Annotated in this window: 33 protein-coding genes (1 of these 33 cut by a window edge); 8 read left to right on the top strand and 25 right to left on the bottom strand. The window is 72.5% G+C overall.

The window, feature by feature from the left end; genetic code table 11:
- Positions 1 to 121: 121 nt before the first annotated feature.
- Complete coding sequence (locus ABT092_RS11940) at positions 122 to 1420, bottom strand: NYN domain-containing protein (RefSeq protein WP_351242571.1); 1299 nt, start codon at positions 1418 to 1420, stop codon at positions 122 to 124.
- Between the two features lie 291 nt (positions 1421 to 1711).
- Here ABT092_RS11940 and ABT092_RS11935 point away from each other — a divergent pair, with 291 nt between their 5' ends.
- Positions 1712 to 1891: a hypothetical protein gene (locus tag ABT092_RS11935; protein WP_351242569.1), complete on the top strand. Its 180-nt coding sequence runs from the start codon at positions 1712 to 1714 to the stop codon at positions 1889 to 1891.
- Positions 1892 to 2006: 115 nt separating this feature from the next.
- Here ABT092_RS11935 and dnaE read toward each other — a convergent pair whose 3' ends face one another.
- Positions 2007 to 5546, bottom strand: a complete 3540-nt coding sequence (dnaE, locus tag ABT092_RS11930) for a DNA polymerase III subunit alpha (RefSeq protein WP_351242567.1) — start codon at positions 5544 to 5546, stop codon at positions 2007 to 2009.
- 188 nt (positions 5547 to 5734) lie between these two features.
- Here dnaE and ABT092_RS11925 point away from each other — a divergent pair, with 188 nt between their 5' ends.
- Both ABT092_RS11925 and ABT092_RS11920 read left to right on the top strand, forming a co-directional pair.
- On the top strand, positions 5735 to 6427 hold the full coding sequence (locus ABT092_RS11925; protein ID WP_351242565.1) for a hypothetical protein: 693 nt from the start codon (positions 5735 to 5737) through the stop codon (positions 6425 to 6427).
- 123 nt (positions 6428 to 6550) lie between these two features.
- Positions 6551 to 7369, top strand: a complete 819-nt coding sequence (locus ABT092_RS11920) for a thioredoxin domain-containing protein (protein WP_351242563.1) — start codon at positions 6551 to 6553, stop codon at positions 7367 to 7369.
- A 71-nt stretch (positions 7370 to 7440) separates the two neighbouring features.
- Here the strand turns inward: ABT092_RS11920 and murJ are convergent, their stop codons facing one another.
- From murJ to ABT092_RS11885, 7 genes are all read right to left on the bottom strand, one after another.
- Positions 7441 to 9009 (bottom strand): murein biosynthesis integral membrane protein MurJ, encoded by a 1569-nt coding sequence (gene murJ, locus ABT092_RS11915; protein WP_451362033.1) that lies wholly within the window; start codon positions 9007 to 9009, stop codon positions 7441 to 7443.
- 196 nt (positions 9010 to 9205) lie between these two features.
- Complete coding sequence (locus ABT092_RS11910; protein WP_351242559.1) at positions 9206 to 9916, bottom strand: bleomycin resistance protein; 711 nt, start codon at positions 9914 to 9916, stop codon at positions 9206 to 9208.
- Positions 9917 to 10001: 85 nt separating this feature from the next.
- On the bottom strand, positions 10002 to 10583 hold the full coding sequence (locus ABT092_RS11905; protein ID WP_351242557.1) for a dienelactone hydrolase family protein: 582 nt from the start codon (positions 10581 to 10583) through the stop codon (positions 10002 to 10004).
- 44 nt (positions 10584 to 10627) lie between these two features.
- The gene (locus ABT092_RS11900; protein WP_351242555.1) at positions 10628 to 12214 is read right to left on the bottom strand and encodes a Na+/H+ antiporter; all 1587 of its coding nucleotides are present in this window, start codon (positions 12212 to 12214) and stop codon (positions 10628 to 10630) included.
- Positions 12215 to 12291: 77 nt separating this feature from the next.
- Positions 12292 to 13233 carry an RluA family pseudouridine synthase gene (locus ABT092_RS11895; RefSeq protein WP_351242553.1) on the bottom strand — a complete coding sequence of 314 codons (942 nt, stop codon included), beginning with the start codon at positions 13231 to 13233 and terminating at the stop codon, positions 12292 to 12294.
- Between the two features lie 38 nt (positions 13234 to 13271).
- Positions 13272 to 13895 (bottom strand): signal peptidase II, encoded by a 624-nt coding sequence (gene lspA, locus ABT092_RS11890; RefSeq protein WP_351242551.1) that lies wholly within the window; start codon positions 13893 to 13895, stop codon positions 13272 to 13274.
- Between the two features lie 112 nt (positions 13896 to 14007).
- Positions 14008 to 14955 carry a TraR/DksA C4-type zinc finger protein gene (locus tag ABT092_RS11885; protein ID WP_351242549.1) on the bottom strand — a complete coding sequence of 316 codons (948 nt, stop codon included), beginning with the start codon at positions 14953 to 14955 and terminating at the stop codon, positions 14008 to 14010.
- Positions 14956 to 15494: 539 nt separating this feature from the next.
- Here ABT092_RS11885 and ileS point away from each other — a divergent pair.
- The gene (gene ileS, locus ABT092_RS11880) at positions 15495 to 18662 is read left to right on the top strand and encodes an isoleucine--tRNA ligase (RefSeq protein WP_351242547.1); all 3168 of its coding nucleotides are present in this window, start codon (positions 15495 to 15497) and stop codon (positions 18660 to 18662) included.
- A gap of 128 nt (positions 18663 to 18790) precedes the next feature.
- Here the strand turns inward: ileS and ABT092_RS11875 are convergent, their stop codons facing one another.
- From ABT092_RS11875 to rsmH, 16 genes are all read right to left on the bottom strand, one after another.
- Positions 18791 to 20029 carry a DivIVA domain-containing protein gene (locus ABT092_RS11875; protein ID WP_351242545.1) on the bottom strand — a complete coding sequence of 413 codons (1239 nt, stop codon included), beginning with the start codon at positions 20027 to 20029 and terminating at the stop codon, positions 18791 to 18793.
- A gap of 68 nt (positions 20030 to 20097) precedes the next feature.
- Positions 20098 to 20376 (bottom strand): YggT family protein, encoded by a 279-nt coding sequence (locus ABT092_RS11870; protein WP_351242543.1) that lies wholly within the window; start codon positions 20374 to 20376, stop codon positions 20098 to 20100.
- 72 nt (positions 20377 to 20448) lie between these two features.
- Positions 20449 to 21099, bottom strand: coding sequence for a cell division protein SepF (locus ABT092_RS11865; protein ID WP_351242541.1), 651 nt, complete (start codon positions 21097 to 21099; stop codon positions 20449 to 20451).
- 136 nt (positions 21100 to 21235) lie between these two features.
- Entirely contained in the window at positions 21236 to 21955 is a 720-nt protein-coding gene (locus ABT092_RS11860; RefSeq protein WP_351242539.1) for a YggS family pyridoxal phosphate-dependent enzyme, read from the bottom strand.
- Positions 21956 to 21961: 6 nt separating this feature from the next.
- Complete coding sequence (pgeF, locus tag ABT092_RS11855; RefSeq protein WP_502968426.1) at positions 21962 to 22708, bottom strand: peptidoglycan editing factor PgeF; 747 nt, start codon at positions 22706 to 22708, stop codon at positions 21962 to 21964.
- Positions 22708 to 23937, bottom strand: a complete 1230-nt coding sequence (gene ftsZ, locus ABT092_RS11850) for a cell division protein FtsZ (protein ID WP_351242537.1) — start codon at positions 23935 to 23937, stop codon at positions 22708 to 22710. The genes pgeF and ftsZ overlap by 1 nt, the downstream gene beginning before the upstream one ends.
- 276 nt (positions 23938 to 24213) lie before the next feature.
- Positions 24214 to 25047 (bottom strand): cell division protein FtsQ/DivIB, encoded by an 834-nt coding sequence (locus ABT092_RS11845; RefSeq protein ID WP_502968420.1) that lies wholly within the window; start codon positions 25045 to 25047, stop codon positions 24214 to 24216.
- Positions 25048 to 25062: 15 nt separating this feature from the next.
- Positions 25063 to 26157: an undecaprenyldiphospho-muramoylpentapeptide beta-N-acetylglucosaminyltransferase gene (murG, locus tag ABT092_RS11840; RefSeq protein WP_351242535.1), complete on the bottom strand. Its 1095-nt coding sequence runs from the start codon at positions 26155 to 26157 to the stop codon at positions 25063 to 25065.
- Between the two features lie 6 nt (positions 26158 to 26163).
- Complete coding sequence (gene ftsW, locus ABT092_RS11835) at positions 26164 to 27501, bottom strand: putative lipid II flippase FtsW (protein ID WP_502968425.1); 1338 nt, start codon at positions 27499 to 27501, stop codon at positions 26164 to 26166.
- A 117-nt stretch (positions 27502 to 27618) separates the two neighbouring features.
- The gene (gene murD / locus ABT092_RS11830; RefSeq protein ID WP_351242533.1) at positions 27619 to 29085 is read right to left on the bottom strand and encodes a UDP-N-acetylmuramoyl-L-alanine--D-glutamate ligase; all 1467 of its coding nucleotides are present in this window, start codon (positions 29083 to 29085) and stop codon (positions 27619 to 27621) included.
- On the bottom strand, positions 29067 to 30140 hold the full coding sequence (gene mraY, locus ABT092_RS11825; protein WP_351242531.1) for a phospho-N-acetylmuramoyl-pentapeptide-transferase: 1074 nt from the start codon (positions 30138 to 30140) through the stop codon (positions 29067 to 29069). Before mraY ends, murD begins: the two co-directional genes overlap by 19 nt.
- Positions 30137 to 31573 (bottom strand): UDP-N-acetylmuramoyl-tripeptide--D-alanyl-D-alanine ligase, encoded by a 1437-nt coding sequence (locus ABT092_RS11820; RefSeq protein WP_351242529.1) that lies wholly within the window; start codon positions 31571 to 31573, stop codon positions 30137 to 30139. Before ABT092_RS11820 ends, mraY begins: the two co-directional genes overlap by 4 nt.
- A gap of 4 nt (positions 31574 to 31577) precedes the next feature.
- Positions 31578 to 33368 (bottom strand): UDP-N-acetylmuramoyl-L-alanyl-D-glutamate--2,6-diaminopimelate ligase, encoded by a 1791-nt coding sequence (locus tag ABT092_RS11815; protein ID WP_502968419.1) that lies wholly within the window; start codon positions 33366 to 33368, stop codon positions 31578 to 31580.
- A 67-nt stretch (positions 33369 to 33435) separates the two neighbouring features.
- Positions 33436 to 35385, bottom strand: coding sequence for a peptidoglycan D,D-transpeptidase FtsI family protein (locus ABT092_RS11810; RefSeq protein ID WP_502968424.1), 1950 nt, complete (start codon positions 35383 to 35385; stop codon positions 33436 to 33438).
- Positions 35386 to 35743: 358 nt separating this feature from the next.
- A complete protein-coding gene (gene ftsL, locus ABT092_RS11805; protein ID WP_351242525.1) occupies positions 35744 to 36307 on the bottom strand; it encodes a cell division protein FtsL in 564 nt (187 codons plus the stop codon).
- 43 nt (positions 36308 to 36350) lie between these two features.
- A complete protein-coding gene (gene rsmH, locus ABT092_RS11800) occupies positions 36351 to 37436 on the bottom strand; it encodes a 16S rRNA (cytosine(1402)-N(4))-methyltransferase RsmH (protein ID WP_351242523.1) in 1086 nt (361 codons plus the stop codon).
- Between the two features lie 452 nt (positions 37437 to 37888).
- On the opposite strand from rsmH, the gene ABT092_RS11795 reads away from it, so the two are divergent.
- The 4 genes from ABT092_RS11795 to ABT092_RS11780 all read left to right on the top strand — a co-directional run.
- A complete protein-coding gene (locus tag ABT092_RS11795; RefSeq protein ID WP_351242521.1) occupies positions 37889 to 38437 on the top strand; it encodes a beta-class carbonic anhydrase in 549 nt (182 codons plus the stop codon).
- 413 nt (positions 38438 to 38850) lie between these two features.
- Positions 38851 to 39900 carry an AAA family ATPase gene (locus ABT092_RS11790; protein ID WP_351242519.1) on the top strand — a complete coding sequence of 350 codons (1050 nt, stop codon included), beginning with the start codon at positions 38851 to 38853 and terminating at the stop codon, positions 39898 to 39900.
- Positions 39900 to 41261 carry a DUF58 domain-containing protein gene (locus ABT092_RS11785; RefSeq protein ID WP_351242517.1) on the top strand — a complete coding sequence of 454 codons (1362 nt, stop codon included), beginning with the start codon at positions 39900 to 39902 and terminating at the stop codon, positions 41259 to 41261. The genes ABT092_RS11790 and ABT092_RS11785 overlap by 1 nt, the downstream gene beginning before the upstream one ends.
- On the top strand, positions 41258 to 42246 hold the start of the coding sequence (locus ABT092_RS11780; protein ID WP_351242515.1) for a transglutaminase TgpA family protein. Its footprint extends 1408 nt past the window's final position; 989 of the gene's 2397 nt are visible here — the first part of the coding sequence; it begins with the start codon at positions 41258 to 41260; the stop codon falls past the right edge of the window. Before ABT092_RS11785 ends, ABT092_RS11780 begins: the two co-directional genes overlap by 4 nt.

The raw sequence follows: 42246 nt of genomic DNA, 5'->3' as shown, positions 1-42246 counted from the left end.
CCAGCTTCGCGTGCTTTTTGTCGTGTTCCTCCGCGTGGGGGGGGGCGGGGGCGGGCGGCCCCCCGGGGGGGGGGCCCCCCGCGGGGGGGGGGGGGGCGCGCGCCCCGCCGACGAGCCCGGCTCACTCCGCCGCGGGGGCGTGCTCCGCGGCCTTCGGATCGACCTCGCGCCAGAACCCGGCACGGATCGCGTAGCGGTCGTGCTCGTCGATCTGGTCGTCCTTGTGCGCGAGCAGGCCGAAGCGGGCGGCGTAGCGGAGCAGTTCGCCGTCGATGCGGTGGGGAACGCGGGGGTAGAGGGCGGAGAGCCGGGTGAGGTCCGTGGCGTGCGGCAGTCGGTCGAGCCAGCGGCGGGCGAAGACCTGTCCGACCTCGTAGGGGTCGCCGCCGACGGTGGTGATGTCCTCCTCCCGGTCGGCCCAGCGCTGTTCGGCGCTGGTGAGCTGGGCGAGGGTGGGCAGCACGGCGATCTCGGGGGGTTCGGCGGGGCCGGGCCGGTCCACCCAGCCCTTGTCGGAGGACCAGCGCAGGGTGGCGGCGGGCTGGGGCGGCGGCGCGGACGGGGTCGGGGGTGCGGGGTGCGGGGTCGGGGGGCGCAGGGCGGCGAGGTCCTTGGGGGTGGGCACCGGTCGGGCGCGCTCCGGGTGGTCACCGGCTCCGTCGGACCCGTTGCCGCCGCCCGTCGGGGCGGTGCCGTTCCGGTGGCGGGTCGCGGGACCGGCCGCCCGGTGCTCGGCCCCCTCCGTCCGGGCGGGTTCCGGGTCGGCGCGGGCGGCGGGCGGGGCGAGTTCGGAGGGCGGGGCGGAGAGGATCGCGGCGATCTCGGGCCGGGGCACCGGCGGCGCGGCGTGCGTCCCGGCGGCGTCCCGGGCGCGGACGGCCCGGGTGATCCAGGCCCGGTCGAGGACGCGGCGCTCGTCGGCCTCGGCGACCAGGTCCTCGGACTGGTTGTAGTCGCCGCCGGCGGCCTGCACGGCCCACAGGTGGACCGCGACGCCGTGTTCCTTGGCGGCCATCATGCCGGGCAGGAGGTCGCCGTCGCCGGTGACCAGGACGATGTCCGAGCAGGCCCGGTTGCGGGCCAGTTCGGTCAGTTCCGCGTGCATGGCGGCGTCGACGCCCTTCTGCGCCCAGCGTCCGTCGCTGCGGGTCAGTGCGCCGAGGCGGACCGTGACCCGGGACATCACGCGCAGTCGGCGGTGGTCGGGTTGGGGGACGCGGTCGGGGGCGCCGTCGAACCAGTAGATGCGCAGCAGCGCGCGCCGGGTGTCCTGTTCGGCGCGTTCGCGCAACCCCTGGATCAGTGCGGCGTGGTCGACCGCGATGCGGGACCTCGACGGTTCTCCGGCGAGGAGGCTGGCAGCGGCTCCCAGCAGGTACCCGGCGTCGACCAGGACGACACAGCGTTCCACGCGACCCACCTCTTTCCTGATCTGTCCCTGCTTCGTGCGACGGGAAGGTCCCGGAGGCGTCCCACCGGGGGCCGCGGGCCTCGGTGGGCCCCGCGTCGGGTGTTCTCGGGCTCGGTTCGAGTCTGCCCGACCTACGGGGCCTTAACGGTGTGAACTGGATCTTCGGCGCGGCGGATTCACCCCGGGCACCCTTCCGCCACCCGTGACAGAGGGTGAATCTCCGACATGCACGACTTGTCGGACCGTGTGAACCTGGTTCCGGCTCTGGCCCCCAGATCCCCCTACAGGAGGCAGATCACCATGGCCAAGAACAAGAACCGCAAGCACGGCGGTGCCCCCCAGCGCTCCTCCGCCGCCGAGCAGAGCAGCCAGGACGCTCAGCGGTCCTCCCTGGAGTCCCAGACCCAGCAGCGGCAGTCCCAGGTCACCCCCGGGGACGTGGCCCGCAAGGGGCGTCAGAAGCGCTTCGGCCACAACTGACCCGTCGTGGCACCGCCGTCCCCGGGGCGGCACCCGACGAGACGAGGGGCGCGCCCGTGCGGGCGCGCCCCTCGCGTTCGCTTCGAGCGCCCCGGCGTGCCCCGGGCGCTCCGGCTCAGCCGGCCAGGCAGGACGGGCCGAGCAGCACCTTCAGGTCGCCGAAGAGCGCGGGATCGGGCTGCACCCGGTGCCGGTCCAGCCGCAGCACGGTGGTCTTGCGGGGGCCCTCCAGCTTGATCCGCACCTCGCTGTTGCCCTTGTGGTGGCTGAGGATCTCCCCGAGGCGGCTGACCATCGGCGGGTTGACCCTGGTCACCGGGATGGTGATCACCACGGGGGCGTTGGCGCCCGCGTTCGACAGGTCGGGAACCATCAGTTCCATCGCGACCAGCCGGGGCACGTCCTCCCGCTTGTCGAGCCGTCCCTTGACGAACACCACCGCGTCCTCGACCAGTTGGGTGGAGACCAGCTGGTACGTGGCGGGGAAGAACATGCACTCGATGGAGCCGGCCAGGTCCTCGACGGTGGCGATGGCCCAGGCGTTGCCCTGCTTGGTCATCTTGCGCTGGAGGCCGGAGATGATGCCGCCGATGGTGACCACGGCGCCGTCGCCGTGCTCGCCGCCGGTGAGCTGCGAGATGGAGGCGTCCGCCTTGTCCGACAGGACGTGCTCGATGCCGAACAGCGGGTGGTCGGAGACGTACAGGCCGAGCATCTCGCGCTCCTGGGCCAGCAGGTACGTCTTCTCCCACTCGTCCGGGGAGAACTCCACGTCGAGGCCGAAGCCCGGTTCCTCGGCGCCCTCGTCGCCCATCCCGCCGAACAGGTCGAACTGGCCCTCGGCCTCCTTGCGCTTGACCTGCACCACGTTGTCGATCATGGGTTCGTACTGGGCGGTGAGGCCCTTGCGGGTGTGCCCCATGGTGTCGAAGGCCCCGGCCTTGATCAGGGACTCCGTGGTCCGCTTGTTGCAGACCACCGCCTCGACCTTGTCCAGGTAGTCGGGGAACGAGGCGTACTTCCCCTTGGCCTTCCGGCTGCGGATGATCGAGTCCACCACGTTGGTGCCGACGTTGCGCACCGCGGAGAGCCCGAAGAGGATCACGTCGTCGCCCTGGGCCGCGAAGTTCGCCATCGACTCGTTGACGTTGGGCGGCAGCACCTTGATGCCCATCCGGCGGCACTCGTTGAGGTAGACCGCCGACTTGTCCTTGTCGTCCTTGACCGAGGTGAGCAGCCCCGCCATGTACTCGGCCGGGTAGTTGGCCTTCAGGTACGCCGTCCAGTACGAGACCAGCCCGTAGGCCGCCGAGTGGGCCTTGTTGAACGCGTAGCCGGCGAACGGCACCAGCACGTCCCACAGCGACTGGATGGCCTCGTCGCTGTAGTCGTTCTTGCGGGCGCCGGCCTGGAAGATGGTGAAGTTCTTCTCCAGTTCCTCCGGCTTCTTCTTGCCCATCACGCGGCGGAGGATGTCGGCCTCGCCGAGCGAGTAGCCGGCGACGATCTGGGCGGCCTTCTGCACCTGCTCCTGGTACACGATCAGGCCGTAGGTGACGTCCAGGACCTCCTTCAGGGGCTCTTCGAGCTCCTTGTGGATGGGCGTGATCTCCTGCTGGCCGTTCTTGCGCAGGGCGTAGTTGGTGTGCGAGTTCATGCCCATCGGGCCCGGCCGGTACAGGGCGGACACGGCGGAGATGTCTTCGAAGTTGTCGGGCTTCATCAGTCGCAGCAGCGAGCGCATGGGCCCGCCGTCGAACTGGAAGACGCCGAGGGTGTCCCCGCGCTGGAGGAGTTCGAAGGTCTTCGGGTCGTCCAGCGGCAGCCCGAGGAGGTCGATGTCGACGTCCTTGTTGGACTTCACCATCTTGACGGCGTCGTCCATGATCGTCAGGTTGCGCAGGCCGAGGAAGTCCATCTTCAGCAGGCCGAGCGACTCGCAGCTCGGGTAGTCCCACTGGGTGATGGTGACCTGGTCGGTGTGGCGCACCCAGACGGGCACGTGGTCGGTGATCCGCTCGCTGGACATGATCACGCCGGCGGCGTGCACGCCCATCTGCCGCACCAGGCCCTCCACGCCGCGCGCGGTGTCGATGACCTTCTTGACGTCCGGCTCGTTCTCGTACATCCCGCGCACCTCGCCCGCCTCCGAGTAGCGCGGGTGCTTCGGGTCGGTGATGCCGGAGAGCGGGATGCCCTTGCCGAGGACGTCGGCGGGCATCGCCTTGGTGATCCGGTCGCCCATGGCGTAGGGGTAGCCCAGGACGCGGGCCGAGTCCTTGATCGCGTTCTTGGCCTTGATGGTGCCGTACGTACCGATCATGGCGACCTTGTCGGCGCCGTACTTCTCGGTCACGTAGCGGATCACCTCGACGCGCCGACGCTCGTCGAAGTCGATGTCGACGTCGGGCATCGAGATGCGCTCGGGGTTGAGGAAGCGCTCGAAGATCAGGCCGTGCGGGATCGGGTCGAGGTCGGTGATGCCGAGCGCGTAGGCCACGATCGAACCGGCCGCGGAGCCGCGCCCCGGGCCCACCGCGATGCCCTGGTTCTTGGCCCACATGATGAAGTCGGCGACCACGAGGAAGTAACCCGGGAAGCCCATCGAGATGATGGTGTCCATCTCGTACTCGACCTGCTTGGTCCGGTCCTCCGGGATGCCCCCGGGGAAGCGGCGGCGCATCCCCGCCATGGTCTCCTCGCGGAACCAGGAGACCTCGGTGTAGCCCTCCGGGATGTCGAACTTCGGCATCAGGTCGCGCTTGGAGAACATGCCCTCGGTGTCGACCTGCTCCGCGACCAGCAGGGTGTTGCGGCACCCGGCCTGCCAGGCGTCCGAGGAGTCGATGGCGTACATCTCGTCGGTGGACTTCAGGTAGTAGCCGGTGCCGTCGAACCTGAACCGGTCCGGGTCCGAGAGGTTCTTGCCGGTCTGGATGCACAGCAGCGCGTCGTGCGCCACCGACTCCGAGGCGTAGGTGTAGTGCGAGTCGTTGGTGACGATCGGGGGGATGCCGAGCTTCTTGCCGATCTCCAGCAGCCCGTCCCGCACCCGGCGCTCGATCTCGATGCCGTGGTCCATCAGCTCCAGGAAGTACCGGTCCTTGCCGAAGATGTCCTGGTAGTCGGCGGCGGCCTTCAGCGCCTCGTCGAACTGGCCGAGCCGCAGTCGGGTCTGGAGTTCGCCCGAGGGGCAGCCGGTGGACGCGATCAGCCCCTCCGACCACTGCGCGATGGTCTCCTTGTCCATCCGCGGCCACTTCTGGAGCCAGCCCTCGGCGTACGCGTCCGAGGAGAGCCGGAAGAGGTTGTGCAGGCCCGTCGCGTCGGCCGCCCAGATCGTCTTGTGGGTGTAACCGCCCGAGCCGGAGACGTCGTCCCGCTTCTGGTGCGGCTGCCCCCACTGGATCTTGCGCTTGTTGCGCCGGGACTCCGGGGCCACGTACGCCTCGATCCCGATGATCGGGGTGATGCCCGACTTCGTCGCCTGGTGGAAGAAGTCGTACGCCCCGTGCAGGTTCCCGTGGTCCGTCATGGCGATGTGCGTCATGCCCATCTCGCCGCAGGCGTTGAACATGTCCTTCAACCGCGCGGCACCGTCCAGCAGCGAGTACTGGGTGTGGACGTGCAGGTGCGTGAACGGCGGTTTCGACACGGGGCGGCCTCCAGCGGAAGGATCGGCGACGGTCCGGGGGACATCCGGGGGGACAGGCCGGAAGTCTACGTCTCCGAGGTGGCCCGACCCCCTCGACCACGGAGGTCCACGCGCGCCCGCCGGGCCCCGGACGTCCACAGGAACCCTTTAGTGCTCCCTTACCCCCGGCCGTGGGACACTCCTGGACGATGGACATACCCGGTACCCCGCTCAGAGCGCTGCGCGCGGCACTGTTCACGGCCCTGACCGTGACGCTGTCGACCGCGTCGCACGTGCTGCTGTCCGGGGTGCCCCTGCCGCTGTCCACCACCCTGGGCGTCACGCTCGTCGTCTTCGTGCTGGCCTACGCCCTCGCCGGACGGCAGGAACGCGGCTTCGGCCCCATCGCGGCCCTGCTGGTGCCGCTGGAGCTGACCGCGGACACCGTCTTCACCGTGGGACAGCACACCTGCTACGGCCCCGCCGGCGGCCCGGTCACCGGGCCGCTGCGCTCGGTGGGCCTCAGCGTGTTCTGCGGGGGCACCGAGGTCGGCACGCCCCTGACCGCGGTCGCGCTCGGCGACCGCAGCCACCCGGCGGGCCTCCTCGCCGAGAGCGGTCCCGCCACCTCCTGGCTCCTGCTCGGCGCCCACCTGGGTGTCGGGCTGCTGGCCTCCCTGTGGCTGTGGCGCGGCGAACGGGCCCTGGGACGGCTGCTGCGCACGGTGGCCGTCGGCGCCTTCCGCCCGCTGCTGCTGGCCGCCCGGGCGTGCACCGCACGGGGCGACTCCGCGGGCCCGTCGGCCGCCGCCGTCCCGAGCACCCCGGTGATCGTCCGGCCGCGGCTGTGGACGCACTCGGTGGGCCGCCGGGGACCGCCCTGCTCGCCCGTCCTCGGCTGACCCGTCCGCTCCCGTAGCCGACCGGTCCCCGGGCACGACCGACCCGCCGGGCGATCCGGCACCCCCACTTCCCATCCCGCACTCCGCCGCGCGCGGACTGCGTCATCACACGGAGACTCCCCCATGAGCAAGCGGAACAGCCAGGCGGCGAAGACGGCGGCACGCGAGCGGCTGCGCGTCGAGCGCGAGAAGCAGGCGAAGAAGGAGAAGGCCAAGCGGAAGCTGATCGTGGCCGTGTCGGTGGTCGGCGCGCTCGCGGTCGCCGCCGGCGCCGGTTTCCTGATCATGGAGTCCAACAAGCCCGAGTACTGGGAGCAGGCGGCCAAGGACAAGCTGGTCAAGCCGGCGAACACCAGCGGTGAGAACGGCACCACCGTGGTCATCGGCAAGGACTCCGCGAAGAAGACCCTGAAGCTCTACGAGGACCCGCGCTGCCCCGCCTGCGCCAGCTTCGAGCAGTCCGTCGGCCCGACCATCAAGAAGGACCTCGCGGACGGCAAGTACAAGGTCCAGTTCATAGGCGCCGCCTTCCTGGACAAGAGCCTCCTCGGCGAGGGCTCCCGCAACGCGCTGAGCGCGCTGGGCGCCGCCCTGAACGTCAGCCCGGGCGCGTTCATGGACTTCAAGGAGCAGCTGTACTCCGCGAAGTACCACCCCAAGGAGTCGAAGGACGACTTCAAGAAGGACTCCTACCTGATCGAGGCGGCCGACCAGGTCAAGGAGCTGAAGGGCAACGAGGAGTTCCGCAAGGCGGTCGAGGACGGCACCTACGACCGTTGGGCCCTGGAACTCGCGGAGACCTTCAACACCACCAAGGACGACGTCAAGGGCACCCCGACCGTCTACCTGGACGACAAGAAGATCACGGCCCAGGGCTCGGACAGCGCGCCCGGCACCCCCGAGGAGTTCAACAGGGCGGTGGACGCGGCCCTGAAGGGCTGACGCCTCCTCCTCTGACGGGCGCCGCCGCACTCCACGGCGGCGCCCGTCCTGCCGTCCGCCGGCGGACCGGGTCAGCGCAGGCCGGGGAGGCGGCGCAGTTCGTCCGCCTTCAGCAGCCGGCCGAGGGCCAGGTACCCCAGGGCGAGGGCGAGCGTCCCGGCGCCCAGCGCGAGGGCGGTGCCGCCGGTGCCGCCGATCCACCGCTCGCACCCGCGGGCCACGCACCAGCCGAGGGCGGCGGCCGGGGCGGCGGCGCCCAGCAGCTTCCCGTGGGCGCGGAGCAGGCCGCCCCGGTCCCCGCCGATGCGGCCCCCGAGCCGTCTGCGCAGCAGGTGCGCGGTGAGGGCGAGGCCGGCGGCGGAGGCGAGCGCATAGGCCGCGGCCATGCCGACCACCGCCCAGCGGGCGGGCAGCAGCAGGTGGCAGGCGGTCGCCAGGGCGATGTTCACGGCCGCGGTGAAGGCCGCCATCAGGAACGGGGTCCGGGTGTCCCCGAAGGCGTAGAAGCCGCGCAGCAGCAGGTACTGGGCCGAGAACGGGACGAGCCCCAGCCCCAGCGCCTGCAACATGTACCCCAGGGGGCGCAGCGAGTCGGCGTCCGCGGCCCCGTGCGCCAGCAGCGACGAGAACTGCGGCCCCAGGGCCAGGAACAGGAAGCCGGCGGGCACGACGAGGGCTCCGCTGACCCGCAACCCCCGGGAGAGGTCCGCCCGCAGGTCACCGAGGCGCCCCTGCGCCGCGGCCCGGCTCATCCGCGGCAGCAGCGCCGTCACCAGGGACACCGTCACGATCGACTGGGGCAGCATCCAGATGGTCTGGGCGTAGGTGTAGGCGGCGAAGCCGACCCCGGCCTGCGGCAGCTCGGCGTCGGCGGCGTTGGCGTAGTTGGTGACCACCGTGTGGGCGGTCAGGTTGGCCAGGACGAACAGCAGGGTCCACTTGGCGGCGTGCACGCTGGCCCCCAGGCCGCTGCCCCGCCAGTCGAACCGGGGCCGGAAGCGGAAGCCCGCCGCCCGGGCGAACGGGACCAGCGCCAGCGCCTGGACGGCGATGCCCGCCGTGGTGCCGACGCCCAGCCACCGCACCTGGCCCGCGGTGATGTCCTGCACGCTCTCCGGGACCGTCATCGTCCCCAGGTAGGCGAGGAACATCCCGATCAGCACGACGTTGTTCAGCACCGGGGTCCACATCATCGCGCCGAACCGTTCGCGGGCGTTGAGGACCTGGCCGTAGATGCCGAAGAGCCCGTAGAAGAAGATCTGCGGCAGCAGGAACCGGGCGAAGGTCACCGTCAGGTCGAACGCCTCCCGGTTCTGTGGGGTGTCCCGCATGTACAGGCCCACGATCTGGGGCGCCGCCCAGACCGCCAGTGCCGTCCCCGCGGCCAGGACGCACACCACCAGCGTGACCAGCCGCTGTTCGTGGGCCCGGCCGCCGTCCGGGTGGGTCTCCCGGGCCCGCACCAACTGGGGCACCAGCACCGCGTTGAGCGCGCCCCCGATCACCAGCGTGTACAGGCTCGTCGGCACCGTGTTCGAGGTGGTGTAGGTGCTGGCCAGCAGTCCCGTGCCGAGTGCGGCGATCTGGAGGAACTGGCGGATCAACCCCGTCGCCCGGGACACCACGGTGCCGACGGCCATCAACAGGGACGCCCGGGCCGGGCCGCCACCGGCCTTCCGGCGCGGCGCGGCGTGCCTCCTGCTGCCCCGGCCTCCCCGTCGTTCCGTGCTCGGGGCGACGCGCCGGTCCGCCGTTGCGTCGATGGGGTCGGTGTTCCTCATGGCACCACGCTATCGGGGCGGCGAGGGGCGGCCCGCTTCACCGCTGATGCGTCATCTACCGCTGCCCTCCCCGGAGTTGCTCCAGCCGCGCCAGGTCGTCGGACACCTCGGCGCGTTCCTCGGCGGTCAGTGGGACCGCGGCGGCCTCGGCGCGGGCCCCGGCCGCGCGGGCCCCGTCGCCGAGGCGGTCGGCGACGTCCGCGCGCAACGCCAGCAGACGCAGCAACAGGGGCGCCGCGGGCCGTTCGTCCGGGAGGGCGAACACCCGGTCGATGACCCGGGCGGCGGCGGCCGGCTCGTCCTTGGAGTCGGCCAGCAGGGCGGCGTGGTGCAGGGCCCGGGCGAACGCCTCCCGGGGCGCGGGCCGGTGGCCGTGGTCCTCGTCGAGGGGCTGTGCGACGCGCAGGCAGTTGCCGCCCGGGTCGGTCATCAGGAACTGCCGCGTCCCGTGCGAGGTGTCGGCGAGCGCGCCGATCCGGGGCAGCCCCCGGGTCGGCACCCGCCCGTACGCGGCCTTGAGCGCGGCGCGGAACGCGGTGTGCAGTCCGTCGACGTCATCGGTCCCGATGCAGCAGGTGCTGTAGGACTCGGCGGGCTCGTAGTGCTTCATGGCGAAGAAGTGCAGTTCGATGCCACCGCGCCGGACCACGGCGTACGGGTTGGGGCTCCGCTGGTGGAAGGTCACCTCGAAGCCCAGGGCGGCGTAGAAGTCGAGGACCGGCGGGAGGGTGCGGCAGGGCAGGATCGGCGTGGTCGTCTCGGTCATGACCCGAGTCTATTCAAACTTGACTAGAGGGGGCGGGGGCGCCCCCGCCGCCGTCGCCACCCGGCGGTCGAGGGGCACCGGCTCCCTAGCGGTCCCCGGCGAGCGACTCCAGGAACTCCAGCACCGCCTGCCAGGTCCGTTCGGTGGCTTCCGCATCGTGGTCCGGCAGCCCCGGGTCGGTGTAGAGGTGGCCGGCGCCGGGGTGGCGGTGCACCTCCGTCCGGGCGCCCGCCCGGTCCATCCCGAGGTACCAGGACTCCACCCAGTCCTCCGGTTCGAAGGGATCGGGGTCGGCCAGGTGCAGTTGCACCAGGAGGCCGTCCAGCCGGGCGCCCTCCGGCACCTCCGACATCGAGTGCAGCAGTACCGCGCCCCGCGCCTTCTCGTCGCCCATCGCCAGGGTCTGGGCGTAGCTGGCGCCCAGCGAGTACCCGGCGTACACCAGTCCCCGCTCGGAGTGGGGCGCGGCGGCCAGCACGGCCCGCTTCAGCAACTCCTCGGCGCCGACGGCGTCCCGGTGGGCCAGCCCCTCCTCCATCGTGTCGAAGGTCCGGCCGTCGAACAGGTCCGGGGTCCATACCCGGTGGCCGGCCGCACGGAGTCGGTCGGCGGCCTCCCGCACGGCGGGTCGCAGGCCGAAGGTCGAGTGGAAGAGCACGATGTCCATCCCGCCATCGTGCCAGGGGGGTACGACAGCCGCCCCCGGCGGACTCACCGCAGGCTGCGCACGTCCAGGTGGCGCAGCACCCGGTCGACGACCTCCGGATCGGCCCCGGGTTCGGTCCGCGCGGCCAGCACCGCGTGCCGGGCGGCGGAGAGCATCTCGCCCTGGACCCTCCGCAGCCGCCGCAGCCGGCTCATCCGCTGCGCATGGTCCTCCCGCCGCTCCTCCTCCCCCAGGTCCGGGCTGATCCGCACCCCGATCTCGACGGCCCGGTGCAGCAGTTGGTCGACCAGGTCGTCCGGGAGGTCCTCCACCTCCTCGATCTCCCGCAACCGTCGACGGGCGGCCTTGGCGGCCCGTACCGCGAGGTGGCGCTCGTACGCCTCCTCCGCTTCCGAGTCGGCCTCCACGCCCAGGGCACGCACCAGGCGCGGCAGGGTGAGCCCCTGGACGACGAGGGTGAACAGGATCACCCCGAAGGCGATGAAGACGAGTTCGTCGCGGGCCGGGAACGGCGATCCGTCCTCGGTGCGCAGCGGCAGCGCCAGGACGAGCGCGACGGAGGCCACCCCGCGCATTCCGGACCACCACATCACGACCGTCTCGCGCCAGCTGGTGGGGATCTCCTCGTCCACGTCGCGACGGGCGTGCAGCCGTTTGGTCAGCCAGGTCGCCGGCAGCAGCCACGCCAGTCGCACCAGGACGACCGCGGCGGCCACCGCGGCGGTCCAGCCGAGCAGTTCGCCCCAGCGCCCCGCCGCGGTGTCCAGCACCTGGCTCAGTTCCAGTCCGATCAGTCCGAACGCCACCCCGGTGACCAGGGTGTCGACGATCTCCCAGAAGGTGGTGCCGGCCAGGCGCGCGGTCACGTCGTCCGCGCCGAGCGCGTACTCGGCCAGGAACAGGGCGGTGACCAGGACGGCGAGCACTCCCGAGCCGTGCAGTTCCTCGGCGAGCAGGTAGGAGACGAAGGGGACGAGGAGGGTCAGGCCGATCTGGAGGGTGGGATCCCCCAGGTACCCCATCAGCCGGTTGGCCGCCCAGCCGATCGCCAGCCCCACCACGACGGCGACGACCGCGGACAGCACCAGTTCGAGGACGGCCCCGGGCAGCGAGAACGTCCCGCTGACGGCCGCGGCGACCGCCACGTGGTAGAGCACGATCGCGGTCACGTCGTTGAACAGCCCCTCGCCCTCCAGGACCGAGACCAGCCGCCGGGGCAGCCCCAACCGTCCGGCGACGGCGGTCGCCGCGACCGGGTCGGGCGGCGCCAGCAGCGCTCCCAGGGCGACCGCGGCGGCCAGCGGCAGACCGGGCACCACGGCGTCGACGACGAGGGCGACGGCGGCCGTGGTCACGAAGACCAGGGCCACCGCCAACAGCAGGATGGGGCGGAGGTTCGCGGTGAACTGCCGCCAGGAGGTGCGCTGCACCGCGGCGTACAGCAGCGGCGGCAGCACCGCGGGCAGGATGAGTTCGGGCGGGAAGGCGACGTCGGGGACCGGGGGCACCAGGGCGAGGGCCATGCCCCCGAGGGTCATCAGCACCGGTGCCGGAAGGTTCCACCGGTCGCCGAGCGGAACGCTGACCACGGCCCCGAGCAGCAGCAGGAACAGCAGCGCCAACTGGTTCACCCGGCCAGCCTGCACCGCCGCTCCCCCGGGCGGCGGCAGCCCGGTGCGCCCGGGGTGTCGCGTCGGTGCTCAGGGCCTCACGAGGATTCGGCGCGCACCCGGTCCAGCGCCCGCTGGAGGTCGTCGGGGTAGCCGCTCTCGAACTCCACCCACCGCGCCTCGCCCGGGTGCTCGAACCCGAGGCGCACCGCGTGCAGCCACTGCCGGGTCAGCCCGAGCCGCTTGGCCAGGGTCGGGTCGGCCCCGTAGGTCAGGTCACCGACGCAGGGGTGGCGGTGGGCGGACATGTGGACCCGGATCTGGTGGGTGCGCCCGGTCTCCAGCTTCACGTCCAGCAGCGAGGCCGCCCGGAACGCCTCCAGCAGGTCGTAGTGGGTGATCGACGGCTTGCCCTCGGCGATCACCGCCCACTTGTAGTCGTGCTGCGGGTGGCGGCCGATCGGCGCGTCGATGGTGCCGCTGGTGGGGTCCGGGTGGCCCTGCACCAGGGTGTGGTAGCGCTTGTCCACGGTCCGCTCGCGGAACTGCTGCTTGAGGGAGCTGTACGCGTACTCGGACTTGGCGACCACCATCAGTCCCGAGGTGCCCACGTCCAGGCGGTGCACGATGCCCTGGCGTTCGGCCGCCCCCGAGGTGGAGATCCGGTAACCGGCCGCGGCCAGCCCGCCGATCACGGTGGGGCCGCTCCAGCCGGGGCTGGGGTGCGCGGCGACCCCGACCGGCTTGACGATCACCACCACGTCCTCGTCGTCGTGGACGATCTCCATGCCCTCGACCGGTTCGGCGACGACCTGGACGGGAGCGGGCGGCAGCGGCATCTCGACCTCCAGCCAGGCGCCCCCGTGCACCCGCTCCGACTTGCCGACCGCCGAGCCGTCGACCAGCACCTTGCCCGCCGCGGCCAGCTCGGCCGCCTTGGTACGGGAGAAACCGAACATCCGGGAGATGGCGGCGTCGACGCGCTCGCCCTCCAGGCCGTCCGGCACGGGCAGGGTTCGGATCTCGGGAATCGCACTCACCCGTCGAGTATGACGGACGCGGGAGGCGCCCCGGGCCGTCAGTCCTTGTGGACCGTGCCGTCCGGGTCGAGCCCGCGGAAGGACAGCAGCACGATCAGGATGCCGCCGCACACGATCGCCGAGTCGGCCAGGTTGAAGACGGCGAAGCCCTTCGGCGCGATGAAGTCGACGACCGCGCCCTTGAAGACCCCCGGCGAGCGGAAGATCCGGTCGGTGAGGTTGCCGAGCGCCCCGCCGAGCAGCAGACCGAGGGCGATCGCCCAGGGCACGCTGTAGAGCTTGCGGGCGAGCCGCACGATCACCACGATCACCGCGGCGGCGATCACGGTGAAGATCACGGTGAAGGCCTCGCCGAAGCCGAAGGCGGCGCCGGGGTTGCGGAGCGCCTCGAAGCGCAGCCACTCGCCGATCACCTCGATCGGCGGGTGGTGCTCCAGCTCCGCCACCACCAGCAGCTTGCTTCCCAGGTCGAGCGCGTAGGCGAACACGGCCACCGCGAAGAGCACCGCGATCCGTCGCTTGCCGCGCGAGGCGCCCTCCGCCCCGTCCGCCGCGGTCCCGGACGCGGCGGGCCGCTGCCCGACCGGCCCGTCGGGGGCCGGCGTGGCCCCGGTCGGTTCCGGGGAGTCCGGGGTGTCGATGGTGCGCTCCGCCTCTGCCACGTGAGTCCCTCAGCCTAGGTGCCTGACTGAGGACGAGGGTACGGCACGCGCCGGCCGGTCGACCGGCCCGTTCGACCGGCCCCCGGGCCGGCGGCGCGCTCCGGGTCCGACGTCAGCCGCGCCGCTCCTGCCGCTGCTTGCACTCCACGCACAGGGTCGCGCGCGGGAACGCCTGCATCCGGGCCTTGCCGATCGGCTTGCCGCAGTTCTCGCAGAGCCCGTACGTCCCCGCGTCGAGCCGTTCCAGGGCGTGCTCGGTCTGCTCCAGCATGGTGCGCGCATTGGCGGTCAGCGCCAGCTCGTGCTCGCGGGTGATGTTCTTGGTGCCGGTGTCCGCCTGGTCGTCCCCCGCACCGTCCCCGGAGTCCCGCATCAGCCCGGCCAGGGACGCCTCGGCGGAGTCGATCTCCTCGCGCAGCCGTAGCGCGTCCGCGGTGAGCAGGGCCCGGGCCTCGGCGGCCTCCTCCGGGGTCCACGGATCCTCACCGGGGCGCACCGGTAGCTCACCGGGGACCATCCCCGCGGGCCGGGCCTTGGGCACCGGGGGTTGCGCACCGGACGCCTTCGGCGGCGCCGTGCTCGTCGTCGTGGGCTCCGTTGCCGTACCCCGCGTCCTCTTCGCGACCACTGGCGTGACTCCCGTCATCTCCGCGACTTCAGCCGCACTGTCCGTGCCGTTCCCTCCGGATGCGCCCGTGCGGCGCCCCGGACGCTCCGCTCCCCCGTCCCCGTCGGCCCCTTCGGGCGGCGCCGCCGCGGCGCTCTTCCTCCGCATCTCTGCCCGCGCGGTGGACCGCCTACTGCTGCCGGCGTCCACCGCGGCTCCCCCGGACGCACCGGCCGCCGTCCGCTTCCGGGCGGTCCGCTTGGCCGCGGCCCGTTCGGGGTCGGGTGCCCCGCCGGTCGGGGCCGCGGTCGTCTTCTTCGCGGCACGCTTCGTCGCGGTCCGCTTGGCGGTCTTCCGCGCGGGCTGCTGCGCGGGCGACCGTTCCGCGGTCGGCTCCGCCCCGTGCTCCTCGTCCGGCGGCGGGTCGTGCGCGCCGGTCTCTCTCGCCACCATGGCCACGGCCCCTTACACCTGTGCGATCTGGCTCCCGCACCGTCCTGGGGACGATAAATCGCCACGAAGGGGGCGGCAACGGGAAGCGGAGGGGGCAGTGCCCCGCGCACCCGGCGCGGGCGCCGCCCCCGGCCGCGGGCGGTCCCGGAGCGGCCCTGCCCCGTCCGGGTGGTTCCCCGCCCCGGGCCGCCGGTGCGGGAATCCGGTTCGGCGCGCCCGGTCGCGGCCCGTACACTGGCCGGAGCGAACAGGTGTGGATGGGGCCGAGTAACGGCGTACGCAGCCCAGAGCGACCCGGGGACGGTGGGAGCCCGGGGGCGAGCGCGACGTGAAGATCTCCCCGGAGCCGCCGGAAGAACGCCCCCGCCCCACGGGCACCGGGCCAGTAGAACCGGCATCGCGGCCCAATGAGGGGGCCGTCCGACGCAGCCGCGCCGGGAGGCCAAGGAGGGTGGTACCGCGGGAGCGCGCCGCAGTCGGCGCACACGGGCTCTCGTCCCTCCGACGGAAGGCAGCAGTCCGCCCGAGGAGCCGTCGCGATGACCCCGCCGCACCACGAACCCGCCCCCAGCGCCCCGGCCCGGTACCAGCAGGTGCCCGCCCAGGTCGACCTGCCCGCGCTCGAACACGCGGTGCTCGACTTCTGGCGCGAGAACGAGGTCTTCGCCCGGAGCCTGGAGCAGTCCGAGGGCCGCCCCGAGTGGGTGTTCTACGAGGGCCCCCCGACCGCGAACGGCATGCCCGGAGCCCACCACATCGAGGCCCGGGTCTTCAAGGACGTGTTCCCCCGCTTCCGCACCATGCGCGGCTACCACGTGGCGCGCAAGGCGGGGTGGGACTGCCACGGGCTGCCCGTGGAACTCGCCGTCGAGAAGGAACTCGGCTTCAGCGGCAAGAAGGACATCGAGGCGTACGGCATCGCCGAGTTCAACGCCAAGTGCCGGGACTCGGTGACCCGGCACACCGACGCCTTCGCCGCCCTGACCAACCGCATGGGCTACTGGGTCGACCTCGACGACGCCTACCGCACCATGGACCCCGAGTACATCGACTCCGTGTGGTGGTCGCTGAAGCAGGTCTTCGACAAGGGCCTGCTGGTCGAGGACCACCGGGTGGCGCCCTGGTGCCCGCGGTGCGGCACCGGACTGTCCGACCACGAGCTGGCCCAGGGCTACGAGACGGTCGTCGACCCGTCGGTGTACGTGCGCTTCCCGCTGACCTCCGGCCCGCTCGCGGGCACGGCGTCGCTGCTGGTGTGGACGACCACCCCGTGGACCCTGGTCTCCAACACCGCGGTCGCCGCGCACCCCGAGGTCACCTACGAGGTGGTGACCGACGGCACGGAGCAGCTGGTGGTGGCCCGCCCGCTGGTGGCCAAGGCGCTCGGCGAGGGCTGGGAGCCCACCGGGCGGAGCTTCACCGGCGCCGAGATGGAGCGCTGGACCTACCGGCGCCCCTTCGACCTGATGGAGTTCCCCGTCGAGGCCGGCCCGGCGCACTACCTGGTCAACGCCGACTACGTGACCACCGAGGACGGCACGGGCCTGGTCCACCAGTCCCCCGCCTTCGGCGAGGAGGACCTCAAGGTCTGTCGCGCGTACGGCCTGCCGGTGGTCAACCCGGTGCGCCCGGACGGCACCTTCGAGGAGGGCCTGCCGCTGGTCGGCGGGGTGTTCTTCAAGAAGGCGGACGAGGCGCTGACCCAGGACCTCCTCGACCGCGGCCTGCTCTTCCGGCACATCCCCTACGAGCACAGCTACCCGCACTGCTGGCGCTGCCACACCGCACTGCTCTACTACGCCCAGCCCTCCTGGTACGTGCGGACCACCGCCGTCAAGGACCGGCTGCTGGAGGAGAACGAGCGGACCAACTGGTTCCCGGACTCCATCAAGCACGGCCGCTACGGGGACTGGCTGACCAACAACATCGACTGGGCGCTGTCCCGCAACCGCTACTGGGGCACCCCGCTGCCGATCTGGCGCTGCGAGGAGGGCCACCTCACCTGTGTCGGCTCCCGCGCCGAACTCACCGGGCTCACCGGCACCGACCAGTCGGAGCTGGACCCGCACCGGCCCTTCATCGACGCGGTCACCTTCCCCTGCCCCCGGTGCCGGACCACGGCGACCCGCGTCCCCGAGGTCATCGACGCCTGGTACGACTCGGGTTCGATGCCGTTCGCCCAGTACGGCTACCCGTACCGCAACAAGGAGCTGTTCGAGAGCCGCTACCCGGCCCAGTTCATCTCCGAGGCGATCGACCAGACCCGCGGCTGGTTCTACACGCTGATGGCCGTCGGCACCCTGGTGTTCGACAAGTCCTCGTACGAGAACGTGGTGTGCCTCGGGCACATCCTCGCCGAGGACGGCCGCAAGATGTCCAAGCACCTCGGCAACATCCTGGAGCCGATCCCGCTGATGGACCAGCACGGCGCCGATGCGGTGCGCTGGTTCATGGCCGCCGGCGGTTCGCCCTGGGCCGCCCGCCGGGTGGGCCACGGCACCATCCAGGAAGTGGTCCGCAAGACGCTGCTCACCTACTGGAACACCGTCGCCTTCCAGGCCCTGTACGCCCGTACCGCCGGCTGGGCGCCGTCCGCCGCCGACCCCGCCCCGGCCGAGCGCCCGCTGCTGGACCGCTGGCTGCTGTCCGAACTGCACGCGCTGACCGACCAGGTCACCGGGGCGCTGGACGCCTACGACACCCAGCGGGCCGGCAAGTTGCTGTCGGCGTTCGTCGACGACCTGTCCAACTGGTACGTGCGCCGTTCCCGTCGCCGGTTCTGGCAGGGGGACGCGGCCGCGCTGGGCACCCTGCACGAGGTGATCGAGACCGTCACCCGGCTGATGGCGCCCCTGACCCCGTTCATCACCGAGCGGGTCTGGCAGGACCTGGTGGTCCCGGTGACCCCCGGGGCACCCGCCTCGGTGCACCTGTCCTCGTGGCCGGAGGTGGATGCCGCGGCCATCGACCCGGAGCTCTCCCGGCAGATGGTGCTGGTGCGACGGCTGGTGGAGCTCGGTCGGGCGACCCGTGCCGAGTCCGGGGTGAAGACCCGCCAGCCGCTGTCCCGGGCCCTGGTCGCCGTCAACGGCTTCGCCTCGCTGCCGGTGGAGTTGCACGCGCAGATCACCGAGGAGTTGAACGTCACCTCGCTCGCCGCCCTCTCCGAGGTCGGCGGCTCCCTGGTGGACACCACGGCCAAGGCCAACTTCCGTGCCCTGGGCAAGCGGTTCGGCAAGGGCGTGCAGGCCGTCGCCAAGGCCGTCGCCGAGGCGGACGCGGCGGCGCTGTCGCTGGCGCTGCGCGAGGGCACCGCCTTCGTGGAGGTCGACGGCGAGAAGGTGGACCTCTCCCCGGAGGAGGTCATCATCACGGAGACCCCCCGGGAGGGCTGGTCGGTGGCCTCCGATTCGGGTGCCACCGTCGCCCTCGATCTGGAGATCACCGAGGAGTTGCGCCGGGCCGGGCTGGCCCGGGACGCCATCCGACTGATCCAGGAGGCGCGCAAGAACAGCGGGCTGGACGTGGCGGACCGGATCGCGCTGCGCTGGAACGCCACCGACGAGCAGGTGGCCGGCGCCCTGACGGAGCACGCCGGGCTCATCGCGGACGAGGTGCTCGCCACCGAGTTCCTCCGGGCCGAGCCCGAGGCCCCCGTCTTCACGGACGCCGGGCTGTCGCTGACCTTCGGTCTGCGCAAGGTCTGAGCCGGGACGGGGGCGCGTCCTTCGGGGCGCGGCGCGCCCCCTCTCGTGCCCCCGGAGCACGGACGGGAAAAGGGCGGGGCCCCCGGTGTCACCGGGGGCCCCGCCCTTGCTGTCGGGTCGTCGACCCGTCAGTTGTCGTCCTCGTCGATGAGGAAGCCCCGCATCGGAGAGGGAGCCTGCTGCATCGGCTGCGGCGCCTGCGGCCGGACCGGAGCCATCGGCTGCGTCATCGCGGGCGCCATCTGCTGCTGTCCGCCGTAGGAGGGGCCACCGGGAGCGGGGGCACCACCCATGGACGGTCCACCGTAGGCGGGGGCTGCCGCACCCGCGGGCGCCATCGACGGCGTGGGCGACGGCGGCAGCGAAGCGGCGGACGGGGTCCGCGGCGGCGCCAGCGAGTCGTCGGCCTGGGTCTCCAACTGGCGCAGCTGGGACTCCAGGTACGACTTCAGGCGGGTGCGGTACTCGCGCTCGAAGCCGCGCAGGTCCTCGACCTTGCGCTCCAGCGTGGCGCGGGCGGACTCCAGGGAGCCCATCGCCACGCGGTGCTTCTCCTGCGCGTCCCGCTCCAGCGCGTCGGCCTTGGCGCGGGCGTCCCGCTCCAGACCCTCGGCGCGGCTACGGGCCTCGCCGACGATCTTGTTGGCCTCGGAACGGGCCTCCGCGATCGCCTGGTCGGCGGTCTGCTGGGCCAGCGAGAGAACCCGGGCGGCGCTGTCGCCACCGGGAGCCTGCGCGGGCTGTCCCATCTGCGGACCGTGGCCGGGGCCGCCCATCTGCTGCATCGGACCGCCCATGGGGCCGCCCATCTGCTGCATCGGGCCGGGACCCTGCTGCATCGGACCCGGGCCCTGCTGCATGGGGCCGGGACCCTGCTGCTGCATGGGACCGGGGCCCTGTTGCATGGGACCGGGACCCTGTTGCATGGGGCCGGGACCCTGCTGCATGGGGCCGGGACCCTGCTGCTGCATCGGGCCGGGGACCTGCTGCATGGGGGAGCCGGGACCTGCGGGCAGCTGGGGTGCGCCGCTCGGCAACTGCGGGGGGCCGCCCATGGGGCCGCCCATCTGCGGTTGCTGCTGCTGCGGCGGCACCGGCTGCGGTCCCGATATGGCGGCGGGCACCGGACCCGGTCGCTCCTGCTGCTGCTCCGGAGGCTTGCGCATTCCGGCCTGCTGCTGGTTCTGGGCGGCGGCACGGGTGGCCGCGGCCAGCTTGGCGCGCAGGTCCTCGTTCTCGCGGAGCAGGCGGGTCAGTTCGGCTTCGACCTCATCGAGGAAGGCATCGACCTCGTCCTCGTCATAGCCTTCTCGAAGGCGGACGGTCGTGAACTGCTTGTTCCGCACGTCCTCGGGGGTCAATGGCATCTCTTTACCTCAGCGTAGTCGTCGGCGGGATCAACCCCCGCGTCAGCGGGGACCGTCATCGTTCACAGTCACCTCACGACGGAGATCAAGATGTAGACGATGATCATCAGAACGAAGAAGGACAGGTCGAGCGCCACGCCCCCGAGACGCAGGGGTGGGATGAACCGTCGCAACAGCTTGAGCGGTGGATCGGTGAGTGTGTAGGTGGCCTCCAACAGCACCACCATCACCTTGCCCGGCTGCCACGAGCGGGCGAACTGGAAGACGTAGTCCATGACCAACCGGAAGATGAGGACGATGAGGTAACACGTCAGCGCGATGTAGATCACGTCCAAGAACACGTGCATCTCGTGCTTTCCCTCTCCCCTGTTCCGTGCCGGTGTCGTACCGGATTATCGGTCAGCGACCGGTCCCGTGTCTCAGCTCTGGTTGAAGAACCCGCCCTCTGCGATGCGAGCCTTGTCCTCCGCCGTGACGTCGACGTTAGCAGGAGACAACAGGAACACCTTCTGGGTCACGCGCTCAATACTGCCGTGCAGACCGAAGACGAGGCCAGCGGCAAAGTCGACAAGTCGCTTCGCGTCGGTGTCGTCCATCTCGGTCAGGTTCATGATCACCGGCGTACCCTCACGGAAGTGTTCGCCGATGGTACGGGCTTCGTTGTACGTCCGCGGGTGCAGCGTGGTGATCCGGTAGGGCTCCCGCTCGGACACGACCTTGGGCATGATCACCGGTGCGTTCTTCTCCACGTTCTGTCGATCGGGTGTGATGGACGACACGGGCGCGATGCGCGCGGGGCGTGCCGATTCCACCGCGAGTGCGGCGGACTGGGGTACGGGGTCGCGCTGCACCGGGGGTTGCACCACTCGTACCGATTCGTCCCGTTGGGACTGTAGCGGCTCATGACCCTGATGGGACTGATGCGGCGTGTCGTGCCGCCGACGGTCCCGCTCGGACTCCGGATCCAGTTCGGGTTCGAAGTCGTCGTCGGGGTCGAAACCCCTGCCGTCGTACCCATCGTCCTCCACGAGGCCGAGGTAGACCGCCATCTTGCGCATCGCGCCGGCCATTCTCTTAACCCTCCGCTCTGTGGTGGATCGGCGTGCGGATCGGCTGACGCCTACCAAGTTCCGCGATCCACGTGCCCTTTCCGCCCGATCGGCGGAAAAGACCATATTTTCTACTGTGGTCCGACTCTTGGTGACGTTACCCGAGCCCGGGACGGACTCCGAGTACCGCACTCCCGACGCGCACATGTGTCGCTCCGGCCGCAACGGCCTCTTCGAGGTCCCCGCTCATCCCCGCGGACACCATGTTCGCAGCAGGATGCTCCGAGCGCAGCGCAGTCGACAAATCCATCAACCGCCCGAAAGCGGCGCGTTGCCGTCCGGCGTAGGGACCGCTCAGGGGTGCGACGGTCATCAGCCCGTCCAGCCGCAGGCCCTCGGCGGCGGCGATGAGGTCCGCCAACTCGCCGACCCCGTCCGGCCCGACGCCACCGCGCTCACCGCGCGCGCCCTCGTCCGCGTCCAGGGCCACCTGGACCAGGCAGCCGACCTCGCGACCCGTGCGGACCGCCTCCCGGGACAGCGCGGTGACCAGCCGGGCGCGGTCGACGGACTGCACCTCGGCGGCGTAACCCAGTACCGAGCGGACCTTGTTGGTCTGCAACTGTCCGACGAAGTGCCAGGTCAACGGAGCGTCCGCACAGGCGGCGGCCTTGGGCGCGGCGTCCTGGTCCCGGTTCTCCGCCACGTGGCGCACGCCGAGGTCGACGAGGAGGCGAACGTCACTCGCCGGATAGGTCTTGGTGACGACGACGAGGGTCACCTCCGACCGGTCCCGGCCGGCCGCGGTACAGGCGGCGGTGATACGTTCCTCCACCTTCGCCAGGTTTGCAGCGAGTTGTTCCTTGCGGTCCGTCATGCCCTCTCAGTCCAGCCAGACGTAGCCCGCGAGCCGACCGGTGGTGCGGTCGCGGCGGTACGAGAAGTGGTCGTGCGACTCCCGGGTGCACGCCCCGGAACGCTTCCGATCGCGCACTCCGAGCTGCTCCAACTGGGCGTGCACCCCGGCCACCACGTCAACGGCGGGCGTGCCCCAGGTGGTTTCCGCGTGCGCCGCCGGCACGGCGGCGGCGACCTCGGCCCGCATCGCCTCGGGCACCTCGTAGCACCCCCCGCAGACCGCGGGTCCGGTGCGGGCGAGCAGCCGGGACGGCAGCGCACCGAGTTCGACCATGGCGGCGACGGCCGCCGGCACCACCCCGGCGACCAGGCCGGGACGGCCGGCGTGCGCCGCGGCGACGACCCCGGCGACCGGGTCGGCGAGCAGGACGGGCACGCAGTCGGCGGTCAGGACGGCGAGCGGGAGCCCGCGGCGGGCGGTGACCACGGCGTCAACCCGAGGGGCCGGCGCCTCACCCCGGGGGCCGTCAACCACCGCGACCTCCTTGCCGTGCACCTGGTCCATCCAGATGACGGCGGCCGGGTCGAACCCGAGGTGCCCGGCGGCGATGCGACGGTTGGCCCGGACCGCGGCGGGGTCGTCACCGACCGCCCCGCCGAGGTTCAGCCCCTCATACGGAGCGGCGCTCACCCCGCCCCACCGGTCGGTGAAGGCGAAGTGCGCGCCGCTGGTGGTGATCCGGTCCGGGACCACCTCTCCGGATCGTCCTATCACTTGAGGAAGTCCGGTACGTCCAGCTCCTCCGCCGCGCTGTCGTACCGCGCGGGCGGAACCTGCGGGGTGAGGCCCGAACCGGCCGCGGCCGACGCGTAGTCACCCACGGCCGGGGCGTCCGGGGAACCGACCGGCTCCGGCTTCGCCTGCTCCTCGCGCGGGGTGACGCTGCCGAGGCCGCCGAAGGCGGGGCGGGTGGATTCGGCGGAGCGCACCGGGGCGGGCTCCTCGCGCTTGGCGCTGGCGCTGCCGAGGCCGCCGTGCTGCTTGGCCGGCGGCTGTCCGCCGTCGAAGCCCGCGGCGATCACGGTGACCCGCACCTCGTCGCCGAGGGCGTCGTCGATGACCGCGCCGAAGATGATGTTGGCCTCGGGGTGGGCGGCCTCGCTGACGAGTTGGGCGGCCTCGTTGATCTCGAAGAGGCCGAGGTCGGAGCCGCCGGAGATGGAGAGCAGCACCCCGCGGGCGCCGTCGATGGAGGCTTCGAGCAGCGGCGAGGAGATCGCCATCTCGGCGGCGGCCACCGCGCGGTCGTCGCCGCGGGCGGAGCCGATGCCCATCAGCGCGGAACCCGCCTCGGACATCACGGACTTCACGTCGGCGAAGTCCAGATTGATGAGGCCGGGGGTGGTGATGAGGTCCGTGATGCCCTGGACGCCCGAGAGCAGGACCTGGTCCGCGGACTTGAAGGCGTCGAGGACGCTGACCTGACGGTCCGAGATGGACAGCAGTCGGTCGTTGGGGATGACGATGAGGGTGTCGACCTCTTCGCGGAGCTCCGCGATGCCGTCCTCCGCCTGGTTGGCGCGGCGGCGGCCCTCGAAGGTGAAGGGCCGGGTGACCACGCCGATGGTGAGCGCGCCCAGCGAGCGGGCGATGTTGGCGACGACGGGTGCGCCGCCGGTGCCGGTGCCGCCGCCTTCGCCGGCGGTGACGAAGACCATGTCGGCCCCCTTGAGGACCTCCTCGATCTCTTCGCGGTGGTCTTCGGCGGCCTTGCGGCCGACGGCCGGGTTGGCCCCGGCGCCCAGTCCCCGGGTGAGTTCGCGTCCGACGTCGAGCTTGACGTCGGCGTCGCTCATCAACAACGCCTGCGCGTCGGTGTTGATGGCGATGAACTCGACACCCTTGAGGCCGACCTCGATCATCCGGTTGATGGCATTGACACCACCGCCGCCGACACCGATGACCTTGATGACTGCGAGGTAGTTCTGCGGTGCTGCCACGTCGAGAGCCTCTCGCCTCGATTTACGTGCCGTCGCTCGTCGTGTAGCGCTGCGACGGCTGATGCCGAATGTGGGACGGTCCGAACGCCGACCCGAACCCTAACGCTGAAGTTTAGGGTTACTAGTGTGCCTGTTCCCTGGACTCTTCCGAACAGGACACTAAGTCGACAAGTGGCGCGCGTTCAATGAACACGCCGAACCTCCCGTTTTTCTTTTCACCCTATGTGATCAGCCATAGCGCTGCCCACTCAGGGTGCTGACCTGCGCACTTGTACGTCAACTCACTGCTGACGCGGGGGCGGTGGGAACGCTCACGTCGAAGTGCCGGGCCTTGGGCGCGGCTTTCATCAGCGCGGTGAGGGCGGCGCCCTTCTCCTCACCCCGTTCGGAGCTTCCCCAGTCCACGGTCCGCCCATCGGCCAACTCCAGTGTGATGGAGTCGTAACTGCGCACCTTGACGGTGCGGGTCCGCCCGACGACCGGAGTCGGTACGGCGGCCACCACGTCCACCGCGGCGAGGGTGAGTTCCTCCCCCGCGAAGCGCTGCGGCCCGACCGTCCGACGAGGCGTCAATTCCAGCACGGGGATGCCTGACGGCGCACGGTCGACGGTCGCGAAACGTACCGCCCCCTCGTCCACTTCGATGAACTTTCCGCCCTTTTCGACCAGCAGTACGGGTTTCCGTTCGACGATTTTCAGACCGATTCCGCGGGGCCAGGAACGCACCACTTCGATCCGGTCGATCCGGGGCAACAGGCGACCGAGACGGGTCTCCACCTCGTCCGTGTCGACCGAGGCCAGCGGGGTGCCGAGCGGGACGGCGGCGGCGGTGCGCACCTCGTCGGCGTCCAGGACCTCGACCCCAGAGACGCCCACCTTCTGCACCCGCAACCACGGCGATCCGTACAACACCCAGACCCCGCCCCCGACGAGGACCACCACCGCCACCGCGGAGAGCACCACCGTGCGGACCCGGAGCCGGGGCAGTCGCCCGGTCAGCCGGTGCACCAGCGACCGGAACCGCCCCGACCCCTCCGGGGACGCACCGGACTTGGCAGACTTACCGACAATCGGAGTTGTCCCGCCGTCGGTGCTCTTCGGTCCGGCCACAGCCCCTGCCTTCCGTCACGCCCTGGCGCGTGACGCGATCGCTTCGTACACCATGCCGACGAGCAGGTCGTCGGCGTCCCGGCGGCCGAACTCGGAGGCGGCCCGGGACATCTCGTACAGCCGGTGCGGGTCCGCCAGCACCGGCAGGACGTGGCCCTGCACCCACTGCGGGGTCAGTTCCGCGTCGTCGACCAGCAGCCCGCCGCCCGCCTTGACCACCGGCTGGGCGTTGAGCCGCTGTTCGCCGTTGCCGATGGGCAGCGGGACGTAGGCGGCGGGGAGTCCGACCGCGGAGAGTTCGGCGACGGTCATCGCGCCCGCGCGGCAGAGCATCATGTCGGCCGCGGCGTACGCGAGGTCCATCCGGTCCACGTACGGTACCGGGATGTAGGGGGGCATCCCGGGCATGTTGTCCACGCGCGGCAGTTCGTTCTTCGGACCGACCGCGTGCAGGATCTGGATGCCGGCCTGCTGGAGGTACGGGGCGGCCTGCTGGACGACCTCGTTGAGCCGACGGGCGCCCTGCGAGCCGCCCGAGACCAGCAGGGTCGGCAGGTTGGGGTCGAGCCCGAACGCGGCCCGGGCCTCCGGGCGCACGGCCGCGCGGTCGAGGGTCGCGATCGAACGGCGCAGCGGGATGCCGATGTAGCGGGCGCCGCGGAGCTTGTTGTCCGGGGTGGAGACCGCGACCTGGGCGGCGTACCGGGAGCCGATCTTGTTGGCCAGTCCGGGGCGGGCGTTGGCCTCGTGGACCACGATGGGAACCCCGCGCCGCTTGGCCGCGAGGTAACCGGGCAGGGCGACGTAGCCGCCGAAGCCGACCACCGCGTCCGCCCGGGTGCGCTCCAGGATCTGCTCCGCGGCCTTGATGGTCCCGCGCAGCCGCCCCGGGACGGTGATCAGCTCGGGGGTGGGCTTGCGGGGCAGCGGCACGGCGGGGATCAGGGCGAGTTCGTAGCCCCGCTCGGGGACGAGCCGGGTCTCCAGGCCGCGCTCGGTGCCCAACGCCGTGATCCCGACGCTCGGATCCCGCCTGCGCAGGGCGTCCGCCAGGGCGAGCGCGGGCTCGATGTGACCGGCGGTACCTCCGCCGGCGAGTACGACATGCACCGAAATTCACCGCTCTCCGGACGGGCGCGACCTGACGCGCCGTCGCATCGTGTTCCAACTCCGGGGCGCCCGGTCGGTTCCGGGCTCCCCTCCCGCGGTCCGCTTGCGGCCCGATGCCCTCTGTCGCACGGCGAGCGCCGCCCGAGCGGCGGGTTCGTTCCGGGCGAAGGCGATCAACAGGCCGATCGCGAACATGGTCGGCAGCAGGGCGGACCTCCCGTAAGAGAACAGCGGGAGCGGGACACCGGCGATCGGCAGCAGGCCGAGCACCGCACCCATGTTGATCACGGCCTGGGCCATGATCCAGGTGATCACGCCACCCGCTGCGTACCTCACGAAGGGGTCCTCCGTGCGTCCGGCCACGCGGATACCCGCATAGCCTAGAGCCGCGAACAACCCCAGGACGGACAGCGTCCCCGCCAACCCCAGTTCCTCACCGGCGATGGCGAAGATGAAGTCCGTGTGCGCCTCGGGAAGTTGACCCCATTTTTCCACACTCGCCCCGAGCCCCGAACCGAACAGTCCGCCGGACGCCAGGGCGTAGATCCCGTGGACGGCCTGCCAGCAGGGGTCGTCCGGGCCGCCCAGCTCCGAGGCGCCGATGCACTGGAGGCGGGCCATCCGGTTCTCGCTGGTCCTGATCAGGACCGCACCGACCACCAGGGCGACCGCCAGCACCCCGGCGAAGAGCCGGGTGGGCGCCCCCGCGAGCCAGAGCAACCCGAAGAGGATCGCGGTCAGGATGGTCGCGGTGCCCATGTCCCCGCCGAGCATGATCAGTCCGAGGATCATGAAGGCGACCGGTACCAGCGGCACCAGCAGGTGCTTCCACTGGTTCAGCAGTTGCTTGTCGTGCTTGCGGGCCAACAGGTCGGCCCCCCACAGGACCAGCGCCAACTTGCCGAACTCGCTGGGCTGGAGCTGGATGAAGCCGAGCTCGATCCAGTTCTGGTTGCCGTTCACCGCGAACCCGACCCCGGGCACCTGCACCAGGACCATGAGGATGATCGCACCGGCCAGGATCGGGTAGGCCAGCGCCCGGTGGAGCTTGATCGGCATCCGGGACGCGATCAGCAGCAGGACGGCGCCGACCACGGCGGCCAGCAACTGTTTGCGGAAGAAGAACGAACCCGGCAGCGACAGTTGCAGCGCCCGGATGATGGACGCCGAGTACACCATCACCAGACCGAGCAGCGTCAGCAGGAAGCTGCTGCCGAGGATCAGGTAATAGGCGGTCAGCGGACGGTCCCAGGCCCGGCGGGCCCGGGCGCGCAACCGTCGCAACGGCAACTCGCGCCGGCGCACGGCGGGCTTCGGCGGCCCGGCCTCCCGCCGGGTCGCCAGCGGCGTCCGGCCGCCGCTCACCACGCCGGGCCCCGACTGCCGGACCGTTTCGGCCGCAACGCACTCACGCGAACCCTCCCAGACCTACGGGCGCCCCACGTGGCCACGGTGACCGGCTCAGGCGCCGCCGGAGTCGAGTTCACGGACCGCCGCCGCGAACGCGTCCCCGCGCTCGTTGTAGTTGGTGAACATGTCCATGGAGGCACAGGCCGGGGCCAGCAGTACGGTGTCCCCCGCGCGGGCGAGCCCCCGGGCGGCCTCGACCACCTCGGACATCGCCCCAGTGTCGGTCCGGTCCACCTCGACCACGGGCACCTCGGGCGCGTGTCGCGCCAGGGCTTCCCGGATCAGGGCGCGATCGGCGCCCAACAGGACCGCGCCCCGCAGCCGCGGCGCGGCGGAGGCGACGAGTTCGTCGAAGGAGGCGCCCTTGGCGAGACCGCCCGCGATCCACACCACCGGCTGGTAGGCGGCCAGCGACGCCTCGGTGGCGTGGGTGTTGGTGGCCTTGGAGTCGTCCACGTACGCGACCCCGTCCACGTCGGCGACGTGGGCGATGCGGTGCGCGTCCGGGCGGAACGCCCGCAGCCCGTCCCGGACCGCCGTCGCGGGCACCCCGAAGGCGCGGGCGAGCGCGGCGGCGGCGAGCGCGTTGGCGACGTTGTGCGGGGCCGGCGGGTTCACGTCGCCGACCTCGGCCAGCTCCTGGGCCTGCCGCTGCCGGTCGGGGACGAAGGCCCGGTCCACCAGGATGCCGTCGACCACGCCGAGTTGGGAGGGGGCCGGCGCCCCGAGGGTGAAGCCCACGGCCCGGCAGCCCTCCTCGACGTCCGCCCCGCGGACCAGGTCCTCGGTGGCCCGGTCGGCGAGGTTGTAGACGCAGGCGACCCGGTTGCCCTCGTAGATCCGGCCCTTGTCGGCGGCGTACGCCTCCATCGAGCCGTGCCAGTCGAGGTGGTCCGGGGCAAGGTTGAGGACGGCGGCCGAGTGGGCGCGCAGCGAGGGCGCCCAGTGCAGCTGGTAGCTGGAGAGTTCGACCGCGAGCACGTCGTACGCCTCGCCCCCGGCGCGCTCCTGGTCCAGGATCACGTCGACGATCGGGGTGCCGATGTTGCCGACCTCGGCGGTGCGCAGTCCGGCCGCGCGCAGGATCGCGCCGAGCATCCGGGTCGTGGTGGTCTTGCCGTTGGTTCCGGTGACGGCGAGCCAGGGGGCGGCGGCCGGGCCGCGCAGTCGCCAGGCCACCTCCACGTCGCCGATCACGTCGACGCCGGCCGCTGCGGCCGCCGCGAAGAGCGGTGCCGAGGGCTTCCAGCCGGGCGAGGTGACCACCAGGTCGGTGCCCTCCGGCAGGGTGTCGGCGTCGCCGAGGCGGACCGTGACGCCCTCGTCGGCCAGGGCCGCGGCCGTCTCCCGCCGGGCCGGCGAGTCCCCGCCGTCGACGACGGTGACGTGCGCGCCGAGGCCGGCCAGGGCGCGGGCGGCGCTGAGGCCGCTCACGCCGAGGCCGGCGACGGTGATGTGCTGCCCCGCGAAGGAGTCCGCGGGGCGCGCCTGCTGCTCGGTCACTTCTCTGCTGCCCATCCGGCGTAGAAGAGGCCGAGTCCGACGATCACGCACATGCCCTGGATGATCCAGAAGCGGACCACCACCAGGACCTCGGACCAGCCCTTGAGTTCGAAGTGGTGCTGGAGCGGTGCCATCCGGAAGACGCGCTTGCCGGTGAGCCGGAAGCTGCCGACCTGGATGACGACCGACATGGTGATGAGGACGAACAGGCCGCCGAGCAGCGCGAGCAGGAACTCGGTGCGGGAGCAGATGGCGAGGCCGGCGAGGGCGCCGCCGAGCGCCAGCGAACCGGTGTCGCCCATGAAGATCTTGGCGGGCGAGGTGTTCCACCACAGGAAGCCGAAGCAGGCGCCCATCAGGGCGGCGGCCACCACCGCGAGGTCCAGCGGGTCGCGGACCTCGAAGCAGGCGCCCGGGTTGGTCAGGTCGCCCGCGTTGGCGCAGGACTCCTGGTACTGCCAGACGCCGATGAAGGTGTAGGCGCCGAAGACCATCACGGAGGCGCCGGTGGCGAGTCCGTCGAGGCCGTCGGTGAGGTTCACGCCGTTGGACATGGCGAGGATCATGAACAGCGCCCACACCACGAACAGCACGGGGCCGATGCTCCAGCCGAAGTCCATGATGAACGAGAGCTTGGTGGAGGCCGGCGTGAGGTCGCGGTTGTCGGGGAACTGGAGCGCCAGGACCGCGAAGGCGATGCCGACGATGAGCTGTCCGGCCATCTTGGCCTTGGCCCGCAGACCCAGCGAACGCCGCTTGACGATCTTGATGTAGTCGTCGAGGAAGCCGACCAGGCCCATGCCCGCCATCAGACCGAGCACCAACAGCCCGGAGAGCGTGATGGGCGCTCCGGTGATGAGCTTGCTGAGGAAGTACGCGATGAGCGTCGCCAGGATGAAGGCGATGCCACCCATGGTCGGGGTGCCGCGCTTGCTGTGGTGCTCGCGCGGGCCGTCGTCGCGGATGTACTGGCCGTAGCCCTTGCGGGCCAACAGCTTGATCAGCAACGGGGTGCCCACGAGCGTCAGGAACAGGCCGATGACGCCGGCGAACAGGATCTGATTCATCATCGGGCGGCGACCTCGCCCTCGCCGCTCGCCTTGTCGTCGAGCAGCGCCAGGGCCACTCGTTCCAGGCCGATCGCCCTGGATGCCTTCACGAGGACGACGTCCCCCGGTCGCAGTTCCCCGCGCAATAGGTCGATCGCCGCCTGTGCGTCGGACACGTGCACCGACTCCTCACCCCACGAACCCTCGTTATAGGCGCCCATGCGCAGCCAGGCCGCTTCCCTGCCCCCGACTGCCACGAGCTTGCTCACGTTGAGCCGGACGGCTAGCCGTCCGATCGCGTCGTGCTCGGCGAGCGCCTCGTCACCGAGCTCGGCCATCGCACCGAGCACCGCCCACGTGCGGCCCCCGCGGTCCCGGACACCGCCCCCCATCGCGACCAGCGCGCGCAGGGCGGCCCTCATGGACTCGGGGTTCGCGTTGTAGGCGTCGTTGACCACCGTCACCCCGTCCGGGCGTTCGGTGACCTCCATCCGCCAACGGGAGAGGGTGCCCGCTCCGGAGAGCGCGCGGGCGACCTCGTCCACGGGCATGCCCAGCTCGTGGGCGACGGCCGCCGCGGCAAGCGCGTTCGACACGTGGTGCTCACCGTACAGGCGCAAGGTCACGTCTTCGCACCCGGAGGGTGTGTGAAGCCTGAAGGAGGGCCGTCCGGAGGGGGTCAGCCGAACGTTCTCGGCCCGTACGTCCGCTTCGTCGGATTCCCCGAACAGGAGGACGCGGGCCTTGGTCCGGGCGGCCATCGCGCGGACCAGCGGATCGTCCGCGTTGAGGACGGCGACCCCGCCCTCGGCCGCGGTCGGCAGCGCCTCGACGAGTTCGCCCTTCGCCTCGGCGATCTGCTCCCGCCCGCCGAACTCGCCGAGGTGCGCGGAGCCCACGTTCAGCACCAGTCCGATGCGCGGCGGGGTGAGTTCGGTGAGGTAGCGGATGTGGCCGATTCCGCGCGCTCCCATCTCCAGGACGAGGTAGCGCGTGTCGTCGGTGGCGCTCAGCGCGGTGAGCGGCAGGCCGATCTCGTTGTTGAGGGAGCCCGGCGTCCAGACCGTGGGGCCGTGGTGCTGGAGGACCTGGGCGAGGAGGTCCTTGGTGCTGGTCTTGCCGGCGGAGCCGGTGAGGGCGACGAGGGTGGCACCGAGCCGGTCCACGACGGCCCGGGCGAGGGCGCCGAGCGCCCGCTGGACGTCGTCCACGACGATCGCGGGGACGCCGACCGGACGGGCCGCCAGGACCGCGACGGCGCCCGCGTCGACCACCCGGGCGGCGAAGTCGTGGCCGTCGACGCGCTCGCCGGCGAAGGCGACGAAGAGGCTGCCGGGAACCACGTCCCGGGAGTCCCGGACGACGGGTCCGGTGACGCGTACCGAGGGGTCCGGTATGTCGTGGGGCTGCCCGCCGACTACGGAGGCGATCTCGGCGAGGGAGAGGGCGATCACGTGTTCATCCCTGGGTCTGCTGGGTCGCTTCGCTGTGCTGGGTGGTGCCGGGCGCCCCGGCGGACGGGGCGGTGCGCCGGGTGGCCCGGGCCGACTCGATGGCGTCCCGCAGCACGTGCCGGTCGTCGAAGGGGCGCACCACGCCGGCGATGTCCTGGCCCTGCTCGTGGCCCTTGCCGGCGACCAGCACGGTGTCACCGGGCGCGGCGAGGGCGACGGCCGCGGCGATCGCCTCGGCCCGGTCCTCGTACACCCGTACCTCGCCGCGCTCGTGGGCGGGCACCGCGGCGGCGCCGCGGAGCATGGCGGCGAGGATGTCGAGGGGGTCCTCGGAGCGGGGGTTGTCGGAGGTCAGCAGGGTGGTGTCGGCGAGTCGGGCGGCGGCGGCGCCCATCGGGGCGCGCTTGGTGGCGTCCCGGTCCCCGCCGCAGCCGAGCACCACGTGCAGCCGGCCCTCGGTGACCTTGCGCAGGGCGCGCAGCACCGACTCGACCGCGTCGGTCTTGTGCGCGTAGTCGACGACGGCCAGGTACGGCTGGCCCGCGTCCACGCGCTCCAGCCGGCCGGGCACTCCGGGCACCGCCGCGATGCCCTCGGCCACGGCGTGCGGGTCGAGGCCGGCGGTGGCCAGGGTGACGATCGCGGCCAGGGTGTTGGCCACGTTGAACGCGCCGGGCAGCGGCGCCCGGGCGTCGACCCGCTCGCCGTGCGGGCCCAGGACGGTGAAGGTGGAGCCGAGCGGGCCGATCTCGACGTCGGCGGCGCGCCAGTCGGCGTCCGGGTGGCCCTCGGCGGAGTAGGTGACCACCGGGACGCCGGCCTCGGTGACGAGTCGTCGGCCGTAGGGGTCGTCGTGGTTGACGACCCCGCGTTTGCTGCGCTGCGGGGTGAACAACCCCGCCTTCGCCCGGAAGTAGTCCTCCATGTCGGAGTGGAACTCCATGTGCTCCGGGCTGAGGTTGGTGAACACCGCGACGTCGAAGACGCAACCGTCGACCCGGCCCAGGACGAGGGCGTGGCTGGAAACCTCCATCGCCACCGCCTCGACGCCCCGTTCGCGCATCACCGCGAACAGCGCCTGGAGGTCGGTGGCCTCGGGGGTGGTGCGTTCGGACTTGACGCGTTCGGCGCCGATCCGCATCTCCACCGTGCCGATGAGTCCGCTCTCGCCGCCGGCCGCCGCGTCCAGGCCGCCCTGCACCAGGTAGGCCGTGGTGGTCTTGCCGGAGGTGCCGGTGATGCCGATCTGGAGGAGTCCTTCGCCGGGGTGCCCGTAGAGGGCGGCGGCGAGGGCGCCCATCCGGGCGCGCGGGTCCTCGACGACGAGGACCGGCAGGCCGGTGGCCCGGGCCCGGTCGGCGCCGGTGGGATCGGTCAGGACGGCCGTGGCCCCGAGGTCGGCGGCCTGGCCGGCGAAGTCGGCGCCGTGCAGGCGGGCTCCGGGCAGGGCGGCGTAGAGGTCGCCGGGGCGGACCGCCCGGGAGTCGTGGGTGATGCCCGTGACCTCTCCCTCGGCGGGGGCCGCGAGGCCCAGCCGATCGGCCAGTTCCGCCAGGGGGGTCGGGGAGACGTGGACCGGTCGCGGCGGTCCCGGGTAGCTCACGGAAGCGCCCTTCTGGGGGAGGTGCGGGGGATCGGCGTGTGACACGGCGGTGAGCGTACCCGGCACACCGTCCTCGGGGCTAAATGGCCGGTTCGCGACGGTCGCGGCGGATGTGCCGGTCGCGGACGCGGGTCCCTGGTGCCGGGCGGGGGTGCCGGGTCGGTTCCCCGGAGGGGGGGTGATCGTTGTCACGGGCAGTTCCTGGTGGCTCTCGGGTGGTGCGGCGGGGCGGGGACGCGGACCGGGGCCGCCGGACCGGTCAGGGCTCGAACGTCACGGGGAGCCGCGCGGGCGGGGTGCCGGTCGGCGGGACCTGAAGGCTCTTCAGGGCGAACTCCATGACCTCCTTGTAGACGGGCCCGCAGATCTGGCCGCCGAAGTAGCTGCCCTTGGTGGCGTTCTGGATCGCGCAGTAGACGGTGACCCGCGGCTGGTCGGCGGGGGCGAACCCGGCGAACGAGGAGGTGTAGCCGCGGTACTTCCCGGTGGCCGGATCGACGCGGTTGGCGGTGCCGGTCTTGCCCGCGACCCGGTAGCCCGGGATGCGGGCCTTGACGCCGGTGCCCTGTTCGTCGTCGACGACCGACTCCAGCATCTGGGAGAGGGTGCGTGCGGTGCGCTCGCTGACCACCCGCGTCTCCTTCGGCGCCGGCGCGGGGACGAACCGGTCGTCGGGGCCCCGGTGGCCGCGCACCACGCTGGGCTCGATGCGGACCCCGCCGTTGGCGATGGTCGAGTAGACCGACGCGGCCTGCATCGCGTTGATGGAGACGCCCTGGCCGAACGGGATCGTGTACTGCTGCGAGGTGGACCACTTGTCGGGGGCGGCGAGGATGCCGGGCGTCTCGCCGGGGAACCCGAGGCCGGTGGGGCTGCCGAGGCCGAACTTGCGCAGGTACGAGTGGAGCACCCGGTTGGCCTGCGGCTGGGTCTTGCCGAGTTGGCCGGTGGCCAGGATGGTGCCGATGTTGCTGGACTTGGCGAGCACGCCGTTCAGCGTGAGGTACCAGGTGGGGTGGTCGACGTCGTCCTGGAAGAGCCGGTCGCCGCGGTGCAGCCGGTTGGGGACGGTCACCTTGGTGGACGGGGTCGCGGCGTTCTCCTCCAGCACCGCGGCCATGGACACCACCTTGGCGGTGGAACCGGGCTCGAACGCGTCCTGGAGCGCAGCGTTGCCGAGCGAGGCGGAGCCGGCGGCGGTGAGGTCGCCCGGGTCGAAGCCGGGGGCGTTGGCCATGGCCAACACCTCGCCGGTGCGGGTGTCCTGGACGATGACGTAACCGCGGTCCGCCTTGGACTTCTTCACCTGCTCGGCGATGGCGTTCTGGGCCGCCCACTGGATGTCCCGGTCGATGGTCAGTTCGACGTCGGAGCCGGGGACGGCCGGGGTCTCGGTGCCGCCCGCGGTGGGGACCTGACGGCCGCCGGACTGGGCGTAGGTGACCTCCCCGTCGCGGCCCGCGAGCCGCTCGTCGAGTTGCTGCTCGATCCCGCCGCCGCCCCGGCCCTCGGCGTTGACGAAGCCGAGGAGGCCGGCCGCGAGGTCGCCGTTGGGGTAGATCCGCTTGCTGGTGGGTTCCTGGAAGACGCCCGCGAGGACGTTGGCCTCCTTGGTGCCCCGGGTGCCCTCCTCCCGGCCGGTGGGCGCGCTGGCGCGGACCTTGTCGGCGAGGGTGCTCTTGAGGTCCTTGATCTGGTTCCAGACCTGGGGGGTCTGACGGCGCGCCAGCACCACGTACCGCGTCTTGGGCGTCATGAGCTTCTTGGTGAGCTCGGTGGCGTCCTGTCCGAGGATCGGCGCGAGCAGCGCCGCCGCCTGGGCGGCGGCGTCCGGGATGCCGGTCTCCTCGGGGGTGAACATGAACGGGTCGGCGGTGATGTCGTAGGCGTCGACACTGGTCGCCAGGGCGACGCCGGCACGGTCGGTGATGCCGCCGCGTTCGGCGGCGACGATCCGGGTGAGGTAGCGGTTGGCCTCGGCCTTGGCGGAGTACTCGCTCGCGTCGACGGCCTGGACCTGGAGCAACCGCACCACGAAGGCGATCATGACCAGGCTCATCGCCACGCTGATCATGCGCAGTCGGGGGCGGGGGCGGCCCAGCCGCAGCGGCTTGGCCGGCCGGGGGCCGCGCGGGGGCGGCCCGGAGCCGTTCGCGCCGGCGCGGGGGCGCCGCGGGGGGCGCACTGCGGCGGCGGGTTCCTCCGCCATGCCGTGCGCGCGGTCGGACGCGACGGCGCGACGGGGTGCGGAGGGACGGTTGCGGGCGGAGCGGTCGCCGCCGGGGACGGGGCGGTCCGTGCGCTCGGCCCGCTCGGCCCGCTCGGGGCGTTCGACGCGGTCCGTCCCGCCCCGGTCGGGGCGACCGGGGCCCGCCGGTTCGGCCTCGCCGGACGGGCGCCGGTCCCCGTGGGCGGGGCGGTCCGCGCCGTCCTGCCGGGCCCGGTCCGGGCGGGCCGGGCGACGGGGGTCGTGGGAGAGGCGTTCCCCGGGGTCGCGGCGGGGGCGGCGGTCCGGGCGGGAGGGGCCGGGCACCCGGCGTCGCGGGGGTTCCCTGTCGGTCACCGGGTCACCTGCCGGAGGTCGTCGGGTCGGGGCCGGACGGAGCCGGGCTCGCCGTGGGGTCGGACGGGGAGGCCCCGGGCGGGGCCCCCGCCGGTGCGGAGGGCGCGGGCGCGCCGGTCGGCGCGGCGGGGGTGGTCGGTGCGCCCGGCGCGGCGGACCCCGTGGTGGTGGGGTCCGGGTCGCGCCCGGCGTTCGGGGAGACTCCCCCGGGCTCGCCGGGGACGCCGCGCACCGTGCCGTCCGGTTCGAGGAAGGCCGGGTTGCCGCCGGGCACCATGCCGAGCTTCCGGGCCCGTTCCCGGAGCGCGCCGGGCTCGGAGTGGGCGTCCACGTCCCGTTGCAGGGCCTGTTCCTCGTCGGTCAGTTCGGTGGTCTCCCGCTTCAGCTCGCTCAGCCGGAAGGACCCCTCGTTGAGCGAGGAGTTCAGCAGCAGCAGGGTGATCAGACCGCCGCCGAGCAGGAGCGTCATCAGCAGGACGAACGGGGTGCGGGCGGCCCGGCTCGGCCCGGCGGGCAGCAGTCGGGCCAGTCGGGCGGCCCGACCGCGCAGTTCCGGTCCTCTGGTCACTCGCCCCTCCCCGGCCGTGCGGCAGGGCCGCTCGCCCCGCGGGTCATCCTGCGTCGTCCTCGCGGATGCGTTCGGCACCGCGCAGCCGGGCCGGCGCGGCCCGCCGGTTCTCGGCGACCTCGGCCTCCGTGGGCAGTTCGGCCCCGCGGGTGAGCAGCCGCAGCCGTGGCTGGTAGCGCTCCGGCACCACGGGCAGCCCGGGGGGCGCGGTGGTGGTGGCGCCGGCCGCGAGGACCTGCTTGACCAGGCGGTCCTCCAGCGAGTGGTAGGACAGGACGGCGATCCGGCCGCCGACCGCGAGGGCGGCGACGGCGGCGGGGACTGCACGTTCCAGCACCGACAGTTCGCCGTTGACCTCGATGCGCAGCGCCTGGAAGGTGCGCTTGGCGGGGTTGCCCCCGGTGCGCTTCGCGGCCTGCGGGAGCGCCGCGCGGATCACCTCGACCAGCCGGGCGCTGCGGGTGAACGGTTCCTTCTCGCGTTCCCGCACCACGGCGGAGACGATCCGCTTGGCCTGCTTCTCCTCGCCGTAGGCGCGCAGCAGCCGGACCAGTTCGCCCGGCGGGTAGGTGTTGAGGACCTCGGCCGCGCTGATGCCGGTCGTCTGGTCCATGCGCATGTCGAGCGGGGCGTCCTGGGCGTAGGCGAAGCCGCGGTCGGCCTCGTCCAGTTGCATGGAGGAGACCCCGAGGTCGAACAGGACGCCCGCGACCCGGGGGGTGCCGAGGCGGGCGAGGACCTCGGGGAGTTCGTCGTACACGGCGTGGACCAGCGTGACGCGGTCGCCGAAGCGGGCCAGGCGCTCGCCGGCGAGTCGCAGCGCCTCCTTGTCCCGGTCGAGGCCGATGAGGCGGGCGCCGGGGAACTCGGTGAGCAGGGCCTCGCTGTGTCCGCCGAGGCCCAGGGTGCAGTCGACGACCACGGGGGGCGTGGCCGAGGGGGTGCTCAGGGCCGGGGCCAGCAGGTCCAGGCAGCGCCGCAGCATCACGGGGACGTGGCGGGTGCCCGGGGCGCGTTCCCCCTCGTCGCCGGCGGGGTGGTGCGGGGCGGGCGCCCCGGTCCCCTCGACGTCGGTACCGGTGGCGGTGCCGCCCTCGGATGCGGGGGTGTCCCCTTCGCGCCCTTGCATGTGCCCTCTCAGGTCCCGGCGCGGCGCCCCTGCCGGCGTTCGGACCGTCGCCCGCGGGTGCGTCGGGGAGGGAGGGGCGGCGCGGGTCCGTGACCGGTGCGCCGACCGTCCGGTGCGGGAGAGGCCGAGCCGTACGTGAGCGCTTCGCGCGCGCGGGGAGACCGAATCCGGTCTCCGGTGTGTCCACTGGTGCAGCGGGGAGCGCTCGCGGCCTCCCACTTCGCGTCACTTTAGTCCACCCTGTCGTGCGGTCAATCAACCCGCCTGCGCGTCGCGGACGGGCTCCCCCCGACCTTCACGACTCGTCCATGACAAGGCGGGGCACCCCCGGACCTCACCCGTTCGGCGGGACGTACCCCACACGTGTGGGGTACGTCACAACAAGGCGCAATGACGTTCTTTGTCCACTCCCGTGCCATGCTCCGGGGCCCCCACCCCACTACGGTCGAACCATGACGACTTCCGCACCCTTCCCGTCAGGCACCGAAGCCGCCATACCGGCCGAGCGGACCGTGACCGACCGGCTGGTCCACGCGAACGCGGACTACGCCTCCGCCTTCACCGACCCGGGCATGGACGCCCGCCCCGTCCTCAAGGTCGCCATCGTGGCCTGCATGGACGCCCGTCTCGACCTGCACGCGGCGCTCGGCCTGGAACTGGGCGACTGCCACACCATCCGCAACGCCGGCGGAGTCGTCACGGACGACGTGATCCGGTCCCTCACCATCAGCCAGCGGGCGCTCGGCACCCGCAGCATCGTGCTCATCCACCACACCGGTTGCGGTCTGGAGACCCTCACCGAGGAGTTCCGCCACGACCTGGAGATGGAGGTCGGACAGCGGCCCGCCTGGGCCGTGGAGGCGTTCCGCGACGTCGACCAGGACGTCCGCCAGTCCATGCAGCGGGTGCGGACCTCTCCGTTCCTGGTGGAGACCGGCGACGTGCGCGGCTTCGTCTTCGACGTCCGCACCGGGCTGCTGCGCGAGATCGACCCGACCTGACCCGGTGGGTGCCGCGCCCGCGCGGCACCCGCCCCGACCGGATGCGCCCCGCCGTCCGACCGGGCGCGTCCGCCCCCGCCGTGGCCGCCCCGCCGAACGGGCGATCCGTCCCGAGGACCGGCCGCGGGCCGCACGGACACCCGGGACGGCCTACGCTGAGACCCTCGGAGCACCACGAGCGGGGGCATACGACGCGACTCCCCGTCCACCCCGTCCGCCGGGCCGCGTTGTCCCTCAGCAGTGACACCGACCGGTGGCGGGCACAAGAATGCGTGGACACGGCGTTGCGGCCCGGCCGCGACCCGTGGTGCCCGGGTTTCGGGGTGGGTCGGTCCGCGGCAGCGCGCACCGGCCCTGAATTTGGGGAATCCCCGGCACCGCGAGGCGCCAGGGGGAGGGCCGAGGAGGGCCGGGTGACGACCTATGACGATCGAGCGAGCCTCACGGATCTGACCACCACAGCGGAGCGCGTCCGCGCATCGGTGGAGAGCGTGATCGAGGGCAAGCCGGAGGTCGTGCGACTTTCACTGACCGTACTCCTCGCCGAAGGGCACCTGCTCATCGAGGACGTGCCGGGCGTGGGCAAGACCATGCTGGCCAAAGCGCTCGCACGGTCCCTGGACTGCTCCGTGCGCCGCATCCAGTTCACGCCCGACCTGTTGCCCTCGGACATCACCGGGGTGTCGATCTGGGACCAGGAGCGACGGGACTTCGAGTTCAAGCCGGGTGCGATCTTCGCCCAGGTGGTGATCGGGGACGAGATCAACCGGGCCTCCCCGAAGACCCAGTCCGCGCTGCTGGAGTCCATGGAGGAGCGCCAGGTCACCATCGACGGGCACAGCTACGAGCTGCCCGATCCGTTCATGGTGGTGGCCACGCAGAACCCGGTGGAGATGGAGGGCACCTACCCGTTGCCCGAAGCGCAGCGGGACCGGTTCATGGCCCGGGTGTCCATCGGCTACCCCAGTCCCGAGGCGGAGTTGGCGATGCTGGGCGTGCACGGCGGCGCCTCCCCGCTGGACGACCTGCAACCGGTGGCCCGCGCGCACGACGTCGCCAAGCTCATCGAGCACGTCCGCACCGTCCACGTCGCCGACACCGTCCGCCGCTACGTGGTCGACCTGGTGGCGGCCACCCGCAACCACCCCGACCTGCGGCTCGGCGCCTCCCCCCGGGCGACGCTGCACCTGCTGCGCGCCACGAAGGCCGCCGCCGCGCTCGCCGGTCGGGAGTACGCGCTGCCGGACGACGTGCAATCGCTGGCCGCCCCGGTGCTCGCGCACCGGCTGCTGCCCACCCCCCAGGCCCAGTTGAACCGGCGCACCGCCGAGCAGGTGGTGCTGGACATCCTCCAGCGCACCCCCGTGCCGGTCGCACAGCCGGCCGCGGGCGGCGGCTACCCCGGCCGCGGGCCGGGCGCGCCCGTCTTCGGGGAGCGTGCGCCCGGCGCGCGGAGGCTGTGATGACGGCCCCCGGCGATCCGCACCGGGGCGGCCCCCAGCGGGCCCGGGGCGGACCGTGGGCCGCTCTCGGCGGGCTCACCACCCGCGGACGTTCCTTCCTGGCCGCCGGGATCGCCGCCACGGCGTGCGCCTACGTGCTGGGGCAGGGCGACCTGTTGCGGGTCGGGCTGCTGCTGTCCGTGTTGCCGCTGGTGTGCGTGTTGGTGCTGTACCGCACCCACTACCGGGTCGCCAGCAGCCGGGTGCTCACCCCCGCGCGGGTGCCCGCCGGTTCGGAGGCCCGGGTCCAACTGCGGATGGAGAACGTGTCGCGGCTGCCGACCGGACTGTTGATGCTCCAGGACCAGGTGCCCTACGTGCTCGGGCCCCGCCCCCGGTTCATCCTGGACCGGGTGGAGGCCGGCGGCCGGCGCGAGGTGTCCTACCGGGTCCGGTCCGACCTGCGCGGCCGCTACCCCCTGGGCCCCCTCCAACTGCGGCTGGGCGACCCCTTCGGGATGTGCGAGCTGACCCGTTCGTTCACCACCCACGACACCCTCACCGTGGTGCCCCGGGTCGAGCAGCTGCCGCCGGTGCGGCTCGGGGGCGCGGCCACCGGGTTCGGCGACGGACGACAGCGTTCGTTGGCCCTCGCCGGCGAGGACGACCTCATCCCGCGCGGCTACCGGTACGGGGACGACCTGCGCCGGGTCCACTGGCGCTCCACCGCCCGCCACGGCGAGCTGATGGTGCGCCGCGAGGAGCAACCGCAACGCGCCCGCTGCTCGGTCCTGTTGGACACCCGTCGACTCGCCCACGAGGGGGCCGGGCCCGACTCGGCCTTCGAGTGGGCGGTGTCCGGCGCCGCCTCGGTGCTGCTGCACGTGCTGGAACGGGGCCTGTCGGCGCGTCTGCTGACGGACACCGGCGCCTCGGTCCCGGACCAGGGGGGCGACGGATTCGGGGGGTCCGGCCCGTCACCGGAGTCGACCGACGCCGGAGGGCTGCTCCTCGACACCCTGGCCGCGATCGAGCACTCGGACGGGGCGGGACTCTCGCGCGCCCACGACCGGTTGGGCGGCGAACGGGAGGGGCTGCTGGTGGCGTTCCTGGGCGGTCTCGACGAGGAACAGCTCGCGGTGGCCGCCCGGATGCGGCAGCGCGCGGGCACCGCGGTGGCCTTCGTGCTCGACCCGGGGTGGTGGGCCCGTTCGGCCGGCCGCCTCGACGACCGGGGCGAAGGCCGGCTGCGGACCCTGCGCGAGGCGGGCTGGACGGCCCTGGCCGTCACGCCGGGGGCGAGCCTCGCCGAGCTGTGGCGCCGGGCCGACCGGGAGCGCGCCGCAGCGGACGCGGCACCGGGAACGGGAGGATGGTCATGAGCGGCCGATGGCGTCTGGTGCTGTGCGCCTGGTTGGCCACCTTGTCGGCGTCGGCGGCGCTGGTCCCGCTGGTGGACTCGTCCTCCTGGCTGGTCCAGGCCGCGGCGCTGCTCGGGGTGCAGGCGGTGGTGGGCGTGCTGGGCCGGCAGGCCCCGCTCCCCCGGTCGGTGACCCTGCTCGCCCAGGTCCTGGTGACCGTGCTGCTGCTCACCGCGTCCTTCGTCGCGGAACGGGCCCTGCTGGGCTTCGTGCCCGTCCCCGACACGATCACCGCCTTCGCCGAGTTGCTCCGGGACGGCGGTGAGGACGTGGGCCGGTTCGCGCCGCCCGCGCCGCTGTCGGACGGGGTGCGGTTGATGCTGGTGAGCGGGGTGCTGCTGATCGGCCTCGCGGTGGACGCGCTCGCCGTGACCTTCCGCGCGGCGGCCCCGGCCGGGTTGCCGCTGCTCACCCTGTACTCGGTCGCCGTGGGGATCGGCGGGGGCGACGCGGGCTGGACCTGGTTCGCGCTCGCCGCCGTCGGCTACCTGCTGCTCCTGCTCGCCGAGGGCCGGGACCGGCTGCTGCGGTGGGGGCGGGTCTTCAGCGGGGCCCCCGTCGCGCGCGGCGGTCGGGTCACCGCCGGGCTGGAGAGCGGCCGGACGGTGCCGGTGCGCACCGGCCGTCGGATCGGGGCGATGGCGCTGGGCATCGCCGTGGCCGCGCCGCTGGCCCTGCCCGCCCTGGACGGCGGTCTGCTGGACCGGGACCGCGGCGGCGACGGGGGCGAGCCCGGCGGCGGCACCATCTCCGCGGTGAATCCGCTGGTGTCGCTCCAGAACAGCCTCAACCAGCCCGAGAACCGGGAGGTGCTGCGGTACACCACCGACACCCCCGAACCCCAGGAACTGTACCTGCGGATCGTCTCCCTCGACGACTTCGACGGCAGTGCGTGGAAGCCCTCGGTCCGGGAGATCACGGAGGTGCCCGAGGTGCTGCCGCCGCC

It is taken from the genome of Streptomyces sp. NPDC002490 (assembly GCF_040296045.1).
GTDB lineage: Bacteria > Actinomycetota > Actinomycetes > Streptomycetales > Streptomycetaceae > Streptomyces.
This window is presented reverse-complemented; position numbering and strand designations above follow the sequence as displayed.

Excerpts from the sequence above, each read along its gene's own strand:
- ABT092_RS11935 (WP_351242569.1), top strand. The coding sequence starts at position 1,712 with ATGGCCAAGAACAAGAACCGCAAGCACGGCGGTGCCCCCCAGCGCTCC.
- ABT092_RS11925 (WP_351242565.1), top strand. The coding sequence starts at position 5,735 with ATGGACATACCCGGTACCCCGCTCAGAGCGCTGCGCGCGGCACTGTTC.
- ABT092_RS11920 (WP_351242563.1), top strand. The coding sequence starts at position 6,551 with ATGAGCAAGCGGAACAGCCAGGCGGCGAAGACGGCGGCACGCGAGCGG.
- murJ (WP_451362033.1), bottom strand. The coding sequence starts at position 9,009 with ATGGCCGTCGGCACCGTGGTGTCCCGGGCGACGGGGTTGATCCGCCAG.
- ABT092_RS11910 (WP_351242559.1), bottom strand. The coding sequence starts at position 9,916 with ATGACCGAGACGACCACGCCGATCCTGCCCTGCCGCACCCTCCCGCCG.
- ABT092_RS11905 (WP_351242557.1), bottom strand. The coding sequence starts at position 10,583 with ATGGACATCGTGCTCTTCCACTCGACCTTCGGCCTGCGACCCGCCGTG.
- ABT092_RS11885 (WP_351242549.1), bottom strand. The coding sequence starts at position 14,955 with ATGGTGGCGAGAGAGACCGGCGCGCACGACCCGCCGCCGGACGAGGAG.
- ileS (WP_351242547.1), top strand. The coding sequence starts at position 15,495 with ATGACCCCGCCGCACCACGAACCCGCCCCCAGCGCCCCGGCCCGGTAC.
- ABT092_RS11875 (WP_351242545.1), bottom strand. The coding sequence starts at position 20,029 with ATGCCATTGACCCCCGAGGACGTGCGGAACAAGCAGTTCACGACCGTC.
- ABT092_RS11870 (WP_351242543.1), bottom strand. The coding sequence starts at position 20,376 with ATGCACGTGTTCTTGGACGTGATCTACATCGCGCTGACGTGTTACCTC.
- ABT092_RS11865 (WP_351242541.1), bottom strand. The coding sequence starts at position 21,099 with ATGGCCGGCGCGATGCGCAAGATGGCGGTCTACCTCGGCCTCGTGGAG.
- ABT092_RS11860 (WP_351242539.1), bottom strand. The coding sequence starts at position 21,955 with ATGACGGACCGCAAGGAACAACTCGCTGCAAACCTGGCGAAGGTGGAG.
- murD (WP_351242533.1), bottom strand. The coding sequence starts at position 29,085 with ATGGGCAGCAGAGAAGTGACCGAGCAGCAGGCGCGCCCCGCGGACTCC.
- mraY (WP_351242531.1), bottom strand. The coding sequence starts at position 30,140 with ATGATGAATCAGATCCTGTTCGCCGGCGTCATCGGCCTGTTCCTGACG.
- ABT092_RS11810 (WP_502968424.1), bottom strand. The coding sequence starts at position 35,385 with ATGGCGGAGGAACCCGCCGCCGCAGTGCGCCCCCCGCGGCGCCCCCGC.
- rsmH (WP_351242523.1), bottom strand. The coding sequence starts at position 37,436 with ATGCAAGGGCGCGAAGGGGACACCCCCGCATCCGAGGGCGGCACCGCC.
- ABT092_RS11795 (WP_351242521.1), top strand. The coding sequence starts at position 37,889 with ATGACGACTTCCGCACCCTTCCCGTCAGGCACCGAAGCCGCCATACCG.
- ABT092_RS11785 (WP_351242517.1), top strand. The coding sequence starts at position 39,900 with ATGACGGCCCCCGGCGATCCGCACCGGGGCGGCCCCCAGCGGGCCCGG.